This is a genomic window from Rhodococcus sp. APC 3903, assembly GCF_030407755.1.
In the GTDB taxonomy this organism is placed as follows: domain Bacteria; phylum Actinomycetota; class Actinomycetes; order Mycobacteriales; family Mycobacteriaceae; genus Rhodococcus_F; species Rhodococcus_F erythropolis.
On sequence record NZ_JASDCV010000008.1, the window covers coordinates 1 to 57,671 of the forward strand.

Genomic DNA, 57,671 nt, shown 5'->3' on the forward strand with positions numbered 1-57,671 from the left:
CAACGACAACTCGTCCACCACCGCCACCCGCACAGCCTCGAGACGAAGAATCTCCACACTCGCCGACACCGCAGCAGCACGCAACTCAGAAGCAGACAACTGCCACAGTCGTCCGCGCAACCCCACTGCAGAACCGGACACCACATCCGACAACAAGACGCTCATTGAATCCCCCGATCCCCTACTCAGGAGAATACTCGAACACCCGTTCGAGTCAAGGGTATTTTTTTCAGACTGGGGAATTGACCCGCGGCAGGGCAGTCGAGGCCAATCCGATGCCGAGCGCAATTGCTGCGATGATCGCGAGCACGCGGCGTTGGGCTTCGAGAAACGCTTCGCCAGCCGCCGCGCGAGTAGATGCGTACGCGGCATCAACTGCCACTTGAACGGATTGGCCCCCGGCGCCGGCAGTTCCTTCGCGGCGACATTCCGGCGCCACCTCCATCGGTGTTCCGGATGCCAATTGACTTGTCGCGCAATCGACAAATGCCTTTTCGGCGATGTCGACCAGGCCGGGATTCACGCCGGCAGCTTCAAGATTCGCAACGTACTCGGGCCGCTCCCCCTGCACTGCTTGCGGAGCTTGCCCCGCGACGAGCGAGAAGAACACCACTCCGATCAAGGCCAGTCCGATCGAGCTGCCAACCTGCTGAACGGTCGGTAGCAGCCCCGACACCGAACCCGCGTGCGCGGGTTCGACCGTCGCGAGGATCGCGGTCTGCAGTGGCGCCACGAACAGTCCGAGCCCTGCGCCCCCGAGGAGGAGAGGACCGGCGAGCGCGAGCCAGCGTGGATCAGTTCCTTCGTGTTCGAGGATGACCGACAACGCGATCAGCGAGCCGGCAAAGACGACCATCCCCAAGATCAGAACGCGGTTTCCAAGCATCCGGTACACCGCGGATGAGAGAACCGCAGCCACGCCCATGCCGACGGCCCACGGGAGCGTCATCACGCCCGCTCGCAATGCGGAGAACCCGAACCCGAACTGAAGCGTGAGACTGATGGTGAAGATCAACGAAGTCAGGGTTCCGAAGAATACGAACGCAAGAACCGCGCCGATCGCGAAGGCTCGGTCGCGGAAAAGCTCCAGACGAAGGACCGGATCGCCGCCTCGTTTCGCCAGACGCGATTCGTAGAGCACAAACGCCAATGCCACCGGCACCGACATCGCGAGCATGACAACAAGACCTGTGGGCCATCCACGCGCCCTTCCCTCGGCCAGGGGAAGGATCAGCAGGAACAGCGCCAGCGATGACAGTGCGGCGCCGATGAGGTCCAGTGAGCGCACATGCTCAGCGCGAGCATCGACGAGATGGAAATACCCGAGAATCAAGGCGGCGATGCCGATCGGAATGTTGACGAAGAAGATCAGGCGCCAGCCCCAGTCGAAGAGATTCCACTCGATCAGCAGCCCGCCGATCAGAGGCCCACTGACCGTTGCGAGCCCGATGGTCGCACCGTAGATCCCGAACACTCGCGGATGCCTGGCCTTCGGAAACAGACCCGAGATGATGGCAAACGTCTGGGCGGACATCGAACCGGCCGCCAACCCTTGCAAACCCCGGAAGACGATCAACATCGTCGCGCTCTGAGCGAGCCCGCACAGCAACGAGGCCGCGACGAATACGAACAGGGCGGTCAGAAAAACAACCCTACGACCGAACAGGTCCCCCAACCTGGCCGCGGTGATCAACGAACACGCAAAAGCCAGGATGTACACGCTGACCATGAGCAACTGCGCCGATACGCCTGCTTGAAGATCGACGGCGATGCTCGGAAGCGCGACGTTGACGATCGTCGCGTCGAGCAACTGCATGAACGCCGCCGCCAGACTCGTCGCCAACCCGAGCCAGGGCGTCAGAGAACCAGCTCGCCGTCCGCCCTTGTGGTCGGCGCCGACAGCGTCACCTAAAGGGTCCGGAAGCACCGAATGATCCTAATCGAACACGACGCTTCTAGAACCTGTTCTTGTTTAGATTGTAGTATTTCGGACAATTCAGTCCCCCAGATGGGATAGTTCGTCGTCTGCCCATTTTCAGAGCAGGCTTCTCGACGACACACGCAGGAGTTCTACTCGATGGATCTGAACTTGATCACCCATTGGCACCCGCTTCCTGGACGGGTAATCGAATGGGGCGTCACGCATGCTTCCGCTCAACGAGCCGCCGAAGCCGAGATCGACCGAGAACTACCCCCGACCACGATGCAGGATCGCCACCTGCGACGCGCCCGCGTCACCGCAGAGAAGGGCGATCCGCAGTCTCCGTGGATCGGTATCGCCTTCGATTTCGCAGGAACACTCGACCGCGACGCCATGACGCGAGCCCTGCAGCGCTACGTCCGTCGCCACGACACGCTCCACAGTTGGTTCTCCTTCGACGAAGCAACCACCGACGCTGCGGACACCGCGTTCGAGGTCCGTCGACACGTGGTGCCGGTCGAGAGCATCGAACTCGAGTACCGCGTCGGCGACGACGTCTCCGAATCCGAGGCGATCCGCGCACTCGTCGCAACCAAGTTCGCAACGGAAACCAGTGCCCTTCAGTGGCCGGCCTTCGTGTTCGGCGCCGTCGAGCACCACCATGCCGACCTCGAAGCCGATCCGAGCTTCACCCTGTTCCACGCAGTCGACCACGCCCATTCGGACATGAACTCGATGGTGCTGATGTACGCGGAATTGCGTCAGCTCTACGCCGCGGAAACGACCGGGTCACATCCCGAACTAGGCCCCGCGGGAAGTTACGCACAGTTCGGTCGCGTCGAACGCGAGCGAACAACCGAACTGACGATGCAGTCCCCCGAAGTGCACCAGTGGCTCGGTTACCTCATGCGCAGCGGCGGCTCGTTCCCCGGATTTCCGCTCCCGCTCGGGGCGGAAGACGCGCCCAAACCGGCTATCGGTTCACGCTTCGACCTGGCCGACGACAATGAGTGCGAAAGGTTCGGTGCGGTCTGTAAAGCCAACGGCGCCAACTTCATCGGTGGAATATTCACCGCCCTCGCGATTGCGGAATTCGAACTGGCCGGACGCGACAAGTACATCGCCCTCTCGCCGGTCAGCACACGAACCGAGGCCGACTCGTTTGCACAGGGCTGGTACATCAACCTGATCCCGGTCGGCATCGACGTCGACGACAAGCGACGCTTCACCGAGTTGGCAAAGCTCGGGCAGCAGGGGTACCACGACGGCAAGGCACTCCTCGATGTCTCTGTGCAGCAAGTCATCGATCTGGTTCTGTCGAGCTTGGCCGAGTCGGATTCCGCACCCGGCGGATTGTCGAAGACGCTCACCCCGCCGCCGATCGTCTCGTACATCGACGGCCGCCGCATGCCGGATCCATACAGTTACGCCGAGACGAAGGCAACGGGAATCGTCGGCGGCAAAGAGACGCAGATCGCGTCGATGTGGATCAACCGGATGCACACCGGCACCTGGATCGCCGTGTCCCACCCTGACACCCCCATTGCCCACGAATCGGCCACCCGCTTCGCCGAGCACGTCTCCAAGATCATCAAAACTGTTGCAGCTCAGGGCGACTACTCGTTCTCGGCACCAGAGGGAGCGTCCTGATGCATGTCACCTCGATCGATCGATACGGACTCGAGCCCGGAATCGTCACCGAATGGTCGCTCCAGCCCGCGGACGGCGCCGTCACCGAGTCGGAAGTACCACCGTCGTACAACCAACATTTCCATCTCGAGACTGCGCGAACACACGGCATGGGCCGGAGTGTGTGGATGGCAGCCGCATTCGACCTTCCCGGAGAACTGAATCGGCCCGCACTCGATCTCGCGCTGCGCCTGTTCATCAGTCGCCATGACACTCTGCACACAGGATTCGAGGTGGGCGAGTTCACCACCACCCGAATGGGACTCGATCCCGACGGCACACACATCGAGACTTCGGAACCTGTGAAGTTCGATTCGACCGAAGACCTCCGAGCGCACCTCAAGAAGCGATTCACGACGGTATGCGATCCACTGACCTTCCCCGCCTACACGTTTGCCACGGTCGAACGCGAAGAGCACTACACGGTCCTGAGCGCCTTCGATCACACCCTCGTCGACGGCTACTCGTTGGTCATCGCTCTCGGGGAACTGCGACAGATCTACGAGGGACTGATCGCCATACCCGAACTGACCGACCACGAGGCCGTCGACGCAGTGATGAGCCGACTGGGTGACCCGGGAAGTTTCGTGCGGTACTGCGAACTGGAGGCCGACGCTCTGCTTCCCGTCGACAACGACCCTCGAATCCGAGAGTGGGCAAGGTTCTACGAGATTTGTGGTGGCACATCGCCGAGTTTCCCCTTGGATCTCGGCGTCGAGGCAGGAAAGCCCGCGCCTCAGGGCGCCGATGTGCGCGTGCTGCTCGACGAGGAACTGACCGCGAAGTTCGACGAGATCTGCCTATCCGCCGGCGGTAGCGTGTTCACCGGAATCCTCACTGCGATGGGACTTTCCGTCCACTCGTTCACCGGACAGGCGACGCTTCCACTGCAATTCCCGCTGCACATCCGCAAAGATCCACGCTGGGCCGACGCCATCGGCTGGCTCACCACGAGCGCGCCGATCACGGTCCAGATCACTCCCGATGCGGATTTCGGTGCATCCCTTGCACATACGCACGCGTCGTTCCGAGTTGCGTTGACGCTCGAGGGCGTCACCATGGCCCAGGTTCGAGATGCTTTGGGCGACAAGATTCGACGCACGCGCACCGACGTCTTCATGGTGTCGTACATCGATTACCGCAAACTACCCGGCACCGACGATCATGATCTCCTCAACGCTCATCACATCAGCAATGTGACGGTCGCCGACGATGCCCAGTTCTGGATTTCGCGAACGAACCGTGGTCTCTCGCTGCGTTCGCGCTTCCCGGACACCGACACGGCAAACGAAACCATGGTGAATTTCCTCACCGATCTCGACCGGATTCTGAGGGAAGTCTGCGCCCGGGGCGTGACGCCGATCGGAAGTGTCACCGAACAATTGAGAGATTCGAGCGTCGGGGCAGGAACACCGAGGATTTAGGGTCGGCAACGGGTACGAGCAGGCAGAACCTGCTTCCGGGCGTCTCCCCTTGCGCGCAGCGCATAGAATCGATCAAGTCCGTGTTCGAACCGAACGATTCGTCTTCAGGAGTACGCCCGTGCCCGTTGCCCCCGATCCCTCAACCGCGTTTGCCGAGTTCGCGCATCCCGACCGGTTGGTCTCGACGGAATGGCTCTCGGCGAATCTCGGTACGCCGGGCCTCAAGGTCGTCGAATCCGATGAAGACGTGTTGTTGTACGACGTCGGCCACATTCCCGGCGCAGTGAAGATCGACTGGCATCTCGACCTCAACGATCCGGTCACCCGCGATTACATCGACGGTGCGAAGTTCGCAGAGTTGATGAACCGCAAGGGCATCAGCCGCGACGACACCGTCGTCATCTACGGCGACAAGAGCAACTGGTGGGCCGCCTACGCACTGTGGGTCTTCACTCTGTTCGGCCACGAGGACGTCCGTCTTCTCGACGGTGGCCGCGATGCGTGGATCGCCGAGAACCGTGACACCGCATTCGACGTTCCCGACATCACGTCAACGGATTACCCGGTCGTCAAGCGCAACGACGCTCCCATCCGCGCATTCAAGGACGACGTACTTGCACACTTGGGCGACGGGCCGCTCATCGACGTGCGATCTCCGCAGGAGTACACCGGCGAGCGCACCCACATGCCCGACTACCCCGAAGAGGGTGCGTTGCGCGGTGGACACATTCCCAGCGCTCTCAGCATCCCGTGGGCGAAGGCGGCGGCACCGGACAGCCGCTTCCGCACCCGCACCGAACTCGGCGAGATCTACGGCGGTCTGTCGGCCGACGACAACATCGTCGCGTACTGCCGCATCGGTGAGCGTTCCAGCCACACCTGGTTCGTGTTGACCCATCTTCTCGGCTACCCGAACGTTCGTAACTACGACGGTTCCTGGACAGAGTGGGGCAATGCAGTGCGCGTCCCGATCGTCCAGGGCGAAGAGCCCGGCGCAGTTCCTTCCTCCGTATCGGCGTCATGAGCACTCTTCCTTCGGCTCTGGCCGAGATCGTCGACGACTTCGCAGCCGTCGGCGCCTCGGACAAGCTCACCCTTCTTCTCGAGTTCAGCCGAGAGCTACCGCCGTTGCCGGCGGAGCTCGAGCAGAGCGCGATGGAGCCGGTCCCCGAATGTCAGTCGCCGCTGTTCCTCTCGGTCGACGATTCGGATCGCGACAACGTCCGTCTGTACTTCAGCGCGCCCCCCGAGGCTCCCACGACGCGTGGTTTCGCATCGATCCTCGCGCAGGGGCTCGACGGTCACAGCGCGGACGAGATCCTCGGTGTACCCGACGACTTCTATTCGGCGCTCGGTCTCGCAGAAGCTGTGAGCCCGCTCCGTCTGCGCGGAATGTCGGCCATGCTCGCGCGCATCAAGCGGCACTTGCGGGGCTGAAAACATGGAGTTCACCGAACTGGCCGACTATGCGATTCCGGCCGGCGCACTCGTCGAATGGTTGCCGTGCGCAACCGGGCCTTGGGTTCCGGATCCGCGGCCCGTCTCCTACATTCACGAGGCACATCTCAACCGTTCCGCTGCAGGCGCGGGCGACAAGTCTTGGCTGGGAACAGCTTTCGAGATTTCCGGCCCGCTCGATGTCGATGCGTTCCGAGTCGCCCTCGGCCGCTGGATCGACCGTCATGAAGTTCTGCGCTCGCATACCGTCCTCGAGCCCTCGAGTGGCGAGATCACCCGGCACACCGTCCCGATCGGCGGAATCGACATCGGGGTCGTCAGCCACGGCTACGACGCGTCCAGCCAGGACAACTTCGACCACCTTCACCGCCTGTTCGACGATTACGCGTCCCCGCACAGTTGGCCGTCGTACGTCTTCGCGACGTTGACGCCCCGCGGTGGCGACGGTCCGTTCACCGTGTTCTTCGCGGCGGACCACTCGATCATCGACGGTTTCTCGATCGTGCTGGTCGCTCACGAGATTGCAGCGCTGTACCGCGAGGCCTCGACCGGCAGCGCTGCAAATCTGTTCCCGGTGGGCAGCTACGTCGATTTCGGTGCCGTCGAACGCGAGCAGATGGCCGACATGGAAGCCGAGAAGGCTGCGGTGGAGATCTGGCGTAAGGCTCTCGGAACGGACGGGTTACCCCAGTTCCCGCTACCGATCGGTGAACGCGGAACCGATTCTCAGAACGGCCTGTCGACCTGGCTACTCGACGCCGAGCAGTCCAAGGCCTTCAGTTCGACGTGTGCAGCCGCCGGCGTGGGTTATTTCGCCGGACTACTCGGCGGACTTGCGGCCGTAGGTCGCGAAGTCGCGGGGTCCGATCAATTCGAGGTCGTGACGCCGGTTCACACCCGCAGCGCTCAGGAGTGGGCGGGTGCGCTCGGCTGGTTCGTCGGACTGTGCCCGGTCGAGTTCGCCGTTGGATCGGACTGTTCGTTCGGCGACCTCGCAACACGCGCCGCCGAATCGATCGCTTCGGTCAAGCCTGCCGCCGCGGTCCCGTTCGATCGGATCGGTGAGCACCTCGAAACCCCGATTCGACCGCGATTCGTGGTGTCCTACATGGACGTTCGCTTTGTACCCGAGGCCGCACAGTGGCCCGAATGGAACGCCAGAGCACTTCGAAGCAAGGCATACACGCACGACGTATACATCTGGATCAACCGCACACCCCAAGGCCTCAATCTCGCAGTCAGGTATCCAGGCAACGAGACGGCGAACGCCGCGGTTCACGCCTACGTGGCCGCACTGCGCCGGACCGTCGAAGAAATCGTCGCCGAACCGGACACCGGCACCTCCGGCAGCTACTCATCGGTAGTTTTCGAAACCGTTTCCTAAGCCGGAGTGGGCTTTAGCGATCCGGTTACAGCCAGCGCCGAAGCGATGCATACACTCCGAAGTGATGCCAATCCCCCGATGGTGAAATCCCAGAGGAATACACCGCGGAGACAGACTATGCGAACCACAGGAGGCTCAGTGCCCAGTCATGCCAGCGCGCACATTACGAAGGTGCTTGTCGCGAACCGCGGTGAAATCGCGGTACGGGTCATCCGGGCGGCCAAGGATGCCGGCTACGGCAGCGTTGCCGTTTACGCCGAGCCCGACGCAGAAGCGCAGTTCGTGAAGCTCGCAGACGAGGCATTTGCCCTCGGCGGACAGACGTCCGCCGAGTCCTACCTCGTGTTCGACAAGATCCTCGATGCCGCCAAGAAGTCCGGCGCCGACGCCATCCACCCCGGCTACGGCTTCCTCTCCGAGAACGCCGACTTCGCCCAGGCCGTCATCGACGCGAACCTCATCTGGATCGGTCCGTCACCGCAGTCCATCCGCGACCTCGGCGACAAGGTCACGGCACGCCACATCGCAGAACGCGCGAAGGCTCCGATGGCTGCCGGCACCAAGGACCCCGTCAAGGGCGCAGACGAGGTCGTCGCATTCGCCAAGGAATACGGCGTACCGGTTGCGATCAAGGCTGCCTTCGGCGGCGGTGGACGCGGCATGAAGGTCGCCCAGACCATCGAGGAAATCCCCGAGCTGTTCGAGTCGGCCACCCGTGAGGCCATCGCAGCCTTCGGTCGCGGCGAGTGCTTCGTCGAGCAGTACCTGGACAAGGCCCGCCACGTCGAGGCTCAGGTCATCGCCGACCAGCACGGCAACGTCGTCGTCGCCGGTACCCGCGACTGCTCACTGCAGCGTCGCTTCCAGAAGCTCGTCGAAGAGGCTCCGGCTCCGTTCCTGACGGACGACCAGCGCGCACGCATCCACGCGTCCGCGAAGGCCATCTGCAAGGAAGCCGGCTACTACGGCGCCGGAACGGTCGAGTACCTGGTTCAGGGCGACACCATCTCCTTCCTCGAGGTCAACACCCGCCTGCAGGTCGAGCACCCCGTCACGGAAGAGACCGCGGGCATCGACCTGGTGCGTCAGCAGTTCCTCATCGCCAACGGCGAAGAACTCTCCATCAAGGAAGATCCCACCCCGCGTGGACACTCCTTCGAGTTCCGCATCAACGGTGAAGACGCCGGCCGCGGCTTCATGCCCGCCCCCGGCCCCGTTTCCGTCTACCGTGAGCCCACAGGCCCCGGCGTCCGCGTCGATTCCGGTGTTGTCGCCGGCGACGTCATCGGCGGACAGTTCGACTCCATGCTCGCCAAGCTCATCGTCACCGGCGCCACCCGCGAAGAAGCCCTCCAGCGGGCATCGCGCGCTCTGGCCGAGTTCGAGATCGACGGCCTCGCGACCGTCCTCCCGTTCCACCGCCACATCGTCGAGAACCCGGCGTTCGTCGGTGACGGCGAGAAGTTCGACATCTACACCAAGTGGATCGAAACCGACTGGGAAAACACCATCGAGCCGTACGCCGGTTCCGGTGCACCGGTCGACGACGAGGACGAGGCTCTGCCGCGTCAGAACGTCGTCGTCGAGGTCGGTGGACGTCGCGTCGAGGTTTCCCTCCCGGGCCAGTTCTCGCTCGGCAACGGCGGCGGCGCAGCATCCGGTGCCATCCGCAAGAAGCCGAAGGCACGCAAGCGCGGCGGCGCCGGCGGCGGCGCAGCATCCGGTGACGCCGTCACCGCTCCGATGCAGGGCACCGTCGTCAAGGTCGCAGTGACCGAAGGCCAGGAAGTCGCAGAAGGTGACCTGATCGCGGTTCTCGAAGCCATGAAGATGGAAAACCCCGTCAACGCGCACAAGGCCGGTGTCGTCACCGGACTGTCCGTCGAGCCGGGTGCAGCAATCACGCAGGGAACGGTTCTCGCAGAACTGAAGTAAGGCCTCCGGCCCCGTGCGCCTTTCCGGTAGTCCCCACTACCGGAAAGGCGCACAGTCGTTTGAGTAGGCTGTAACGATGGCTGACGTCCCCGACATTCGCATCGGCACTGCAGAACGCGAGCAGGCACTCGATCTCCTGAGCGAGCACTTCGCCGCAGGCCGCCTCACCGTCACGGAGTTCGACGAGAGAAGCGGAATCGTCAGTGCCGCAACAACTCGCAGTGAACTCGTTCCGGTGTTCGCCGATCTACCGGGCAACTATCAAGCTCCAGGCACCGCTCCCCTGTCGATGGTGACACCTCCCGCCGCACCGGCGGAGCGACGATTCAACCCCGACTGGTCCGGTCGCGTCATGGCCGTCATCCCGATTCTCGCGGTGATCCTGTTCTTCGTCACCGGTACCTGGTTGTGGTTCCTCGCGATTCCCCTCGCCGGTGCACTGCTGTTCGGTACCGACAGGGAACGCAAAGCCAAGCGTCGCCGCGAGCGGGACTCCGACTGATGGAGCCGATCGAGATCAACGCCGGCGGATGGTATCTGCGAGCACTGCGCGCAGACGAGCGTGTGGACGACCGCCCTGCCCTTGCCGACGGCGGTATCACCGACCCCGATTACGTGAGTCAGCGGAGCGCTCAGTGGCACGAAAACAGCGTCTACTCCTGGGCCGTGTGCCAGCCCAACACCGGTGAGCTTCTCGCCGAGGTCGTTCTGACGCCTCTCGACTCCACCGCCCTGCTGACCGGCTGGGCCCGCGACGGGCACACCGAGGCGCTCACGACAGCCGCCGACGCCGTCACCAGATTCGCCGAAGGTGCACTCGGACTCGTCGTCGTCGAGGGACAGACGAATTGAAGAACAACCGATACTGGCCGCTGGCGATCGCCGTGGTCATTGCGCTGATCATGCTCTTCTCCCCGGGCTCCACCGTCCCGTCGAGCCCGGAGAACACCGACAAGATCACTCACACGTTGATGTTCGCGGTGCTGGCGATCACCTCGTTGCACGCCCGGATCCCGGCGTGGCTCACCGCGGTGTGGCTCGTGATTTTTGCTGCGACGTCCGAGGTTCTTCAAGCAGCGCTGCCCATTTCGCGTTCCGGTTCGATCTGGGACGGCACCGCCGACCTGCTCGGCATCGCCATCGGGATCGGTATCGTCAGCCTCGTGATGCGGCGTCGAACGGCCCGCGACGACGAGCCGAGCAGGTCCTGATCAGCTGAGCAGCTTGCTCCGCAATTGTTCCTGGGTCGACGCGTCGATCTTCAGGCCGTCGGTGAAGTAGGCCTCGATCGATCCGTGGACCTGCGCAAGCTCTGCCATCGACGCCTGCAGGTACTCGCGCCTGACACCGAGGACACCTTCGAGCAGGGTCGGATCGATACCCTTGGCCTCGAATCGCTCGAGGAGCGGCGCGAACATCGGCAACAGAACCTTGTTGGTTTCGAGGTAGTCCGCGAAGACCGCGTCCTCGGAGGCACCCAGGAACAGCAGTAGCGCGGCTGCGGCCCAGCCCGTGCGGTCCTTGCCCGTGGTGCAGTGAATGAGTGCCGGCGAGCTGGGCGGCTGCGCCAAGTCGACGAACAGTTGCCGGTACGACGCGACCGCACTCGGCAAGGTCACGAAATCGCGGTAACTTCCCTGAAAGTACTCGAGCGCCTGGCCGCCGCCCAACGCTTCGGCAGCAAACGCCGGGTCGGCGATCATCTGCTGCATTTGAGCCGGAATGGCGCGATACTGCTTGTCCGCCAATACGTCCAGGCCGAGTTCTCGGATTCCGTCCGGCGTCAGATCCGGCGCCGTCTCGCGTTCGGACTCGGTGCGCAGATCGTAGATCGTGACGATGCCCAGATCGGCGAGGGTCTGTGCGCCCTCCGCACTGAGCGATGCCAGATCGGTGGAACGAAACACACTCCCGGTGCGGACGGTGCCACCGAAGCTCGATTCGGGGCCACCGATGTCTCGGAGGTTCGCCAGGGACGGTACGACGGAAGACAGCTTGGGAGTATCGGTCATACCTAAGAATGTATCTGTCACCGGAAAAGGGCGGCCGGAGAAATAAGATCGAGACACATCATCTCCCGTAATTGCTGCGCTACAGATCCGTAACATGCTCAAGTAATCCTGTGGACATGCCTACAACGAATTCCAGTGGTCTCGGAGCCTTCGATGCGCTCGGTGACCACCAGGCAGTCGCGGCGCTGCTCGAGTGTTGCCATTCCGCCGTGTGGGCACAGGAAATCGCCTCGTCTCGCCCGTTCACCGATCTGGAAGCTCTGTTCGACAAAGCAGATGCGGTGCTGGCCGAGCTTCCCGAGTCCGAGATCGACGACGCTCTGTCCGGCCACCCACGAATCGGTGAGCGAAGCGAAAGCGCGGCCTCGATCCGTGAACAGTCGGGAGTCTCGTCCGCGACAGAAGACGTCCTCGCGGAACTTCGACAGAAGAACGCCGAGTACGAAGAGACATTCGGCCATGTTTACCTGGTCTGCGCGTCGGGGAAATCTGGAACGGAGCTCCTCGACATCCTTCGAGGCCGTCTCCGAAACGACCCGGCGACCGAGCGTTCCGTGCTTCGAACCGAATTGGCCGCCATCAATCGAATCAGGCTTGCCCGTCTGATCGATTCACTTTCCGGAGGCGCAGCATGAGCAAGACCCTGAGCACGCACGTTCTCGACGCGACGACGGGCATTCCCGCTGCGGGGATTCGCGTCGAACTTCGTGATCGAGACGGCGTCACGATCACCAGCGCCGAGACCGACTCCGACGGCCGCATCCCCGAACTTGCTCCTGATGGTCTGGTCACCGGTCACTACACCCTGACTTTCGACACGGGAACGTATTTCGAGACCAACGGACAAGAGAACTTCTACCCGGAAGTGACAGTGACCTTCCGGGTGGACGACACAGCGCGGGGCTACCACGTCCCACTGTTGCTGTCGCCCTTTGCTTATTCCACCTATCGCGGGAGCTGAACACGTGACTACCGAAAACATCACAACCGGCAACATCACGACCGGTGTTACAAGCACCGACCGGTTGAGCGGATCCATCGAACTTACCGGTCACCAGTACGGCAAAGCTGAGAACAGGGTAGTCCGAATCTACCGCGACACTCCTCGTCACGAGATCCACGACATCAACGTCTCCACCTGCCTGCGTGGAGATTTCGCCGACGCGTACCTCACCGGCGATCAGTCGAAGGTTCTGCCGACCGACACGCAGAAACAAACGGCCTATTCCTACGCCAAGGAAAAGGGTCTGATCTCGATCGAGACGTACGGACTCGAACTCGCCCGTCATTTCGTCGACGACATCGAACCGGTCAGTGGCGCGCGGATCGAGATCGAGGAATACGCTTGGGAGCGTGCGATTGTCGACGGCAGCGAGCACGACTACACCTGGATTCGGAAGGGTCAGGAAGTTCGGACGGCGTCGATCACGATCTCCGATACTGGGGCAGCCGATGCCGGGACGTGGGTGATCGGCGGTTTGAAGGACCTGGTGATCCTCAAATCGACCGGAAGTGAGTTCTCGGGTTTCCTCGAAGATCCGTACACGATCCTCGAGCCGACAGACGACCGCGTCATGGCGACGACGTTGGTCGCCCAGTGGCGATTCGTCACCACCGACGTCGACTGGGAATCGGTCTACGTGGGTATCAAGGCACAAATCGTCAAACAGTTCGCGCAGGTGCATTCACTTGCCTTGCAGCAGACGCTCTTCCACATCGGCAAAGCAATTCTCGAAGAGTTTCCGATCATTGCCGAGGTTCGACTGTCGGCACCCAACAAGCATCATTTCGAATATGCACTCGGCCGCTTCGGAGTCGAGAACGACAACGAGGTGTTCCACGCCGCCGATCGTCCGTACGGGCTGATCCAAGCTGCGGTCAGCCGATCCGACGCACCAGACGCGGGGCCGTCGTGGACACCCTATTCAGGTTGGTTGTCGTGACCGACCCGGCCCTCGGGACCACTCTCGTCGTCGCCAATGCCCATGTGGTCACGATGGACAGCGAGCGTTCCGAGTACCCCGACGGCTACGTCGTGATCTCGGGCAACAAGATTGTCGACGTGGGGGCCGGAAAGGCTCCCGTGTACCCCAATGCGCACGTGATCGACGGCAACGGTTGCCTGATCACGCCCGGTCTGGTGAACACACATCATCATCTCTACCAATGGATCACCCGTGGCCTGGCAGCAGACTCGACGCTCTTCGAGTGGCTGACCACGCTGTACCCCGTCTGGGCGGGTATCGACGCCGACGCCGTCCACGTGGCGGCCACCGGCGGACTCACCTGGTTGGCAAAAACCGGATGTACGACCACCACCGACCACCACTACGTCGTTCCCCGCGACGCCGGCGACGTTTTCGAAGCCGAGATCACCGCCGCTGCGCAGGTTGGCCTTCGATTCCACCCGTGTCGTGGGTCGATGGACCTCGGTCAGAGTTCCGGCGGACTGCCACCGGATCACGTCGTGGAAAAACTCGACGACATCCTGACCGGCACGCAGTCGGTGATCGACCGCTGGCACGATCCGAACGCGGGGTCGATGCTGCAGATCGCGGTAGCTCCCTGCTCACCCTTCTCGGTGACGGAGTCACTGCTCCGAGAGTCCGCGACGCTGGCCCGCGAAAACGGCGTGCGAATGCACACGCATCTCGCCGAGACCCTGGACGAGGAGAGCTTCTGCCGAGAGCTTTTCGGTTGCACGCCGGTCGAATACATGGAGCGCGTCGGCTGGGTGGGCCCGGACGTCTGGTACGCCCACGCAGTCCATCTCGACGACGCCGGTATCGAGACGATGGCGCGATCCGGAACTGCGGCGGCGCACTGTCCGACCTCCAATGCGCGCCTGGGGGCCGGTATCGCCCGTGCCGCCGATCTGGTGAAGGGCGGGGTCACCGTGGGGCTCGGTGTGGACGGCGCGGCGAGCAACGAAGCATGCAGTCTGATCGAGGAGTCTCGTCATGCGCTTCTGTTTGCTCGTGCCAAGGGCGGTCCGCAGACGATGACGGTGCGAAAAGCATTGGAATTGGGAACGATCGGCGGCGCACGAGTTCTGGGCCGCGAGGGCGAGATCGGATCGATCGAGGTCGGAAAACTTGCCGACCTGGCGGTGTGGAAACTCGACACCGTCGCGCATGCCGGCATCACCGATCCGGTGGCGGCGCTCGTACTCGGCTCGACGCCCCCGCTGAAGTTACTACTCGTCAACGGGCGAATCGTAGTTGCCGACGGACGAGTCACCACCGTCGACGAGGACGTCGTGGCCTCGGATGTCGCACGCGCACACCGCGACCTACTCGGAAAGGCTTGAGGCAGCGATGGATCTGCACAGCGTCGACGAAGTTCTGGTGCCGCGGACCCGCGCCGAGCTCCCCTGTGCCTCACCCGGTATCGGGTTCATCGGCGGCGGCACCTGGCTGTACTCGGAACCGCAGCCGCACCTGACCACTCTTGTCGATCTTGCGGGCTTCGACTGGAAAGCTGTCGCGGTCGGCGATCTCGGTCTCGAAATCGCGGCCACCTGCACCATCGAGGAACTGTGCCGCGCCGATCTTCCCACCTCATGGTCCGCCGCAGCGCTGTTCCAACACTGCGCCGACGCACTGCTCGCATCGTGGAAGGTGTTGCGATACGCGACCGTCGGCGGCAACATCGCGCTCTCCTTCCCGGCCGGAGCGATGACGACTCTGTGCACCGCTCTCGATGCCGAACTGACGATCTGGCGTCCGGACGGTACCGAATACTCAGTCCCCGTAGTCGATTTCGTCATCGACGATTCTCGCAACGTGCTCGGCCCCGGCGAGATCATCCGCAGTATCCGGATTCCGGTGCATGCACTGACCGCACGTACCGCGATGCGAAAGCTGGCACAGACGTCACTCGGGCGATCGGCCGTAGCCGTTGCCGGGCGCTGCGGTGCCGACGGTTTCACACTGGCGATCACCGCCGCGACCCGCCGTCCGTACGCTCTGAAATTCGACGAACTCCCCGACGCCGCTGCACTTGCGGATGCGTTGCACAGCAGGATTCCGGAAGACGCCTACTTCACCGATGTCCATGGAACTGCGCCGTGGCGGAAGGCGATGACTGACCTTCTCGCCGAAGAAATCCGAGGTGAACTGGAATGAAGTACTCGGTGGACGGAGTTCCCCGTGACGACCAGCCCCGCCCAGGACAGTGCCTGCGAACCTTCCTCCGCGAGCACGGAGCGAACTCCGTCAAGAAGGGGTGCGATGCCGGAGACTGCGGCGCCTGCTCGGTTCTGGTCGACGGACACCCCACCCATTCGTGCATATTTCCCGCCCACCGCCTCGGCGGCCGCGACGTCGTCACCGCCGCCGGCCTCGGAACACCGGAGAAACTTCACCCCATTCAACAGGCATTCGTGGACGCCGGTGGATTCCAATGTGGTTTCTGTACAGCGGGAATGGTAGTCACCGCATCAGCGCTGTCGGTCGAACAAAAATCCGATCTCGCGTGCTCGATGAAAGGTAACCTGTGCCGTTGCACCGGTTATCGGTCCATTCGTGACGCCCTCGCGGGTACATCCAATACCGAGACCGCCAAAATAGGCGGGGCACAAGGGCGTTCCATCGCAGCCCCGGCGTCCGCACGCATCGTCACGGGGACCGAGCAGTACACCATAGACTTCTCCCCGGGTGAGAAGCCGATCGGCCTGCTTCACGTCGCAGTACTCGGCAGTCCGCACGCACACGCACACATAACCCGGATAGACACGGCAGCAGCGGAAGCGGCGCCGGGCGTCGCCGCGGTCCTCACCTTTCAGGACAGTCCGGACGTGCTGTTCTCGACCGCCCGGCACGAGGACCGCAACGACGATCCGGACGATACGCGGGTGTTCGACAGGACCGTCCGTTTCCGCGGCCAGCGCGTCGCCGCGGTCATCGCCGAAACCCCGACGCAGGCGGAACGTGCACTCTCGCTGATCGAAGTCGACTACGAGGTACTCGACGCGGTATTCGAACCAGATCTGGCGCGTTCCCCCGGCGCTCCGCTCCTGCACGGCGACAAAGACGAGAGCTCGCGGATCGCAGAAGTCCCTCGCAACGTGGTTGCCGCGCTTCACGATGGTGTCGGCGATCTGGACCGTGCGCTCGCGGATGCCACCGCAGTCGTCGAAGGTACGTGGAAAACTGCGCGAGTCCAGCACGTGGCCTTGGAAACTCACGGCACAGCGGGGTGGCTCGACGAGGACGGCCGTCTCGTCATCAGAAGCAGCACACAGGTGCCGTTTCTGGTTCGGGACGAATTGGCGCACATCTTCGATCTCGATCGCAGCCGAATCCGGGTGTTCGCCAAGCGGGTAGGTGGAGGCTTCGGCGGGAAGCAGGAACTACTCACCGAAGATCTCGTCGCACTCGCCGTCCTGCGAACGGGTAAGCCCGTTGCTTACGAGTTCAGCCGCAGCGATCAGTTCACCATCGCACCGTCACGGCACCCGATGCGAGTTTCGGTTCGCGCCGGCGCCGATGCCGACGGAACTCTCACTGCACTGGCCATCGACGTCCTTTCCGACGCCGGGGCGTACGGGAACCATTCGATCGGAGTCATGTTCCACGGTTGCGCCGAATCCATGGCGGTCTATCGCGCTGCAACCAAACGCGTCGACGCCGAAGCGGTCTACACGAACAACGTTCCGTCCGGCGCCTTCCGTGGTTACGGGCTCGGCCAGATCATCTTCGCCGTCGAGTCGGCCATGGATCAGCTCGCTGATCGTCTCGGCATGGACCCCTTCGAGTTTCGGCGGCGAAACGTCGTCGTACCCGGAGACGATTTTGTCGACTGGCACGTCGAGGACGGTGATCTCGAATTCGGCAGCTACGGACTGGACCAGTGCATCGACCTCGTCGACAGTGCACTGTCGAGCGGACGCGGCGAGGCTGCACCGGCAGGGTCGCGTTGGCAGATCGGCCGGGGCATGGCAATTGCCATGATCGCGACGATCCCGCCGCGTGGTCACTTCTCCGACACCACCGTCGCACTCGAGGCCGACGGTCGGTACGTCGTGAACATCGGCACCGCTGAGTTCGGCAACGGAACCACCACGATTCACCAACAGATCGCGGCCACCGAATTGCGGACGACAGTCGATCGCATCACGATTGTTCAATCCGACACCGATGCAGGCGGATACGACACCGGAGCATTCGGGTCGACGGGAACGGTGGTCGCCGGCAAGGCGCTCCTGATCGCCTGCGAGCGCCTTCGCGAGCGGATACTGACCCGTGCGGTGCGATTGAGTGGCCGCGGCGCGCAGATCGACGATCTTTCGCCGGACGGGGTCGAAACGTCCCACGGTTGCCTCGATTTCGCGACGTTACTCGAAGGTGGCCCGCTCGCCGCTGACGGTCGCCACGACGGAACACCGCGCTCGGTCTCGTTCAACGTTCACGGTTTTCGCGTTGCCGTCGACACGGATACCGGACGGGTGAAGATCCTGCAGTCGGTTCAGGCCGCCGACGCCGGCACCGTCATGAACCCGGCACAACTGCGAGGGCAGGTGGAAGGCGGTGTCGGACAGGCCCTCGGCGCTGCGCTGTCGGAGGAAATCGTCATCGAAGAAGGCCGAGTGATCAATCCTCAGCTACGCAATTACCACGTTCCACAGATCGGAGATTTGCCGATCACCGAAGTACTGTTTGCCGACACGTACGACAAACTCGGGCCTTTCGGCGCAAAATCTATGAGTGAGGCCCCCTTCAATCCCGTAGCACCGGCGTTGGCAAACGCGATAGCCAACGCGTGTGGAGTGCGTATGTACTCCACACCGATGACCCCGGATCGAGTGTGGAGCGAACTCCAGGCCAGAGCCTAGACTTCGCGTTCGAGTACTCGCTCGACTGCGTCGACCGCGTCGTCCAACTCACCGGTGGTCACCGTCAGCGCGGGACGGAATCTGATTCCTCTCTTCCCGGTTGGCAGTACCATCACATGCTCGTCTTCTCGCAGTCGCTGGACGACGCGATCACGAAGGTCACTGTCCGCCAACGTAATCGCGCACATCAGACCACGACCGCGCGGCTCGGTCGCCGCCGCGTAGCGCCCGCAGACTTCGGTCAACCGGGCAAGGAGATGCGCACCCGTGAATCGCGCGCGGTCGATCAGTCGGTCCTGCTCGATGACTTCGAGTATCCGCCGGGCGCGCACCATGTCGGTGAGGTTGCCACCCCACGTCGAATTGATCCGGGAACTGACGTGAAACACATTGTCGCGCACTTCATCCACTCGACCGCCGGCCATGATGCCGCAGACCTGCGTTTTCTTACCGAAGGCAACCACATCCGGATGCAATCCCAATTGCTGATAGGCCCAAGCGGTTCCGGTGATTCCGCATCCCGTTTGCACCTCGTCGAGAATGAAGAGGGCGTCATTCTCACGACACAGCTCTTGCATCGCCTGCAGGAATTCCGGCCTGAGGTGATGGTCACCGCCTTCGCCTTGGATCGGCTCGGCGATGAAACAAGCTATATCGTCGGGGTTGTCGGAAAACGCTCGGCGCGCTTGCTCGAGAGCTCGCCTCTCCGCAGCTTCGACATCGCGACCGTCTGCGAGATACGGCGAGTCGATCCGGGGCCAGTCGAACTTGGGGAATCTCGCGACCTTGCCCGGTTCGGTATTGGTGAGCGACATCGTGTATCCGCTCCGACCGTGGAAGGCCTCGGTCAAATGCAGGACCTCCGCCCCCAGATCGCTTGACAATCCACGGCTTTCGTTCAACCGACTCTTCCAGTCGAAGGCAACCTTGAGCGCATTTTCCACCGCAAGTGCCCCGCCGTCCACGAAGAACAAGTGTGGGAGCTCCGAATCCCCCAGGACCCGAGCGAAAGCCGCAACGAAGCGCGCCATAGGCTCGGTGTAGATGTCGGAATTACTCGGCTTGTTGGAGGCGACAACGGCCAATTCCTGCTGGAATTCCTCGTCGTCGGCGATCGCCGGGTGATTCATCCCCAGGGCGGAAGAGCCGAAGAAACCGAACATGTCCAGAAACTCGGTGCCGTCTCGCAGGTCGCGGAGATACGAACCTTGCGACCTTTGCACATCGAGAATCAGATCGAATCCGTCGACGAGAATGCTGGCCTTCAGCACGTCGTAGACCGGAAAGAGCGCACTGTCACCGAAGTCTCGCATCGCAGTACTCATACTGCGAAGATTATGTCAATTTTACGAAAGTGTCGATAGGAGGCCGTAAAAGTTACGGAACACCCGTCATTCGTCGTAAAAAGTTTGTAGGATGATGGTGCTTCGCGTGTTGACGTTGGCTGCCGTACGGATCTCCTGCAGCAATCGTTCCAACGCGCGAGGTGACGCCACCCGGACCAGGAGGACGTAGCTTTCGCTCCCGGCCACGGAGTGACACGAGACGACGGCCGGTAGATGACGCAAGCGAGCAGGCGCATCGTCGGGCTGCGAAGGATCGAGAGGAGTGATGGCGACAAATGCGGACAGATTATGACCAAGTGCCTCCGGATCGATCTTCGCCGAGTAGCCACGGATCACCTTGCGAGACTCCAATCGACGCACTCTCGACTGGACTGCAGAGATCGAGAGTCCGGCCTTCTCAGCAAGACTCGCGAGAGTGGCACGGCCGTCCAAGACCAATTCACGCATCAAAAGTCGATCGGTTTCGTCGACCGGAACCCCGGCAGCGTCACTGGTTTCTGTTTCTCGCACCTGCGCAGGCTAACGCAATCGGACATTCGTATGGTTGAAACCTGGGAGCTACGTGCACGGTTCGCAGCGGCCCTCGCCAAGATGTATGGCGACGAGGTCCCCGCTTACAACACCTTGGTAGATGTAACGATGCAGGTGAACCGTGATTTTGCCGCCGAGCATCCGGATTCGGCGGAGCGCCTGGGCAGCCTGGCGAGAGTCAGCGCCGAGCGTCACGGCGCCATCAGACTGGGGACTCTCGACGAACTACGTGACGTAGCCACCGTCTTCGGCGGATTCGGTATGTTTCCGGTCGGCTACTACGACCTCCGGCTCACCGACTCCCCCATTCCCGTTGTCTCGACGGCCTTTCGCCCCACCGACCCTGCCCAACTCGCCCGGAACCCGTTCCGTGTTTTCACTTCGGTACTGACCGGCTCCGATTCCAGGTTCTTCGACACCGACCTCGAGCGTCGGATCACCGGGTTCCTGCGTCGCCGCACCCTGTTCTCTCCAGAACTTCTGCAGTGGGCACGGCAAGCGAACCGCGAGTTCGGCCTACCGGAGCCCGAGGCGACAAAATTCGTCGAAGCGGCGACCTCGGCGTTTCGGCTCGGCACCGATCCCATCGACGCCGGTTGGTATCGCGAACTTGCCGCGATCTCACCTGTCGCCGCAGACATCGCCGGCCAGGGCTCGACACATGTCAACCACCTCACCCCGCGAGTGCTCGACATCGACGAGTTGTACCGCCGAATGACCGAGCGCGGCATCATCATGATCGACCGCATCCAAGGCCCACCGAGATGGAATGGACCGCCACTGCTTCTGCGGCAGACGTCGTTTCGCGCACTGGCCGAAGACAGACGTTTTCGGCGGCCGGACGGATCGGTCACCACAGAACCTGTCCGCGTCAGATTCGGCGAGGTGGAGGCACGCGGAATCGCGTTGACCCCCAGCGGGCGTGCGATCTACGACCGACTGATCGCAAGGCCCGAGAATGCCGAATGGGGCAGCGAATTTCCGCACACCGAGGACGGACTCGACGACGCGGGGTTGGCGTACTTCACGTACCGAAACGAAGGAACTGTTGTCGTCCGCGACCCGATCGTCTATGAGGACTTCCTACCGGCGTCCGCGGCCGGGATCTTCGCGTCCAATCTCGATTCCGTGACCGGATTCGTTTCCGATGCGCCCGGCGCCGAATACGGGCAGGATCGATTGGAGGGCGCCATCGACCGCACCATCGAAGATCCGTTCGAGCTGTACCGCGCACAACAAGAGGCATCACGTGCCCTGCTTTCTCCCGCCAACAACCACTCCCGCCTACAAACACTTCCGCCTTCCAACACAGAGGACTCCCCGTGAACCTGCCTGATCCTTCGAGCCTCGCCGATCGCGCCGAGAGAGCCCTCGCTGCCTGCGGTGTCGAGTGGCCCGCCGGTGATCTGAGCGCGCACACGCCGATCACCGGCACAGAGCTGCGTACGGTCCGGCAGCACTCCGGCCGAGAGGTCGACGACGCCGTCGAGGCGGCTCATCGAGCGTTCCTCACCTGGCGCACCGTCCCCGCTCCGGCGCGCGGCGCGGTGGTGCGGCGGCTGGGCAGCCTACTGACCGAGCACAAGGAGGATCTCGCGGAGATCGTGACGCTGGAGGCAGGCAAGGTCACCTCGGAAGCTCTCGGCGAGGTACAGGAGATGATCGACATCTGTGAGTTCGCGGTCGGTCTCTCCAGGCAGCTCTACGGGCGCACCATGCCGTCCGAACGTCCCGGCCACCGGTTGTCGGAAACGTGGCACCCGCTCGGCGTTGTCGGGGTCATCTCTGCGTTCAACTTTCCGGTAGCGGTGTGGTCGTGGAATACCGCCATTGCTCTGGTCTGCGGCGACTCCGTCGTCTGGAAGCCTTCGGAAACCACTCCGTTGACCGCTCTGGCATGTCATGCGCTCCTGCGGCGTGCGCTCGCGGATTGTGAAGCACCGATCGACGTGCACCAGTTGGTCGTCGGCGGACGTGACGTCGGTGAGGCGCTGGTGGACAACCCACTCGTGGCCTTGGTCAGCGCCACGGGTTCCGTGCGGATGGGCCGCGCCGTGGCTCCGCGGGTCGCCGCGCGCTTCGGACGCAGTCTTCTGGAGTTGGGTGGGAACAACGCCGCGGTCGTCACGCCGTCGGCGGATCTCGAGCTTGCCGTGCGCGGAATTGTCTTCTCCGCCGCGGGAACTGCCGGGCAGCGCTGCACCTCACTGCGCCGACTCATCGTTCACGAGTCGATCGCCGACAAGGTCGTCGACCGCATTGCGTCCGCGTACGCGCAACTCCCGGTCGGTAGTCCCTTCGATTCCGGTGTTCTGGTCGGACCGCTGATCAACGAAGCCGCGTACGAGGCAATGCAGAAGTCCCTCTCGGCCGCGCGCGGCGACGGCGGAACCGTGGTGTGTGGCGGTGATCGCGTCGGCGAATCCGGGTTCTACGTGACACCTGCTCTCGTTCGTATGCCCGCACAGACCGAGGTGGTACGGGCGGAAACATTTGCACCCATCCTCTATGTCTTGACCTACACCGACTTCGACGACGCTATTGCGCTGCACAACGGTGTACCTCAAGGACTTTCATCCTCGATCTTCACACTCGATCAGCGAGAAGCAGAGCGCTTCCTCGCCGCCGACGGCTCCGATTGCGGCATCGCGAACGTGAACATCGGAACGTCCGGTGCGGAGATCGGCGGCGCATTCGGCGGCGAGAAGGAGACGGGCGGCGGACGCGAATCGGGTTCGGATTCATGGAAGGCCTACATGCGCCGAGCCACCAATACCGTCAACTACTCGGACCAGTTGCCGCTGGCTCAAGGCGTCGAGTTCGGCTGAACGCGTTCTGGGCAAAATCGGCGATCGCTTCGATCAACTCCGGGAGCCTCGACAACTGCGGGGCGTGGTCGGTGTCCAGGCTGACCACCTGGGCACCGGGAACAAGTTTCTGCATGGCACGCTGAGCTTCGATCGGCACGGTTCGATCGAGCGTGCATTCGACATACAAACGCGGGACGGTTCCGAATCGTTCTTCCGTCCAGACGGGTGCCATCAGGCGGGCCGACTCCAGTTGTGGAACGAGCATGCGCGCGGCGAAGATCGCATCAGCCACCGGCGCTTCGTGGAAGAACACAGCGGCACCGGCTTCGGGCGGAACCACCGTCGCATTCCCGTCGTCCACGGGGACCAACCAACGTGAGATCCCGACCGGACTTGCCAGACCGACTTCGATGCAGAGCATCCCGAAGTCCATCTGCGATGGAAGCATCATCCCCGCGACGTACACAAGACCCGCTACCCGCGACGGCAGTAACTCAGCCACCTGTGAGGCCACGATGCCTCCGCCGGAGTGACCGACGAGGGTGCACTGCCCGTCCAGGGACTCGACTACTGCCACAACATGTTCGGCAACTGCGTCGAGATCGATCACGTCGTCGGGGTTCCAACTTCCCGAGCCGGGAAGCTCCACCACAACGGGATTGAAGCCGGCCGATTTCAGTGGGCCACACACACGATCCCAGACCCAACCGCCGGCCCACGCTCCGTGGATGAGGACGATGTTCCGTGCACTCACTGCTTGATCTCGAACTCTGCAGCCGAAAGTACCCGAGCCGCCTCACGACCTGCGGCGGCGTTGGACTTTCCCTGCCTCGACCCGGCCAATTTGGCCTTGATGTGATCGCGGACGGTAATGGATTCGTACTCCAAGCCGGAGTCGTCCTGAAAACTCGGCAGAGTCGCAATCACCGCGTCGACGTTTCCGTCGTGGAAGAAGGCCGCCGATCGCCGACGCTTGATGGTGCCGTTCACCACCGGAGGCGCAACTCGGTGCAGCGTGGACATCCACCTGTCGTTGGTCAGTCGCGCGGTGAGATCCCCGAGATTGACCAGTAGCGCGCCGTCGACCGGCCAGACATCGTGCCAGCGTCGGTCGCTCCCGAGTACTTGCAAACCTTCGACCTGATCCGCCCACAGCACGGTGACCAGCCCGAAATCGGTATGTTCGCCCATACCCTTCAACTCACCGTCCAATGTCACCGTCCCTTCGGGTAATGCGTAGTTGTTCATCCGCAGTACGTCGATGGAATGGTCGGTGATCGACTCGAAGAATCCTGGGGTCAGACCGAGCGCATCTTCGAAAATAGTTGTCAGTGTGCGTGCCACCCGCTCGCCATGGGCGTAGTAATTCTCCACTCGTTCCGTGAAACCTGGCACTGCGGGCCACAGATTGATTCCGTAGTCCTCCTCCGACAGTTCGAGTTCGGTGAATGATCTGGCTTCGGTTCCGACGTTGAAGGCCTCGAAGAAGTCATTCATCCGAGTCGCGGATTCGACGCCGAGGCTCAAGCTCAGCGACTCGCTCTTGGGCGGGCTGTATCCACGATTCGCGCCCTCGATTCGGTAGCCCGTTTTCGTCTCCATCGGCAGCCCGAAGAAGTCGTCCATGGCTTCGGCGAGGCCGGAAGAAACATCGGTCGGAACGCCGTGGCCCCGAATCTGGATGAAACCGACAGTCCGACAGGCATGGTCGACTTCGGCGGCTACTCGCGCCTTGTCCTGGTCGGCACCACCGAGTACGTAGGGCGAGATGTCGATGACGGGAACTTCGAAGGGATCAGACTGGGACTGTGACACTGGCGTCTCCTGCAGAGCTGGTAGCGGGTTCAGGAAGGCTCTCTCGCGATCGCCTCGCGAGTTCACCGAGTCGGGTGTGATTGAACAGCAGATTGAGTGAAAAGGCAGAGGCCGCAGCCAAGGTGATGCCGCTACCGAGGAGGATCTGAGCCGAGGAGGGGAATCGCTCGAACATCCCCTCCGCAAATTCCGGCAGAATACCGATTCCGACGGACACAGCAGCGATCGTGGTGTTGATCGGGTCACTGAGATCGACCTTGCGCAGTGTGTTGATTCCGACCACGGCGACAGTGGAGAACAAGATGATTCCGACGCCGCCGACCACCGGATCAGGCAGGGCTGCAACTACTTCACCCATTCGCGGGATGAGGCCGAGGACGATCAGAATGGCACCGCTGGTAGCGGTCACGTACCGGCTGTACACCCGGGTCGTGGCAACGGCGCCGACATTCTGCGAGAAAACGGTGTCGACAAAGGCATTGAAGATTCCGCCCAGAACTCCCGACATGCCGTCGGCCACCAGCCCGCGTGCGAGATCTGCTTTTTTCAAAGGCTTTCCGGTGATCTCGCTGACCGCCAGCATGCTCGCCGTCGATTCTGCGAAGACGACTGCCATGACGATACTCATCGCCACCACGGCGGTGACGGGAAACTCCGGAGCGCCGAAGTGGAACGGCATCGGGAAGCCCACCCAGGCCGAGCCGCCGACGCCACTCAGATCGATCAGACCCATCGGGATGGCGATCACGGTACCGATCACCAGTGCCATCAGTACACCGAGTTGCGTCCACATCCCGCGACCGAGGCAGATGAACGCCACCGCGACCACAACGACTGCGGCAGCCAGCGCCAGATTCTTCGGATCGGCGAACGACGGGGAGGTCGGGTCGTTTCCGACGATCAGTCCTCCCGCGACACCGATCAACGAGATGCCGATGACTGTGAGGACGACGCCGGTGACCAGGGGTGGGAAGTATCGGACGATTTTGGCGAACGGGACGGCCAAGGCTATGCCGACCACGCCACCGACCAGCATGGACCCGTACACGGCCTGCAGGCCGTACTCCTTGGCGATCAGAATCATCGGCGTCAGCCCGGCGAACGTCGCACCGCAGACGATCGGCAGGCGGACACCGGCAACCTTGCCGACGCCCAGGCTCTGAATGATCGTGATGATGCCTGCAACGAGCAAGTCCGCACTGATCAGCATCGCGACCGTGCTGCGGTCCAGCCCGACTGCGGCACCGAAAACCAGCGGAACCGTGATGCAACCGGTGTACATGATGAGGACGTGCTGAAGAGCAAAAGCAGACTGGCGGGCAATGGGGAGCCGCTGGTCGACTGGATGGATGGCCATGCGCCGATCTCCGTCCGAAGCTGGAAGTGTTTCGTGTACGGGACTATTCAGCACGTCGATAATTTCTTACCGTGGTCGAATTTGTTTCGTCTGTGTAATCAAAACTTTCACCAGAGCACTGCTATCTTCGGCACATGGACGACGACCAGAGAGCGATAGCGACCGCAATCGGGGCAGCCGTGCGGACAGCGAGAAAAGAAGCCGGTTTGACGTTGCGTGAGGTTGCCGTGAAGTCAGGGTTGTCGCAGCCATTCCTGAGCCAAACCGAAAACGGGCACGCAGTACCCAGCGTCATGAACCTTCATCGCCTCGCGCAATCGCTCGGCACCACGGCGCACTCACTCTTGGCACAGGGCGAGCGAACTCCGTCCAGCCTCGTCCGCGCCGGCGAGGGGCGAACCTTCGAACTGGCACACGATTCGGTGATCCGATTCTGCTCGACCGGCTCACGGACCATGGAACCCAACGAGATCACGGCAGCACCTCACTCCGAGGCAGGTGAGCACACCGAGCATGCCGGCGAAGAATTCATTCATGTTCTCGAAGGATCTGTCGAGGTCGAGGTCGGGCTGGACGAGCATCACGTTCTTCATGTCGGCGATACCCTCCTCTACACCTCGACCATCCCGCATCGGTGGTTCAATCGCACCGCTGCAGTTGCGAGATTCCTCATCGTGAGTTCACCGCCGTCCTTCTAGATACGCCACCGCTGCAGTTCCACACCACAACCCCGGCTCGCGGCTTACCCTGACAGCGTGACCAAGTGGCCGGAACTTGCGCGTGAGATCGCCGATACCGTTCTGTTTCCCGTCGCCGACAGCGTCGACGCCGACGGAGAAATCCCCAGCAGCCATTTCGACGCGCTCGCCGCCGACGGCTTCTACGGCATCGCCGCCCTCGGTGACGGTGGCCCCAGCAGCGAAGAACTGGTCGAGGTCCTCGAAACCTTGTGCGGCGGTTGCCTCGCGACGACGTTCACCTGGATGCAGCATCACGGCGTCGTCGGGGCCCTGGCAGCGAGTACCAATACGTCTCTGCGCGAACAATACTGGGACGGTCTGGTTTCCGGCACGATTCGCGGTGGGGTTGCCTATGCCGGCGCCATCCCCCGCCCACCGCTCCTGTGGGCCAAGCGGGTGAACGACGGCTACGTCCTCGACGGGATCGCACCCTTCGTCACCGGTTGGGGCATCGTCGATGTTCTCTTGGTGTCGGCGCGCGACGAGTTCGACAATTCCATCGTTCATTCCGTCGTACCGGTGGGCGAGGCCCCGGGTCTGACGATCGAGGAGCTTCCACTGATCGCGGCGCGCGGGAGCAACACCGTCCGAATCGTGTTCGACGCTTTCGAAATTCCCGATACCGACGTCTGTGCTGTCGTCAGCGACGAACAGTTCCAGAGCACCCAACTCCCCGGCTTGTGGCTCAACGGCGCGATGGCCATGGGCATCACCCGCCGCGCCGTGACCGAACTCGCGGATCTGGGAGTCGACGCCGACGCGTTCGAAGAACAAGCCGCCCGGGCGCGCGCCGATCTCGATGCAGCACTGCGCGGCGGCGGCGACATGTCGGCCGCACGCGCCCGCGCATCGGAACTTGCGATACGAGCATCGGCCGCGCTCGTCACCGCGACCGGAAGCCGCGCCCTCGTCGGCAGCAACACCCCCGAGCGGCTCATGCGAGAAGCCACCTTCACTCTTGTCGCGGCTGGTCGACCGGAGATCAAGACAGTTCTCGTGGAACGACTCAGCGGATACTGAGTCTGCACGGTTGCACTCGATTACGCTGGGGCTCATGACCAGTGGAGAACCAGTACTCATCCCGGCCGGAACCGTGTTCACGCCGGAGGACCTGACGTTCTATGCCGATCGCGACTCCCGCAGTCTCGACGACGCCATCGCCGAAGCCGACCTTCTTGTCAGTTGCCCACACTCGGGTTCCGCGATTCCAGCAGAACTCTCACGTTTTCTCGCACCCGAGTTCACACAGCGGCTGCAATTCGACTTCACCGACATGTCCACCAGTCCCATCGTGCGCCGTTGGGCCGAAATAGATTCGCGCATCGTGTACGTGGAGAATCCGCACCCTCGCATGATTCGCGATCCCAACCGTGCGAAGCCCGAAAACCTGGAAGCGTCACTGCGCGAAGCCTTCGCCCGCGTCCACAAGGCCGGTGCAGGCAACAAAGCAGACCTCACCGGCGTCGACGCAGTTCGCCCTGTCACCTTCTCGTTCTACCCCCTGTTGCTCGAGCCGACCGACGACGCGGGCTGGAAGAACCTCGCCGAGACCTTCACCGAGACAGCCGAACACGGTTTGGGTGTCTACGAAAGAACTCGCGACGCACTGATCGAAGCCATGGTGGAGAAGAGCTTCGAACTCGGTCGATCGTTCACGACGTTGTCGTTCCACGACACGATGAACCACACCACCCGGCGGGACGGCGCCGTCAATGTCGAACGGCCGGAAGCAGATCGACTCCCCGACGTCGTCGCACTCTCCAATCGTGGCGACCACCACGGCAATCGACGCGGCGACAATCCCGTGACGATGGATCCGGAGCTCATTCGCACACTTGCGGTCTCACATCGCAAGGGATTTCAGGTCGACGATCCAGATGCCGTCGCTCTCAATCAGCCGTACCTCGGCAGTTTCGAAATCATCCGAGCCGGAGCCAGATTCGCCGAATTGAGCGCCCGCGCCGCCGAAGCCGGGATCACGTTGAGTGCGGTTCAGGCCGAATTCAAACGAGAATTCCTACTGGGAGACGAACTGGCCGCATACATCATGGAACCCGGCCTCGACTGGCCTACACCCGACGCCGAACGGGTGGACCAGCTCGCCCACGCGTGCAAGGCGAGCTGGGACCACTACCGCAACAGCTGACTCAGCGATATCACTCAGGCTGACTCAGCGGTTTCACTCAACCGAGTACCACTCCGAACACCGCGCCGGCCGCAATCGTCGTGACGGCCAAGATGATGGTCGGCAGGAAGAACGAGTGGTCGACGAGCTTGGAGCCGAGCTTCGTGCTGCCCGAGAGGTCGAAGTTCGCAGCTGCGATCTGTGAACCGTTTGTCGGCAACAGATAGACACCGGCAAAGGCTCCGGCCCACATGCCGCTCACCAGGCCGGGTGCAATCCCGGCAGCGAGACCGATCGGCACGATGGTCCTCGTCGCGGTCGACTGGCTGGTCGTCAGGACACAAACCAGGAAGACACCGAGCGCGAAGATCCACGGCGCGGCGTTGACCCAGTCGCCGACGGTGCTCGTGATCAGCTCCGAATGTGCGCTGATGAACGTGTCCGTGAGCCATGCCAGACCGAACAGCGCGATGGCCGAGACCATGCCGGCACGGAACACCGTCGACGAGGGCACGTCGGCAACGTTCGGGCGGCACACCAGCAGGATCAACGTACCCACGACGAACATCAGCATTTCGATGATCGGTGTCATCCCCATCGGGGAACCGTCGGCGGCTTCGGGGCGAATTCCCTTGAACAGGCCGAAGATCACGATGGCCAGAACGCCGGCCAGGAAGATCAGTGCCGCGTTTCGTCCGGTCTTCGTCGAGACGAGTTCGGTCTTGGACGCTGCACCAGGTCCGGCCAATTCGCCCGACTTCATCTTCGCCTGTATGTCCGGGTCGTCGTCGAGATCCTTACCGAGCCTGTTGACCGCGATGGAGGAGAGGACGATGCCGACAACAGCGGCCGGGAAGGTGATCTTGATGATGTCGATGAGTTCGAAATCGTAAGGCGGCACGTCGGTCAGCGTGACCATTGCCGCCATCGCCGCGGACACCGGACTACACGCCAGCGCCACACCGGTCGAGACAACCGACAGCGACAGCGGTCGTGACGGCCGCACACCGTTCTTGTACGAGACGTCGTATATGACGGGGAGCAGCGGGTAGAGGATGTTGGACGTACCGGCACCGACCGAGAACAGGAATGACACCAACGGCGCGATCAGCGTGATCTGTTTCGGGCGAGATTCGATCAACTTGGCTGCGATGGTGACCATCCAGTCGATACCACCGGCCGCCTGCATCATCGACGACGCGAGGACAACGGACAGGACGATGAGGAGAGCGTCGACCGGCGGACTGCCGACGTCCTCTCCGAAGACGAACACGAGGACGGCAACACCTGCGCCGCCCCACAGACCGAGAGCGACACCGCTCGATCTGGTACCCATGACAATCGCCCCGAGCACGACCGCCAGCTCGAGGACAATCTTGACTGCTTCCATCAGGCACTCGCCTTCTCGATAACAAGAGAATCGCTATAACAGGGCAAATAGTATGCTCTGCACTTCGGCTGCGGGCACGAACACGCTGTCGGTGGGAAGGGGCAATATGGTGGTCGTGACCAACGTCCTCGGTAGGTTCTCGCCCGCCACACGCGAGTGGTTCGGCGGCGCTTTCAGCGCTCCGACTGCTGCGCAGCTCGGTGCCTGGGAATCCATCGCGAGTGGCTCTCACACACTTGTCGTCGCACCCACCGGCTCCGGCAAGACATTGTCGGCGTTCCTGTGGGCCCTCGATCAACTCGCCGCGAAGGACGAAGGCGAACGCGCCACCAAAGTCCTCTACATTTCGCCACTCAAAGCGCTGGGCGTGGACGTCGAACGGAACCTTCGCGCGCCGCTGGTCGGCATCACACAGACTGCGAAACGTCTGGGCCTCACCCCGCCCGAGATCACCGTCGGTGTCCGTTCCGGCGATACGTCACAGGCCGATCGGCGCTCGTTGATCAAGCGTCCTCCGGACATCCTGATCACGACGCCGGAGTCGTTGTTCCTCATGCTCACCTCCGCTGCCCGGGAAACACTGGTCGGCGTCGACACCGTGATCGTCGACGAGGTTCACGCGGTGGCGGGTACCAAGCGCGGCTCGCACCTTGCGCTCTCTCTGGAACGTCTGGACGGCTTGCTCGAGCGTCCGGCGCAACGCATCGGATTGTCGGCCACTGTCCGTCCCCACGAGGAGATCGGGCGGTTCCTCGCCGGTTCGGCACCGATCCGAATCGTGGCACCGCCTGCCGCCAAGACCTTCGACCTCACGGTCCGTGTCCCCGTCGAGGACATGACCGAATTGGGTATCGCGACGCCCGCCGACGGTTCCGAATCCCCCACCCCGCAAGCCGGTTCGATCTGGCCCCACGTCGAGGAACAGATTGTCGACCTCGTGCTCGATCACCGATCGTCCATCGTGTTCGCCAACTCTCGTCGCCTCGCCGAACGATTGACAGCCAGGCTCAACGAGATTCATGCAGAACGCATCGGTCTGGCCGTCGAGAAAACACCTCGCCCGCCCGCGCAGATCGGAGCTCCCACCGAGGTCAACTACGGCGCAGAACCCCTCCTTGCTCGCGCCCACCACGGATCGGTCAGCAAAGACCAGCGAGCCCTCATCGAAGACGACCTCAAATCGGGTCGATTGCGATGCGTCGTCGCCACCAGCAGTCTCGAACTCGGAATCGACATGGGCGCCGTCGACTTGGTCATCCAGGTGGAGGCGCCGCCTTCGGTTGCCAGCGGCCTGCAACGTGTCGGTCGCGCCGGCCACCAGGTCGGCGAGATCTCACGAGGCGTCGTCTTCCCCAAACATCGCACCGACCTGATTCACTGCGCGGTGACCGTCGAGCGCATGGTCGAAGGCAAGATCGAGGCGATGGCCGTTCCCGCCAATCCCCTCGACATCCTTGCCCAGCAAACTGTTGCGGCCACCGCTCTGGAACCGATCGACGTCGACGACTGGTTCGAGACGGTGCGCCGAAGCGGTTCCTTTGCAACGCTTCCCCGTTCGGCCTACGAGTCGACTCTGGATCTGCTCGCCGGGCGGTACCCCTCGGACGAGTTCGCCGAATTACGTCCGCGCCTGGTCTGGGATCGCGAGTCCAACACTCTGACGGGCCGCCCGGGTTCGCAGCGCTTGGCAGTCACTTCCGGCGGCGCCATCCCCGACCGCGGCCTCTTCACGGTCTACATGGTCGGTGAGAAAGCATCAAGAGTCGGCGAACTCGACGAAGAAATGGTCTACGAATCCCGGGTAGGCGACGTCTTTGCGCTCGGCGCCACCAGTTGGCGGATCGAGGAGATCACCTTCGATCGGGTTCTGGTCAGCCCCGCCTACGGCATGCCCGGTCGTTTGCCCTTCTGGCATGGCGACGGACTCGGTCGCCCTGCCGAACTCGGACAGGCGTTGGGACAATTCGTTCGAGAGACCGCGCTGGGTAACGAAGCCGACGTCGTCGAGCGTTGTCGCGTGGGCGGGCTCGATCACAACGCCACAACCAATCTGATCCAACTCGTCGGTGAGCAGAAGAATGCCACCGGGCAGGTCCCGTCGGATCGAACGCTGGTTGTCGAGCGCTTCCGCGACGAACTCGGCGATTGGCGTCTGGTGCTGCATTCCCCGTACGGCCAACGGGTTCACGCACCGTGGGCCCTCGCCATCGGGGCCCGCTTGCAGGAACGATACGGCGTCGATTCCAGTCCGACGGCCTCCGACGACGGCATCATCATCCGTCTCCCCGACACCGAGAACGAACCTCCCGGCGCCGAACTGTTCACCTTCGACGTCGAGGACATCGAAGATCTGGTCACCCAGGAGGTGGGTGGCTCGGCATTGTTCGCCTCCCGATTCCGCGAATGTGCCGCCCGCGCACTGCTTCTCCCACGCCGCAATCCCGGCAAGCGTGCCCCACTGTGGCAGCAACGTCAGCGGTCGGCGCAACTGCTGGACGTCGCCCGCAAGTTCCCGACATTCCCGATCCTGCTCGAGACCGTGCGTGAGTGCTTGCAGGACGTCTACGACCTGCCGGCACTGAAGGAATTGTTCGGCAAGATCGAACGGCGCCAGATTCGAATAGTCGAAGTGGAGACGCCCTCGCCTTCACCGTTCGCAAGTGCGCTCCTGTTCAACTACGTGGGCGCGTTCATGTACGAGGGCGACAGCCCCCTGGCCGAGCGACGCGCCGCCGCACTGTCGTTGGACTCCACGCTGTTGGCCGAACTCCTCGGCCGCGTCGAACTGCGCGAACTGCTCGACGCCGGAGTGATCGAGCAGGCAGAACGTGAACTGCAACGGCTCGCTCCGGACCGCAAGGCCAAGGACCTCGAGGGCGTCGCCGACCTCCTCCGCATGCTCGGCCCGCTGACCACCGAAGAAGTCACCGAACGCTGTCTCGAAGATCCGGTCTCGTGGCTCGACAAGTTGGTCGCAGACAAACGTGCCCTCCACGTCTCCTATGCGGGCGAGAGCTGGTGGACCGTCGTCGAAGATGCAGCGCGCCTTCGCGATGGACTCGGCGTTCCCCTACCCATCGGGGTTCCGGCCGCGTTCATCGAGCCGGTCGATCAGCCACTCGACGACCTCCTGAGCCGATACGCACGCACCCACGGACCATTCACTCTCACGGATGCGGCTGCACGCTTCGGTATCGGAGTATCCGTCGCGCGTGACGTTCTCGGTCGGCTCGCGCTCGAAAAGCGTGTTCTCGAAGGAGAATTCCGCCCGTCTGCAACTGGGAGCGAATGGTGCGACGCCGAAGTCCTGCGCCGCTTGCGGCGTCGCTCGCTCGCCGCGGCACGGCAAGAGGTCGAGCCGGTCAGTACCGCAACGCTCGGACGTTTCCTTCCCGGTTGGCAGCATGTGGGCGGCACGCTGCGCGGAATCGACGGTGTTGCAACGGTAGTCGATCAACTTGCCGGCGTTCCGATTCCGGCGTCCGCTCTCGAATCGTTGATCCTGCCGAGCCGAGTCGCCGACTACTCCCCCGCGATGTTGGACGAACTCACCTCGACGGGCGAAGTCCTGTGGTCCGGATCCGGAGCAATCTCCGGCAAAGACGGGTGGGTAGTGCTGCACCCCGCCGACCTGGCACCGATCACGCTCAATTCGCCCGCCGACACCGACGTCTCGGAGTTGCAGAAGCGCATCCTCGACCTGCTGTCCGGCGGCGGTGCCTACTTCTTCCGCCAGTTGGTCGACGCGTTGCAAACTACGGAGTCGGCTGCAGACACGGTCGACAGTGCGGTGACGACGGCACTGTGGGAGTTGGTGTGGCTCGGACACATCGGTAACGACACCGTCGCACCGCTGCGCGCACTTCTCTCGGACACCACCAGAACCACCACAAGTCACCGATCGCCTCGACGTGTTCCTCGTGCCCGTCCGTACCGCGGAATGGCGCGCACTTCAACCCCGGCTCGCACGGGACCGGCAACCGCCTCCGGTCGGTGGTTCCAGCTGCCAGGTATCGAACCTGACCCCACTATCCGGGCGCACGCCACGGCTGATCTGCTGCTCGAACGGTACGGCGTCGTAACCCGCGGTTCTGTGATGAGCGAGAACGTGCCGGGCGGTTTCGCGTTGATCTACAAGGTACTGAGCACGTTCGAGGACAACGGGCGCGCTCGACGCGGATACTTCGTGGACACCCTGGGCGGCGCCCAATTCTCGACGCCTCCCGTGGTCGACCGCTTGCGCACGTTCGGTGATTCCATCGAGGGGCGCCACACCTCCTCGGCTGCAGTCACTCTCGCGGCGTGCGACCCGGCCAATCCATACGGCGCCGCACTGCCGTGGCCGGCGTCGGGGGGCGAAGAGTCACCCGGACACCGACCCGGACGTAAGGCGGGAGCACTGGTCGTTCTGGTGGAGGGCGAGTTGGTTCTGTTCGTCGAGCGCGGCGGTCGCACCATCCTGACATTCACCGACGACGGCGGAACTTTGCGCCTGGCAGCGCTGTCGCTTGCCCAGAAGGTGACTTCTCGCGCTGTCGACAAGTTGGTAGTGGAGAAGGTCGACGGAGAGACCATCCACGGCAACGATTTTGCTCCCGTCCTGGTCGAAGCCGGCTTCGCGGCCACCCCTCGCGGATTTCGGTTGAGGTCATGAGGATTGAGGTCATGATGGTTGCGATCGTGAAGTGCTGGAGCGGCGACCATGCCTGAGGGCGATACCGTGTGGCGGGCCGCCAACGATTTGCGCGCTGCCCTGGCCGAGAAGGTACTCACCACCTGCGATGTCCGCGTTCCTCGCTATGCCACCGTCGATTTATCGGGACATCGTGTGGATTCCGTCGCCAGCCGCGGAAAGCATCTGCTGATCCGCGTGGGCGAAGCGTCAATTCACACGCATCTGAAGATGGAGGGTCAGTGGCAGATTTATCGCCCCGGCGAGCGCTGGCGCAGACCCGCCCATCAAGCGCGCATAATCTTGGCCACCGAAGACTCTGTAGCAGTGGGCTTTTCACTGGGAGTCACCGAGATCCTCGAACTGGGGCAGGAACAGGAGGCCGTCGGGCACCTCGGACCGGACCTGCTCGGGACCGATTGGGACAGTTCCGTGGCCGTCGAGAATCTTCGCGCTGCAGACTCCGTACCGATCGGAATCGCGCTCCTGGATCAGCGCGTGATGGCCGGACTGGGCAACGTGTACCGCAACGAGATCTGCTTCCTACGAGGCATTCACCCGAAGACGCCGACACACCGCGCCGGGAACCTCGACGCGATTGTGGATCTGTCATTCCGCACCATCAACGTCAACAAGTCGCGTCGCATCCGGGTCACCACCGGCGACACCCGCCCAGGTAGGCAAACGTGGGTGTACGGCAGACGCGGAAAACCTTGCCGCCGATGTGGAACCCGCATCAGAGAAGACACCCTCGGACCGGATCAGCTCACCGAGCGAAATATCTTCTTCTGCCCCGCGTGCCAGCCGTTCACGCCTGGTTAGCGTTGATCAGCAGCCGGACGCAATGGCGCACAAATCGCTCGCGCTCGACGACGATCGAGCCGTCCAGATAACCGATGAACAGTGTGAACAACGCCCCGACCAGCCCGACTGCCACCAGCTGCTTGTCCACCGGATCAGCAATCTCGGACAACTGGTCGTACACCAGGTCCACGAACGCCGGCATCGATTCGATACCGCGTCCGCTCAGCACCGGCTCCGAGAGCGGAGCGATCAGAAGCACTCGCCCCATTGCCGGGTCGTCGACCATCAGCTTGACGAAAGCGTCGACCGCAGCGGTGGCGACTGCCTCGGATGTCGTCTCGGACTCCACTGCCGTCGCGAGCGCCGACTGCGCGCGCTCGGCGACAAACGTGTGGACCGCGACAACGTACTGATCGCGATCGGTGAAGCTCTCGTAGAAGTACCGCTCGGTCAGACCAGCGGCCTTGCAGACCGCTCGCACGTTGACGGCCGGACCGTCGACCGCACCGAGCAGTGTCACTCCGACGTCGAACAACGTCGCCTTTCGAGTGGCCCTGCGTTCTTCGATGCTCACAACTTCCCCACTTCGCCGACACTTGTTCTTCAATGCACCCGGTATTCGATCCTTGACTACCGCTGTTGTCGATCCTAATCTGACAACATGCGTAGTCAACTTGGCGACAGCAGCACCCCGGTTCCCCTCGGTCCGGATTCCCTGACCTGGAAGTATTTCGGCGACTGGCGCGGGATGCTCCAAGGTGTCTGGGCAGGTTCGATGCAAAACATGCACCCTGGTCTCGGCGCCGGGGTCGAGGAGCACTCGCAGTTCTTCGACGAGCGCTGGGAACGGCTGTACCGCTCGCTGTATCCCATTGCCGGCGTGGTCTTCGACGGCGATCGCGCGCAGCAGACAGCCGAAGAAGTCCGTGGCTATCACACACGGATCAAGGGCATCGACAAGCTGGGACGCCGGTACCACGCCCTTGATCCCGACACCTTCTACTGGGCGCACGCGACATTCTTCATGGGCACCATCGTCACCGCCGAGAACTTCTCCGGTGGCCTGACCGAGGCCCAGAAACGACAACTCTTCACCGAGCACATTCAGTGGTACCGCCTGTACGGGATGAGCATGCGCCCAGTTCCCGAAACCTGGGAGGCGTTTCAGGAGTATTGGGACCACATGTGCCGCAACGTACTCGAAGACAACAAAGCGACCCGCGACGTCTTGGATTTGTCGGGGCTGGGAAAGCCCCCGTACATGACGTGGCTACCCAATCCGTTGTGGCGGCTCACGCGGATTCCCCTCGCCCGCGGATTCGTGTGGCTGACAGTGGGCATGTACGACCAACCGGTTCGCGACCTTCTCGGCTACTCGTGGACCAGTCGCGATCAGAAAATTCACAACGCTGTCGGCCGCACCGTCAACGCCGTCTTCCGCCTGGTGCCGTGGCGATACCGGTATCAACCGCGCGCTCGCGCGGGATGGGACCGAGCCAGCGGCAGAATTCCCGCCGGGGCACCACTGGTCCACACACCGGCGCGCAATCTACCGCCGCTCGAGCAGCGAGATAATCCGATGCACTACAGCCCGAGGGTCTGATCTGCCATGCTCTGAACATGGAGTGGGACCTGCGAACAATGCTGAACCGGCCGATCACGTCTCACGGTGCGCCGCTGGGACAAGAACGTGTGGCGGCGAGAACCACCGCGTACATCTACGGCAACATTCTTGTCCTCGCCGCACTCGTCCCGGTGACGAAATCTCAGGAATCACTGGGCGCCGCGATTGTGGTCGGCACGGCATTGTCGACGTACATCGCCCACACATTTGCCGAGAGCGTCGGCGAGAGCATTCGCAACGACCGCCGTCTCACCACCGCGGAGAGAATCGACTCGCTGCGCGATTCTGTCCCGATCCTCACCTCTGCGGTTGTTCCTGTCGCCATTCTCGCGACGGCGTGGTTCAACTTCCTGGAACCACGGACGGCGCAGTTGATCGCGGAAATCGTCTTGATCCTGCGCATCGGATCCACCAGTTACGTGATCAGCCGTCTTCACGGCGAGAAAGTCAGCACGAACACACATCTGGCAGCCTTCGGCCTCGCTGCCGTCGCCACCCTCATAGTCGGCTTGAAGATAGTGCTCACTCATTGACGAGCCACAAGTGCAAATTGCCAGGCCTGAAGGGGTACTGCCGTTACCCGGCTGAGCAGTCACTCCCACCGAACCAGTGGCCGCCGCTACCGTGGACGACATGAGCATCCCGAGCCTGAAACTGAACAACGGCGTCGACATCCCCGCGCTGGGCTTCGGCGTCTACCAGACCCCGCCGGACGAAACTCTCGCCGCAGTCGAGTCCGCGCTGTCGGTGGGTTATCGCCATATCGATACGGCCGCGGCCTACGGCAACGAGAAGGGCGTCGGCGAGGCGATCCGGCGATCCGGTCTCGATCGCGGTGAGATCTTCGTCGAAACGAAAGTCTGGATCACCGACTACGGATACGACGAGACCTTGCACGCCTTCGACAAGAGCGCAGGCAAACTCGGAGTCGAGCAACTTGACCTCCTCATCCTTCACCAGGCGTTGCCGAGCGAGTTCGAGCGCACCATCGACGCATACAAGGCGCTGGAAACACTTCTCGCAGACGGCAAGGTTCGTGCCATCGGAGTCAGTAACTTCATGCCGGATCACCTCACCCGACTATTGGACGCAACGTCCGTGGTGCCGGCGGTCAACCAGATCGAGGTCCATCCGTACTTCAGGCAGTCGACCTTGCTCGAGGCCGACGCCGATCACGGCATTCTGTCTCAGGCATGGTCACCGATCGGCGGAATCACGTTCTATCGCGACGGCTCTCACGGCTCAACCCTCGAGGACGCCACCATCGGCGCTATCGCTTCCTCTCACGGCAAGTCTCCCGCACAGGTGATGCTCCGCTGGCACCTCCAGCAGGGCCGCCAGGTGATCCCCAAGTCGGTGACTCCCTCACGCATTGCGGAGAACTTCGACGTGTTCGACTTCGAACTCACCACCGAAGAACTCTCCGCAATCGACGCACTCGACACCGGAGTTCGCGGCGGTCCCGAACCCGAGGTCATCACTCGCGAGAAGTTCGGAATCGAGATCCCCGAAGCGTGAAAGACCCAGCAGCTCGGGTGGTCTAGCTGGCGCTCCACCCTCCGTCGATGGTGTACGACGCCCCCGTCACCATCGACGCCTCGGTCGATGCCAACCAGCCCACCAGCGATGCCACCTCCGCAGGCTCGACCATCCGTTTGATTGCGCTCTCGGTGAGCATCACCTTTTCGACAACCTCGGATTCACTGATTCCGTGAACCTTTGCCTGGTCGGAGATCTGGGATCGCACCAGTGGCGTCAGGACGTAGCCCGGATTGACGCAGTTGCTGGTGACACCGTGTGGGGCGCCTTCGAGCGCAACAACTTTCGACAGTCCTTCGAGTCCGTGCTTAGCCGTGACGTATGCACTCTTGAATGCCGAAGCGCGGAGCCCGTGGACCGAGGAAATGTTCACGATGCGACCGAAACTGTTGCGGTACATGTACGGCAGGGCGGCCCGAGCGAGGAGGAATGGCGCTTCGACCATGAGGCGCTGAATCTTCCGGAAGTCCTCGACGTCGAAATCCTCGATAGGACTGACCCGTTGTATGCCGGCGTTGTTGACGAGTATGTCCGTCTCGAGTGACAGATCCACGAGTTGGTCGGTGTCGAGGAGATCGACGGCCCACGCAGTGCCGTCGATCTCCTCGGCCAGGGACTTCGCGGCGACGTCGTCGAGATCGGCGACGGTCACGTGCGCGCCGCGGGCGGCGAGGAGTCGAGCACACGCCTCGCCGATCCCGCTGGCACCACCGGTGACCAGAGCAGACTTTCCGGTCAGCGTCATACAGACACACCGGCCCGCTCGTCGGCGAGAACACGGGCGTCAGCGGCGTCGACGGACTCGAGCGAGATTCCCTTGGTCTCCCGCGCGAAAATGACTGCAACGATGGTGACCAGGGATGCCAGCAGGAGATAGATCGCGATGGGGACCGAGGAGTCGAACTTGCTCAGCAATCCGGTCGCGATGATCGGAGCCAGTGAACCCGCCACGATGGACGTGACCTGATAACCCAGGGAGACACCGGAGTAGCGCATCCGAGTCGGGAACATCTCGGCCATGATCGCGGGTTGGCCTGCGTACATGAACGCGTGGAACACGAGCCCGATGATGATTGCCGACAAGATGACTGCATTGTGCCCGCTGTTCATCATCGGGAAGGCGAAGAATCCCCACGTTCCGGCGGTGACGGCGCCGATCATGTACACCGGGCGTCGACCGATCGTGTCGGACAGTTTGCCTACCAACGGAATCACTGCGAAGTGCACGGCATGTGCCATCAGCATCCACCAGAGGATGTGCGCCGTGTCCGCATGAACGACGACCTTGAGGTAAGTGATCGAGAAGGTCACCACGAGGTAGTACATGACGTTTTCGGCGAAACGCAGCCCCATCGCGGTCAACACTCCGCGCGGGTAACGCTTGACGACCTCGAAAACGCTGTACGAGGTTGCCTTGACCAGTTCTGCTTCCTTCTGCGCCGCAATGAAAATGGGAGCATCGGTGACCTTGGTCCGAACGTAGTACCCGACCAGAACGATCACCGCGGAGAGCCAGAAGGCAACGCGCCAGCCCCAACTCATGAAGGATTCGTCCGAGAGCGTCGACGTCAGGATCAACAGCACGACCGTCGCCACCAGGTTGCCCATCGGCACGCCGGCCTGAGGCCACGACGACCAGAATCCGCGCGATCGATTCGGGCTGTGCTCGGCGACCAGGAGTACCGCCCCACCCCATTCGCCGCCGACCGCGAATCCTTGGATGAAGCGCAGCGTGACCAGCATTGCCGGCGCCCAGTAGCCGATCTGACCGTAGGTAGGCAGGCAGCCCATCAAGAACGTTGCGGCGCCGACCAACAGCAAACTGAACTGCAGCAACTGCTTTCGGCCGAATTTGTCTCCGAAGTATCCGAAGACGATTCCGCCGAGTGGCCGGGCGGCGAATCCGACGGCGTAGGTGATGAAAGCCGCGATGATCGCATCCAGCTCGTTGCCGCCGCCGGGGAAGAAGACCTTGCTGAAGACCAGCGTGGCCGCCGTGCCGTACAGAAAGAACTCGTACCACTCGACCACGGTGCCCGCCATCGAGGCGCCGACCACCTTCTTCAGCCCCGATGGTGGGGCTTGGCTCTCAGGTTTCGGCATGTTGTCGACGCTCATCGTGGACTCCCTCGTCTTCAGTTCGCGATTCGCCTGCTCTTCACGATCAGGAATGTGACCGCTCGCACATTTTTTGTGACTCGATGAGTATCAGTGCAGATTGATGGCACGACAATGACAAATCTCGCACCATATAGGTGCAAAAATGCAGATATGACTCTCGGACTGAGCCCGGACGACCTACTAGTGCTTCTCGCGGTCGGTCGCACCGGTCGCTTCAACACCGCCGCCGACGACCTCGGCCTCAATCACACCACCATCTCGCGCCGCATTTCCTCGCTCGAGAAGTGTCTCGGCGGCCGTGTCCTGGTTCGCTCGTCCGGCGGCTGGGAGCTGACCGACCTGGGCAGACAAGCCCTCAGCGCGGCCGAGCGCATCGAGGCCGCGGTGAACGAACTGGCGCTCGACTCCACCGGTCAGCAGCAACTCGACGGCGTCGTGCGAGTCTCGGCGACCGACGGATTCAGCGCATACATCGCGGCGCCCGCCGGCGCCGCGGTTCGCAGACGCCATCCCCGCGTCAGCGTCGAGATTGTTGTCGCAACCAGAAAGGCGTCGCAGATACGCTCGGGCCTCGACATCGAGGTTGTGGTCGGCAAGCCTCAGGTTCACCGCGCCGAAGCAGTCCATCTGGCCGACTACGCGCTGGGTTTGTACGCGTCCCGAGACTATCTACGTCAGAATGCTGTTCCCGAGAGTGCCGCAGATCTGGCCGATCACTCGCTCGTGTACTTCATCGACTCGATGCTGCAGGTCGACGAACTCGATCTGGCTCGCAAGCTCACAGTTTCCATGCCCGAGGCCGTCACGTCCACCAACGTGTTCGTCCACATCGAGGCAACGCGCGCGGGTGCCGGCATCGGCCTTCTCCCCTGTTTCATGGCCGAGCAGCACGACGATTTGATTCGCGTTCTACCGGCTCACATCGAGGTGAGACTTTCCTATTGGTTGGTGGCCCGTTCGGAATCCTTGCGACGCCCGGAGGTCGCAGCGGTGGTGACAGCTCTTCGAGAGACGGTGGATCGCAAGCGATCTCAACTCCTCGGTTCTCCCGGGACGAACGAAGCGCTCAGTCCAGAGTCGAACGATGCTGGACGATGACCTTGCGCGCCAATTCGGCGATCTTGACGTTCATGTTTTGTGAGGTTCGCACCAGAATGTCGAAGGCCTCGTCGTCGGACACACGATGCAGTGCCATCAGCAGACCGACGGCCTGACCGATTTCGCGGCTGCTTGCCAGACCACGTCGCAGCGAGTCGGCATCCTCGCCTCGCGTCAGCGCAGTGACGGCCACGGATGCAAATGACGCCAACATGATCGCGTGGTCGGCAACGGTTTCGGTGAAAGCCCCCGGAGTGTCCGAGAAGAGGTTGAGGGCACCGAACTTCTGACGATCGACCATCAGCCGGAACCCCATCGATCCGCGAATGGGTGTCTCTGCCACTACTTTCCGAGCGAACTCGGGCCACTGATTCGGGGTGCGAAGGTCCGACTCGAGTTGCGGCGCCTCCGTATCGAGGGCGTCGATGCACGGCCCCTCACCGGTGGCACGCTCGAGATCGTCTGCATAATCGGCGATCTCGTCGCTCGCCGCTACGGTGACGTTGGTGTTTCCACGTCGCAGCATCAGACTTGCGTGGTCGCAACCGGGAATCAACTCGACAGCCGCCGAACAGATCGCGGAGTACACCTCGGCGCTGTCTGCCGCGGAGTAGAGGATCTCCGCCAACGCCGCGAACACTGCCTTGGGTTCTGTCAGTGCTTGGTCGCGCTCAGCCATCTCCATACACCTCGGGGTCTACCGTTCATCGAATTCTTCATCGAACGGTACAAACCTTACTTACTCGACCTGATGGGGTCGCCGCCGCTCGCCGATTCCCGCCCGTCCGTCCCCTGAAAAGCCTCCGTAGCTGCGCGGTGATGCAGCGCCGTGACCGTGGTGATCTGCTTGGACACCAGGTCGTTGAGTTCGCGGTACTGCTCCTCGGTCTCCCCGGCCGGAATGTCTCGCAGGACCTCCCACATCGCACTCTTGCCGCACAGCGCGGTCCGCATGATCTCGAGCGTTGCCAACTTCACGAGGCGATTACGCCAGATGGCGTCGACATGGACGAGACGTCTGATCCGATTGACCGTCGCGTCGATCTTGGAGTACCGCGGCAGAGATATGCCCTGGGTGTCCTCGATCAGTTGCAGCAGCTGCTCGATCTCGTACTCGAGCTCACCCGGCAACGAATCCAGCTCACCGTCGGCCCAGACGCCGTACGAGTCCGAGAGTGACCGCGAGAGTTGCAGCCCCACCATCGCCCCGCACAGGTGAGTGACCAGATAGCCGGTAGCTATGTGTTCCTCAGCAGATCGCGACCGATTACCGAACATTGAGATCCTCCTGGGCGACGCTCGACCGGTCTGTGCTGACACGGGTGGTGATTCGCCATCCGCCTACCCGCGACAGACCGAGAACAAACGACAGGCGACTCAGACCCGATCCGGCACCACGACGACGGGCTCGAGGATCTCGGCCCGCGACTCCGGCGCTGCGGCGCGCAATGCGTCGGCCGACTCGTCGTCCGGCTGGGTCTGAGACTCGATTTCGGCTTCGACACGCGCTCGGTACGTGTCGACCTCGCGTTCGACGGTGGCGGCATCCCAACCGAGAATCGGGGCAACCAATCCGGCGACCTGCTGTGCGCAGTTGACACCACGATGCGGATATTCGATTGCGATACGCGTACGGCGGGCGAGGATGTCGTCGAGGTGCAGTGCCCCCTCGGCCGCGGCGGCGTACACAGCTTCGACCTGAAGGTAATCGGGCGCGTCCGTGATGGGCTGCAACAACTCCGGTGTCTGCCGGCCGAGTTCGAGGACCTCGGTGATGAGCGAACCGTAGCGGTCGAGCAGGTGCTTGACGCGATACGGATGCAAGCCGTACTGCTCGCCCAGTTGCACGGTCTGGTTGATCAACGCGAAGTATCCGTCGGCGCCGACGAGCGGTACCTTCTCCGTGATCGACGACGCAACCCGCGCCGGAATGTCTTCTGCTGCGACGTCGACGGCGTCTTCCGCCATGACCCGATACGTCGTGTACTTTCCGCCGGCGATGGCGACCAGACCTGGAGCCACACGGGCAACGGCGTGCTCGCGCGAGAGCTTCGACGTCTCGTCGCTTTCACCGGCAAGCAGCGGACGCAGGCCGGCGTACACACCGTCGATGTCGGCGTGCGTCAACGGCGTGACCAGGACGGAGTTCACGTGGCCGAGGATGTAGTCGATATCTGCTTTGGTTGCCGCCGGATGTGCGAGATCCAGGTTCCAGTCGGTATCAGTGGTGCCGATGATCCAGTGACTGCCCCACGGAATGACGAACAGCACCGACTTCTCGGTACGCAGGATGATGGCGGCTTCACTGACGATGCGATCGCGCGGGACGACGATGTGTACGCCCTTCGACGCTCGCACCCGGAACCGTCCGCGCTGACGTGAGAGCGCTTGGATCTCGTCCGTCCAGACACCGGTCGCATTGATGACGACGTGACCCTTGACCTCGGCGGTACGGCCGTCTTCGCAGTCGCGAACACGAACTCCCGAGACCCGATCCGCTTCCCGCAGAAAGCCGACTACCTGCGTCGACGTTCGGACGACCGCGCCGTAGTGTGCAGCGGTCCGTGCGACGGTCATGGTGTGCCGAGCGTCGTCGACGACGGTGTCGTAGTACTGGATGCCACCGGTCAGCGAACTGCGCTTGAGGCTCGGCGACATGCGTAGTGCGCCCGCCCGCGTCAAGTGCTTCTGGGAGGGGACCGACTTTGCGCCGCCCATTCGGTCGTAGAGGAAGATTCCCGCCGCCATGTACGGGCGCTCCCACACTCGGTGAGCCAGAGGGAACAGGAACTTCAGCGGCTTGACCAGGTGCGGAGCGAGCGTGGTCAGCGAGAGTTCGCGCTCACGCAATGCTTCACGAACGAGGCCGAATTCGAGTTGCTCTAGATAGCGGAGACCGCCGTGGAACATCTTCGACGAGCGACTGGACGTGCCGGATGCGTAGTCACGGGCCTCGACCAACGCAACCTTGAGTCCGCGGGTGGCCGCATCGAGCGCAGCCCCGACACCGACAACACCGCCGCCGACAACGACGACGTCGAATTGCTCGGTCTGAAGCTGTTCCCAAGCAGCTTCACGCTGCTGCGGGCCGAGAAACTGCGCACCTTGCTGCTTACTCAACCCGGTCTCCTGTAAGTCGACGACGAATCCGTTTACAGGCTAGTAGCTTGATCCACATACTGCGACAGCGCACGGATAACTGCGAACGCGCCCGAACATAGGAGCACAGTGAATCAATACATCGCCGCCATCGACCAAGGCACGACGTCGAGCCGCTGCATGATCTTCGATCACGACGGCGCCGTGGTGAGCGTTGCGCAGAAAGAACACGAACAGATTTTCCCGCGTGCCGGTTGGGTCGAGCACGACCCGGTTGCGCTGTGGATCAACACCCGGGAGGTGGTGGCCGGTGCTCTCGCGAAGGTCGACCTCACGCGAGCCGACATCGCGGCCGTCGGAATCACGAATCAGCGTGAGACGGCCGTCGTTTGGGAGCGTTCGACGGGCAAGCCGATCTACAACGCGATCGTGTGGCAGGACACGCGCACGGATCAACTGTGTGTCGAACTGGGCGGCGACGAGGGTCCGGACAAGTACCGAGACAAGACCGGACTGCCGCTCTCGACCTACTTCGCCGGGCCGAAGATCCGGTGGATTCTCGACAACGTGGACGGCGCGAGAGCCAAAGCGGAGGCCGGAGAATTGTGCTTCGGCACCGTCGACACGTGGATCGTATGGAACCTGACCGACGGTGTTCACGTGACAGATGTCACCAATGCGTCACGCACGATGCTGATGGATCTCGAGACCCTTCATTGGGACGAATCGATCTGCGCGGACTTCGGAATCCCGATGTCGATGCTCCCGGAAATCCGTAGTTCGTCCGAGGTCTACGGCACCGGCCGTCCTCGCGGCAATCTCGCCGGTGTGCCGGTCGCCGGAATCCTCGGTGACCAGCAGGCAGCCACATTCGGCCAGGCCTGCCTCTCCGAGGGTGAAGCCAAGAACACCTACGGCACCGGCAATTTCATGCTTCTCAACACCGGAACGAAGCCGGTGCACAGCAAGCACGGACTGCTGACGACCGTCTGCTACAAACTCGGCGAAGCCCCTGCCGTCTACGCACTCGAAGGTTCCGTCGCGGTGACCGGCTCCTTGGTCCAGTGGCTTCGGGACAATCTCGGAATCATTCAGAACGCCAAGGACATCGAGCCACTCGCCGCAAGTGTCGACGACAACGGCGGCGCCTACTTCGTACCCGCGTTCTCCGGACTGTTCGCACCCCGGTGGCGACCGGATGCTCGCGGCGTGATCGTCGGCCTGACGCGGTTCGTCAACAAGGGACACCTGGCTCGCGCGGCGCTCGAGGCGACGGCATACCAAACCCGTGAGGTCATCGACGCCATGCGTGCGGATTCGGGAGTCGAACTGTCCGCGCTGAAGGTCGACGGCGGCATGGTGGTCAACGAAACCCTGATGCAGTTCCAGTCGGACATCCTCGGAGTTCCCGTCATCCGTCCGGTGGTCAACGAAACGACAGCACTCGGCGCTGCGTATGCAGCGGGCCTCGCCATCGGTTATTGGGCCGACACCGAAGACATCCGCAACAACTGGGCCGTCGGCCAAACCTGGGAACCGGCGATGGACGAATCCGAAAGGTCACGGCTGTACGCGGAGTGGAACAAGGCCGTCGAGCGGACGTACAACTGGTCCGAGTAATCACCCCGATCCTTCCATACCGGAAGAGCTGATCATGGTCGCCTATTGATACTCCTGAGGTATCAATAGGCGACCAAGTTGGTATTGGACGTGACCTACACCACTCTGCGAATCTCATTCAGGCGCGCCACGTTTCGGCGCCGCGAATGTTGCAGAGAAAGGTCGCCACGCATGAGTTCACCCACTCGCAGTTCCGAGGAGATCAACGCCAAGGCACGAAGAGCCGGTATCGCTTCATTCATCGGAACCACCATCGAGTGGTACGACTTCTATATCTACGGCACCGCTGCTGCCCTGGTATTCGGCGAGATCTTCTTCTCCGACACACTGCCGAACGGAGTCGGCACGCTCCTCGCCTTCATCACCCTGTGGGCAGGCTTCCTCGCCAGGCCGATCGGCGGGATCATCTTCGGTCATCTCGGCGACCGGATCGGGCGCAAGAACACTCTGGTCTTCACCTTGATGATGATGGGCGTCGCCACTGTCGGGATCGGACTCCTCCCCACCTACGCGCAGGTCGGCATGTGGGCCCCGATCGGTCTGGTCACCCTTCGCGTGATCCAAGGAATTGCGGTCGGTGGTGAGTGGGGTGGCGCGGTACTCATCGCCAGCGAGAACGCGCCGAAGGGCAAGAGCATCCTCTACTCCGCGTTCGCTCAGCAGGGCTCCCCCGCGGGAAATCTGTTGGCAACCATCGCATTCTTCCTACTGTCCTCGATGCCGACGCCGTCATTCCTTCTCTACGGCTGGCGAATCCCTTTTCTCGTTTCGGCAGGCCTGGTCATCCTCGGCATGATCATTCGCCTGAAACTCGAAGAGTCCGATGAGATGAAGGCCGTTCTCGCCCGCAAGAAGGTCGTCAAACTTCCGCTCGCCGAAGTATTGCGCAAGCATTGGGTGCTGGTTCTCCTCGGCGCCGGCGCACTCCCCCTCGCCCAGGTCACCTATTTCAAGAACACCTTCGCATTGTCCTGGGCTACAAAAGAACTCGGATACGACCGCGGCACATTCCTCGCCGCTATCGCGATCGCACTTGTCGTGCAGTTCATCGTCCAACCGTTCGGGGCCGTTCTGGTTTCCAAGATAGACATGCGGAAGGCCATGTGCCTGATGGTGATACCGGAGTTCGTTCTCATGCCCGCGATGTTCTTTGCCATCAGAACCGGGAACTTCACCATCGCAGTCGTTGCGATGTGTCTCGCCACGATCCCGCACTCGATGTTCTACGGCGCCATCGCCGGCGTTCTCGCTCGCGCCTTCCCTGCGAACATCCGTTACACGGGTCTGTCGACGGCGTATCAACTGTGTTCCCTTGTCGTCGGCGGCGGAACTCCGGTACTGGCGCAGTGGATGCTCAACACGTCAGGCAACATCGTCGGGGTCGCGATCGTGTCCGGACTGTACGCACTTGTCTCGCTGATCTGCACCCTTCTCCTGCTCCGACGTACCGGCTACAACGCAAGCGAACTCTCGACGGCCGAGCAAGCGGATTACGACGAGCTCGAACTCGAGAACGCTCTTGCCGATACTGCAAACTCGCCGAAGTCCGAAGCGGGTGAAATTCCTACCGGTCGGGCAACCGTCTAAGCCAGGGACGGCAGCGCCTGCTCGGACAATTTCAACACTTCGAGAAGAGCAGGTCTGTCGTCTCCATCTCGCCAGGCGATACGCAGTTGAAGGGGAGGAGGTGGATCCATGACGGGAACAAAGACAACATCAGGGTTCACGATGCTTTGGGCCACCGACGAAATAGTCAACGAGCATCCGATTTCCGCGGACACCAGCGCGATCAACGACATCGAATCCGGTGCCGTCTGCACGATTCGAGCCAGGAACCCTGCGTTCTTCGACGCAGTGAGCAGAGACTCCCGCAGAATCGAACCCGGCTCCGCCGGAAGCGTCACCCAATTCTCGGACTCCAATTCGATCAACCGAACCGATTCCCTCGACGCCATCGGATGGTCTTTCGACATGGCAACCAGAAAGTTCTCCTCGGCGATCAATCTCGACGTGATCCCGAGCGGCGGGACGGTCCACCGGACCATCCCGATGTCGAGGCGTCGATCGAGCAACATCAACAACGCCTCGTTCGCGAAAGCGGAACTGTCGAGCACGAATTCGATACCGGGATTCGTCTTTCTCACCAATTTCGCCCACCGCCCGACGAGTAGGTGCGACGAGGTTCCCGCGAAGCCCAGGCGAACGCGACCTGTCGTTCCCTGGCCTGCCGCGGATACCGCGATCTCGGCCATCCGGCACGCATCCAGAATTTCGCGCGCCGGAAGCAGCAGTGCTTCACCGGCAGCAGTCAACCGCACAGTTCGAGTACTTCGATCGAACAACGGCGAACCGAGCTGTTTCTCGAATTGCCTGATCGTTCGACTCAGCGGCGGTTGCGCAATCCGAAGGCGCTGAGCCGCACGGCCGAAATGTAGCTCCTCAGCCACCGCGAGAAATGCGTTGATCTGATGAATTTCCACCCGACATTGTTGCGCCAGACTGGCCGACGATGTCAAGTTTCCGAAACCGACCAAGTGCGCGAGAACGTAAGAAGAGGTACACACGTGGACAAGACGCTCTCGATGAAAGAGGCCATCGGTCGATACGTCGGCGACGGAATGACTGTTGCGTTGGAGGGCTTTTCGCATCTCATTCCATTTGCCGCGGCACACGAGATCATCCGGCAGGGCAGGAAGGACCTCACGCTGTGCCGGATGACGCCGGACATCGTTTCCGACCAACTCGTCGCCGCCGGCTGCGTCCGAAAGCTGGTCGCTTCGTTCTTCGCCAGCGGCTCCGCAGGTTCTCTGTACGAGTTACGCAGACGCATCGAGAACCAGGACCCGCTCCCCCTCGAAGTCGAGGAATACAGCCATTACGGCATGGTGTGCCGGTATCAGGCGGGAGCCGCCAGGCTTCCCTTCTTCCCGCTACGGTCGTACGCCGGTAGTGATCTACCCGCACTCAACCCACAACTGAGACTCGTCGAGGACCCGTACGGCGGCGGGAGCGTCTACGTTGTGCCGCCATTGAATCCGGATGTCACGATCATCGGCGCACAGCGAGCGGACACGTCCGGGAACGCGCAGATCTGGGGCATCGCCGGGGTGCAGCAAGAGGCCGTGTACGCCGCGAAGAAGGCAATCGTCGTTGTCGAAGAACTGGTCGACGACGAGGTCATCAGGTCAGACCCGAGCCGAACTCTGATTCCCTCGCATGCAGTCGACGCGGTTGTCGTCTGCCCGCGCGGCGCACACCCGTCGTACGCGCAGGGATACTACGACCGCGATTGCGGCTTCTACCGACGCTGGACCGAAATCTCCAAAGACCCTTCACGGCTGAGAAATTGGCTCGACGAATGGGTGTACGCACTCGACAGTCACGGCGAGTATCTCGCCAAACTCGGAGCCGACTACTGGTCGGATCTCGAGGTCGGACCAAAACTCTCCACACCAGTCGACTACGGGAGCAGACTATGACCACCACGATCGACACCGGTAACACCACCTCCACCGAAACGATCGTCGCCGTCGCGGCACGCGAATTGGCGGGTAAGCGCCGGGTCTTCGCCGGAGTTGGGCTACCCACGCTCGCAGTCGATCTCGCGCGGCACACGTCGAATCCGGACGTCGAGCTGATCTACGAATCCGGAGTGTGCGGTGCACATCCGTCGGCAATGGCCGAGGGTATCGCGGACTCCGTGGTTGTCTCCGGTGCCGAATCCGTGCTGAGCATGGCCGCGCTCTTCGGTTACGTCCTGCAAGGTGGCAACGTCGACGTCGGATTTCTCGGGGCCGCTCAAATCGATCGAACGGGCAGTCTGAACACAAGTTTCATCGGTGACTGGAAGAACCCGACGGTCAGACTGCCCGGAGCGGGCGGGGCCGTCGAGATCATCGCGAACGCCGCCGAGATCTTCGTCGTGATGCGTCGCCACGATCTCAGTTCCTTTCCGGCCGAGCTCGACTTCTGCACCTCACCCAGCCCCGCCCGCGCCCACGCCAGCGGTAAGGGCATCATGCCGGCAGGTGCAGGAGTGACCAAGGTATTCACCAACCTCGGCGTCCTGACACACCAGGGCCCCGGCGGCGAATTGGAGTTGACCAGCGTCCACGAGGGAATCTCGGTCGATCAAGTCCGAGAGTCGACGGGATGGGACCTCGCCGTCGCCGAGCACGTCACCATCACCACCCCACCATCGAGCACGGAGATCGATCTGCTCCGCAACACTATCGACAAGGTCAGGCTGTACCTGCGGTAACACTCTTCCGGAGCCTGCCGACGGCATCGACCAGCACGGCTTCGGGATACGTCGCGAAACACAGTCGAGCGCTTCGACCGAGGTCAGCTTCGACCGCGAAGGCCGAACCTGGGACAAATGCCACGCCGTGCTCGAGCGCGGCACCCAGGAGTTCGGTGGTGTCGACGTCGTCGACGAAATCCATCCAACAGAACATCCCGCCGCGGACCTCGGAAAAGCGTGCACGCCCACTCAATTCCGTCTCGGCGGCCGTGACCAACGCCTTCGCTCTGGCGCCGTAACCCTCCCGGAGCTTGTCGAGGTGCGTTTCCAACCATTCGACGTCGGAGAAGAGGTCTGCGGCGATCTGCTGGGTGAGCGAAGACCCGCACAGGTCAGCGCCTTGCTTGATCAGTTCGACCGCCTCGCAGACCTTTCGGTCGCCGTGCAGCCACCCGACGCGCAGCGCCGGTGCCAACACTTTGGAAGCACTGGACAGCCGAATCACCCTGTCCGACAACGCCGCCAGCGGTGCGGGCGGTTTCTCGCCGAAGTACAGTTCGCCGTACGGGTCGTCCTCGAGAACCCAGAACCCGTATCGGTCCGCCAGTGCCGCCAAGTGCGCTCGCCGCTGCGCCGAAAGCACCGCGCCCCGCGGGTTGTGGAAATTGCTCACGGTGTGCACGACTTTGGGCCGAAGACCGGCGGCGAGTTTCGTCTCGAGCGCGTCGGTGTCCATTCCGTCCTCGTCCAACTGGACGGGAACGAGACGAGCCTGCGCCGTCCGAAAGACCTGCAGCGCACCGGTATATGCCGGTTCCTCCACGACCACAACGTCACCGGCGTCGAGGAGGACCTGCGCGAGCAGGCTCAAACCTTGCTGAGAACCGTGTGTGATCACAACTTCGGACACGTCGAGTGCCCGCCCGATCTTGGAGGATTCGCGCTCGGCGATCACCTCACGGAGGCGCCGCAGGCCTGACGTCTCGCCGTATTGAACGGACGAGGGGTCACCGAGTGCGTCGTGGGCTGCCTTCGAGATTCGTTCCCGCGGAATGAAATCAGGATCGGGTAGTCCGCCGGCCAAGCTGATGACGTCGGGTCGGGCAGTCAAGGTGAGCAGATCGCGAATTGCAGAACTACGGAGTCCGTCCATACGAGCGGACAGCGCGGCGTGTGTCATGTGAAGCTCCCAGGCACGCAGAATGAAGGTCAGAGGAAAACACCCTGAGCCGTCCTGGGTCAACGGGGCGGGAGAGCGCCGAGATACCGACCCTTGATTCGGTCGGTATCTCGACTATCTCACCAATACTTCAGTATGTGAAACAGACTTCTCACATTGTAAGAAGACTCTGGTCCGTTCTCAGTCCAGGTCGTCGTGACGCATGAGCTGACGAGCTGCCTCGGTGATCGATCCGGTCAGCGACGGGTACACCGAGAACGTCTGAGCCAGGTCGTTGACCGTCAGGTTGTTCTGCACGGCGATCGCAATCGGCAGGATGAGTTCCGAAGCGGTGGGCGCGACCACAACACCGCCGATGACCACGCCGGTAGCCGGGCGGCAGAAGATTTTCACGAAGCCGCGGCGCAAACCGGACATCTTGGCGCGCGGGTTGGTGTTGAGCGGCAACATGACGGTGCGAGCAGGCACCTCTCCGTTGTCGATCGCGGCCTGCGAAACACCCACCGTTGCAATTTCGGGGCGCGTGAAGACGGCCGATGCGACGGTCTTCAACTTGATCGGGCTGACGCCTTCACCGAGTGCGTGGTACATCGCGATACGTCCCTGCATCGCAGCCACCGACGCGAGCGGGAGCAGTCCGGTGCAGTCACCGGCGGCGTAGATACCGGAAACCGTGGTGCGCGAGACCCGGTCGACACGCAGGTATCCACCCTTGTCCAACTCGATGCCGACGCGCTCCAGGCCGAGACCGTTGGTGTTGGGGACGGAACCGACGGTCATCAGAGCGTGGCTTCCTTCGACCGTGCGGCCGTCGGAGAGCTTGACGATGATGCCCTTCTCGGTGCGCTCGACGGCGTCTGCGCGGGCGTGCTTGACGAGGGTGACACCGCGCTCGGCGAGGGCGTCCTCGAGCACGAGCGCCGCATCGGCATCCTCGCCGGGCAGAACACGGTCACGACTGGACACGAGTGTGACCTTGACGCCCATCTCGGTGTAGGCGGAGACGAACTCGGCACCGGTGACACCGGAACCGACCACGACCAGGTGCTCGGGCAGCTCGTCCAAGTCGTAGAGCTGACGCCACGTCATGATTCGCTCACCGTCGGGCTCGGCTCCCGGGATGATGCGGGGGCTGGCGCCGGTGGCGATCAACACGACGTCTGCGTCGATGGTCTTCTGCTCGCCGCTTCCGAGCGTCGCGCGAACCTGGTGTGCTGCCATACCGAGGAGCGGATCGGTCAGTTCGGCGGTGCCGGAGAGAACCTCGACGCCGACCGTCTGCAACCGTGCGCGAATGTCCGAGGACTGGGACAACGCGAGACTCTTGACTCGGGAGTGGATCTTCGGCAGTGACACCGAAGCCTGCTCCGGATCCAGAGTGATGCCGAGGTCGGATGCACGACGCATGTCGGTGCGGATTCCGGTGGACGCGATGAACGTCTTCGACGGGACACAGTCGAACAGCACACACGCGCCGCCGACGCCGTCCGAATCGACCAGGGTGACCGTGGCCCCGTGCTGCGCGGCTACCAGTGCCGCCTCGTAGCCGGCGGGTCCGCCACCGATGATCACGATCCGGGTCATGTGTCCTCCAAGTCCTCGCGTGGCCGGCAGGGGTCTCCCGTCGACCAGTGTCACGCTATTCGAGCACCACGTGTCGCGCAGTGCTTGTACCAGATTACTTGCGTCCGGTGGTCCGCTTCGCCACACCCTCGGACCACGGTTTAGGCTTGCGCCCGTGTCGATTTATGCCGCCTACGGTTCCAACATGCATCCCGAGCAGATGTTGTTGCGCTGCCCACACTCGCCCATGTCCGGGACAGGGTGGCTGCGAGGCTGGCGCCTGACCTTCAGCGGCGAGGACCTCGGCTGGGAGGGGGCTCTCGCCACCGTGGTCGAAGACCCCGATTCCAGTGTTTTCGTGGTCCTCTACGACGTCCCGGAAGAGGACGAAGTGAGTCTGGACCGCTGGGAAGGTGCCGAACTCGGTCTGCACCGCAAGATCCGCGTGCGGGTCGACACCGCAGGCGATGCGGTGCTCGCTTGGCTCTACGTCATGGATGCGTACGAAGGCGGGCTGCCGTCGGCCCGCTACATCGGCGTGATGGCCGACGCCGCCGAGATTGCCGGAGCGCCGGCCGAGTACGTGCGAGAGTTGCGGACGAGAAACAGCCGCAACGTGGGTCCGGGTAACGGTGTTACCGATTAGATAGCTGTCCTGCTCAAAGCAGCAGGAAATACGCGAGCACTGCAAGTGCTGCGAGTACCACCACAATCGTCAGGCCGATGAGCACACGCTTGGAACCGCGTGACTCCGATTCGCCTGCGGCAACTGCAGTTTCCGGCTCGACTGTTGCCACCCCGGTTGCAGTTTCAGCCGCCACCTTCTCACGTCCGAGAGTGTCGAACACCTCCGTCACGTCGTGTGAAGGCGGCAAACCGATCGGAACGATCGTGTGCGACGTCGAGGTGAAACCGGCAGCCAGAATTGCGGCCCCCAGCGCGGCCGACTGCTCCGGTCCGGGCCCGAGTTCACATCTGACACCGAGCTTTTCGGCGATTCCGGCCGCTATGGACATCATGGCTGCTTTGTCTGTCGCCGGTTCTCCGTCACCGGTGACGACTACGGCGTCCAGGTTCTCCGGCATCCAACCGAACGCACCTAGTGCCGTCGCGAGGCGTGAACTCGGTGAACTCCCGTCGCCGGCGAAGCCGAATGCGCGGCCGGCGGCGACGCCCGAACGCACCAGCGTGACCGCTGCCCCGGTGTCGTCGACGTGATAGATGCCGATGAGCGTGCCGGCGAGTGCCGCGATTTCCGACTCGAACCACGCCGAGACCGCCTCGGCGTCCGAGACGAGAGTGACCCGCTCGAGGCCTGCATAGACCAGTGAATCCTGCATGAGGGCCGCTGTGGACGAGTCCCAGCGCGACGGGTAGGTCGCGACGATGTCGGGCGCTCCCCCACTTCGACCACCACGATCGGGCAGCGGCTCGCATTCCTGCAATAGGCAGCGAATCGACGTCGCCACCAAATCCTCGGCGCGGTAACGGGTATCGGCCGTTCCGGAGACGCCACTCGGGTCCCCCACACGGCCGACAAAACCTGACCATGATTCCGAGAATTCACGGCCGGCACCCAATTGCTCGGTACCGCCGAGCACGGTCGTTCCGTCCTTGCGTTGATTGAGAATCGTGTCCCTGACCAACACCACCGGATCGGCCGAACCCGGATCGTTGGACGCAACTACAGCCGTCGACACCAATGTGCCGATTCGCACTCCCACACCTATGGACATGCCCGTACCTTCACTCGAACGACACGAAAAACGGTACCCCCGACGGGAACCGGAACTATCCCAGAACCAGGCTCGTCAGAACCTTCACACCGACGCCGAGTGCACGCTCGTCGAGATCGAAAGTGGGTTGGTGGATGTCGAGCTGATCGCCTTCACCCGACCACACGCCGAGCCGCGCCATGGCACCCGGCACGGTTTCGAGGTACCACGAAAAGTCTTCGCCACCACCGGATTGCGGGGTGTCCGCCAAAGCATCTTGTCCGACGGTCGCGATGGCGTCCTCGAACATCCGAGTGGACACCTCATCGTTGACGACCGGTGGCACTCCACGACGATAGTTGAGTTGGTAGCGAACTCCGGTGGGCGCGAGGAGTCCGTGGACGATTTCTTCCACGAGCGGTTCGAGCAACTCCCACGTGTCGTGATCGCCGGTACGTACCGTGCCCGTCATCATGCCGGTCTGCGGAATCGCGTTGGGCGCCTGACCTGCACTGACCGCACCCCACACCATCACGGTGCCGGTACGCGGATCGATACGACGGCTGAGCATTCCCGGCAGCCCGGTCACGACTGTGCCGAGTGCGTAGATGAGGTCCGTGGTCAGGTGCGGCCTCGACGTGTGCCCACCCGGAGAGTCGAGAACGACCTCGATCGTGTCTGCAGCAGAGGTGATCGCGCCCAGACGCATTCCGACCTGGCCTGCCTCGAGTCGCGGATCGCAGTGCAGAGCAAAGATTCTGGACACGCCGTCGAGCGCGCCGGCAGCGATGACGTCGAGTGCACCACCAGGCATGACTTCCTCGGCGGGCTGGAAGATCAGCCGAACCCCGACGGGAAGTTCGGGCAGCGTGGCCAGAGCCAATCCGGCGCCGAGCAGGATGGTGGTGTGGGCGTCGTGCCCGCATGCATGAGACACACCGGGGACCGTGGACGAGTACGTCGCCCCGGTCGCCTCCTGCATCGGCAAAGCGTCCATGTCGGCGCGAAGTGCGATTCGCGGCCCCTCAGGTCCGATGTCGCACGTGAGCCCGGTGCCACCGGGAAGGATCTTCGGCGACAGCCCAGCGGCGGTGAGGCGGGTCGCGACGAATTCGGTGGTCGCGTATTCGCGGCGAGCCAACTCCGGGTTGGCATGGATGTGTCGACGCCACGCGACGAGGTCGTCGGTGTGCGCGTGAATCCACGTGTCGATTGCCGCGTTCACCGGCGATCTACCCCTTCCAACAGACGGGCGCGTTGTTCTGGATCGGACGCTACCCGGAGAGCAGTGCGGGCCAACGCAATTGCACCGTCGACTACCGCTCGATCTGCGGAGGTGGTGATACACGCGGCCGCGAACTCCGGCTGATGTGTCACTGCCCCCGATGAATCCAAGCCTATGACCGGGTGAATTCCCGGAATCACATTGGTCACATTACCCATATCCGTACTACCCAGTGGACGGGAGCGCTCCCATTCCGCTGCCAGTGGCACCCGCCCGAGGTCGACGATCTGTTCACGGTACGCCGCCGCCAGCCACGGATCGGGGGTCAACTCGGTGTAAGTGGGCGATACCGTGCGGATTTCGTGGGTGCATCCGGTGCCGAGTGCGCCCGAGGCG

51 protein-coding genes and 1 pseudogene (1 of these 52 running past the window's edge) are annotated in these 57,671 nt (G+C 62.6%); 31 read left to right on the forward strand and 21 right to left on the reverse strand.

Features of this window, described 5'->3' with window-relative positions; genetic code table 11:
- Positions 1 to 165 (reverse strand): annotated as a pseudogene (locus QMA15_RS12980) (HNH endonuclease); the annotation flags it as partial.
- A 64-nt stretch (positions 166 to 229) separates the two neighbouring features.
- The gene (locus QMA15_RS12985) at positions 230 to 1,927 is read right to left on the reverse strand and encodes an MFS transporter (protein ID WP_019747749.1); all 1,698 of its coding nucleotides are present in this window, start codon (positions 1,925 to 1,927) and stop codon (positions 230 to 232) included.
- A gap of 150 nt (positions 1,928 to 2,077) precedes the next feature.
- Between QMA15_RS12985 and QMA15_RS12990 the strand changes: the two genes are divergently transcribed.
- The 9 genes from QMA15_RS12990 (at position 2,078) to QMA15_RS13030 (ending at position 11,022) form a co-directional block, all read left to right on the forward strand.
- A complete protein-coding gene (locus tag QMA15_RS12990; RefSeq protein WP_020907077.1) occupies positions 2,078 to 3,571 on the forward strand; it encodes a condensation domain-containing protein in 1,494 nt (497 codons plus the stop codon).
- Positions 3,571 to 5,034 carry a condensation domain-containing protein gene (locus QMA15_RS12995; protein WP_020969198.1) on the forward strand — a complete coding sequence of 488 codons (1,464 nt, stop codon included), beginning with the start codon at positions 3,571 to 3,573 and terminating at the stop codon, positions 5,032 to 5,034. Before QMA15_RS12990 ends, QMA15_RS12995 begins: the two co-directional genes overlap by 1 nt.
- A gap of 118 nt (positions 5,035 to 5,152) precedes the next feature.
- On the forward strand, positions 5,153 to 6,058 hold the full coding sequence (locus QMA15_RS13000; RefSeq protein WP_019747746.1) for a sulfurtransferase: 906 nt from the start codon (positions 5,153 to 5,155) through the stop codon (positions 6,056 to 6,058).
- The gene (locus tag QMA15_RS13005) at positions 6,055 to 6,471 is read left to right on the forward strand and encodes a SufE family protein (RefSeq protein WP_019747745.1); all 417 of its coding nucleotides are present in this window, start codon (positions 6,055 to 6,057) and stop codon (positions 6,469 to 6,471) included. Before QMA15_RS13000 ends, QMA15_RS13005 begins: the two co-directional genes overlap by 4 nt.
- Positions 6,472 to 6,475: 4 nt before the next feature.
- Entirely contained in the window at positions 6,476 to 7,876 is a 1,401-nt protein-coding gene (locus tag QMA15_RS13010) for a condensation domain-containing protein (RefSeq protein WP_020969197.1), read from the forward strand.
- A 138-nt stretch (positions 7,877 to 8,014) separates the two neighbouring features.
- On the forward strand, positions 8,015 to 9,811 hold the full coding sequence (locus QMA15_RS13015; RefSeq protein WP_019747743.1) for an acetyl/propionyl/methylcrotonyl-CoA carboxylase subunit alpha: 1,797 nt from the start codon (positions 8,015 to 8,017) through the stop codon (positions 9,809 to 9,811).
- A 76-nt stretch (positions 9,812 to 9,887) separates the two neighbouring features.
- On the forward strand, positions 9,888 to 10,313 hold the full coding sequence (locus tag QMA15_RS13020) for a DUF1707 domain-containing protein (RefSeq protein ID WP_020907074.1): 426 nt from the start codon (positions 9,888 to 9,890) through the stop codon (positions 10,311 to 10,313).
- Positions 10,313 to 10,663 (forward strand): hypothetical protein, encoded by a 351-nt coding sequence (locus QMA15_RS13025; protein ID WP_003940792.1) that lies wholly within the window; start codon positions 10,313 to 10,315, stop codon positions 10,661 to 10,663. The genes QMA15_RS13020 and QMA15_RS13025 overlap by 1 nt, the downstream gene beginning before the upstream one ends.
- Complete coding sequence (locus QMA15_RS13030; protein WP_020969195.1) at positions 10,660 to 11,022, forward strand: VanZ family protein; 363 nt, start codon at positions 10,660 to 10,662, stop codon at positions 11,020 to 11,022. The genes QMA15_RS13025 and QMA15_RS13030 overlap by 4 nt, the downstream gene beginning before the upstream one ends.
- Here the strand turns inward: QMA15_RS13030 and QMA15_RS13035 are convergent, their stop codons facing one another.
- A complete protein-coding gene (locus QMA15_RS13035; RefSeq protein WP_069145882.1) occupies positions 11,023 to 11,823 on the reverse strand; it encodes a tyrosine-protein phosphatase in 801 nt (266 codons plus the stop codon).
- Positions 11,824 to 11,939: 116 nt separating this feature from the next.
- Here QMA15_RS13035 and uraD point away from each other — a divergent pair, with 116 nt between their 5' ends.
- From uraD to QMA15_RS13065, 6 genes are all read left to right on the forward strand, one after another.
- A complete protein-coding gene (uraD, locus tag QMA15_RS13040) occupies positions 11,940 to 12,458 on the forward strand; it encodes a 2-oxo-4-hydroxy-4-carboxy-5-ureidoimidazoline decarboxylase (protein WP_070386987.1) in 519 nt (172 codons plus the stop codon).
- The gene (uraH, locus tag QMA15_RS13045) at positions 12,455 to 12,784 is read left to right on the forward strand and encodes a hydroxyisourate hydrolase (RefSeq protein WP_070386878.1); all 330 of its coding nucleotides are present in this window, start codon (positions 12,455 to 12,457) and stop codon (positions 12,782 to 12,784) included. Before uraD ends, uraH begins: the two co-directional genes overlap by 4 nt.
- Before the next feature lie 64 nt (positions 12,785 to 12,848).
- Positions 12,849 to 13,766, forward strand: a complete 918-nt coding sequence (pucL, locus tag QMA15_RS13050) for a factor-independent urate hydroxylase (protein WP_176749014.1) — start codon at positions 12,849 to 12,851, stop codon at positions 13,764 to 13,766.
- Between the two features lie 53 nt (positions 13,767 to 13,819).
- Positions 13,820 to 15,133, forward strand: a complete 1,314-nt coding sequence (locus QMA15_RS13055; RefSeq protein ID WP_259349287.1) for an 8-oxoguanine deaminase — start codon at positions 13,820 to 13,822, stop codon at positions 15,131 to 15,133.
- 7 nt (positions 15,134 to 15,140) lie between these two features.
- Complete coding sequence (locus tag QMA15_RS13060) at positions 15,141 to 15,950, forward strand: FAD binding domain-containing protein (protein WP_029537912.1); 810 nt, start codon at positions 15,141 to 15,143, stop codon at positions 15,948 to 15,950.
- Entirely contained in the window at positions 15,947 to 18,658 is a 2,712-nt protein-coding gene (locus QMA15_RS13065; protein ID WP_279163750.1) for a molybdopterin cofactor-binding domain-containing protein, read from the forward strand. The genes QMA15_RS13060 and QMA15_RS13065 overlap by 4 nt, the downstream gene beginning before the upstream one ends.
- Here the strand turns inward: QMA15_RS13065 and lat are convergent.
- Positions 18,655 to 19,983, reverse strand: a complete 1,329-nt coding sequence (lat, locus tag QMA15_RS13070) for an L-lysine 6-transaminase (RefSeq protein ID WP_290284823.1) — start codon at positions 19,981 to 19,983, stop codon at positions 18,655 to 18,657. The genes QMA15_RS13065 and lat overlap by 4 nt on opposite strands.
- 66 nt (positions 19,984 to 20,049) lie before the next feature.
- On the reverse strand, positions 20,050 to 20,514 hold the full coding sequence (locus QMA15_RS13075) for an Lrp/AsnC family transcriptional regulator (protein WP_019747732.1): 465 nt from the start codon (positions 20,512 to 20,514) through the stop codon (positions 20,050 to 20,052).
- A gap of 30 nt (positions 20,515 to 20,544) precedes the next feature.
- On the opposite strand from QMA15_RS13075, the gene QMA15_RS13080 reads away from it, so the two are divergent.
- Together QMA15_RS13080 and QMA15_RS13085 are read left to right on the forward strand one after the other, a co-directional pair.
- Complete coding sequence (locus QMA15_RS13080) at positions 20,545 to 21,861, forward strand: VOC family protein (protein WP_279163748.1); 1,317 nt, start codon at positions 20,545 to 20,547, stop codon at positions 21,859 to 21,861.
- Positions 21,858 to 23,363 (forward strand): aldehyde dehydrogenase family protein, encoded by a 1,506-nt coding sequence (locus tag QMA15_RS13085; RefSeq protein WP_279163747.1) that lies wholly within the window; start codon positions 21,858 to 21,860, stop codon positions 23,361 to 23,363. The genes QMA15_RS13080 and QMA15_RS13085 overlap by 4 nt, the downstream gene beginning before the upstream one ends.
- On the opposite strand, the gene QMA15_RS13090 is transcribed toward QMA15_RS13085, so the two are convergent.
- The 3 genes from QMA15_RS13090 to QMA15_RS13100 are packed head-to-tail and all read right to left on the reverse strand — an operon-like array spanning position 23,314 to position 26,517.
- The gene (locus QMA15_RS13090) at positions 23,314 to 24,099 is read right to left on the reverse strand and encodes an alpha/beta fold hydrolase (RefSeq protein WP_019747729.1); all 786 of its coding nucleotides are present in this window, start codon (positions 24,097 to 24,099) and stop codon (positions 23,314 to 23,316) included. The two genes, QMA15_RS13085 and QMA15_RS13090, sit on opposite strands and share 50 nt — an antisense overlap.
- Complete coding sequence (locus tag QMA15_RS13095) at positions 24,096 to 25,160, reverse strand: 2-oxoglutarate and iron-dependent oxygenase domain-containing protein (protein ID WP_279163746.1); 1,065 nt, start codon at positions 25,158 to 25,160, stop codon at positions 24,096 to 24,098. Before QMA15_RS13095 ends, QMA15_RS13090 begins: the two co-directional genes overlap by 4 nt.
- Entirely contained in the window at positions 25,141 to 26,517 is a 1,377-nt protein-coding gene (locus QMA15_RS13100) for a nucleobase:cation symporter-2 family protein (RefSeq protein ID WP_084325059.1), read from the reverse strand. Before QMA15_RS13100 ends, QMA15_RS13095 begins: the two co-directional genes overlap by 20 nt.
- A gap of 134 nt (positions 26,518 to 26,651) precedes the next feature.
- Between QMA15_RS13100 and QMA15_RS13105 the strand changes: the two genes are divergently transcribed.
- Genes QMA15_RS13105 through QMA15_RS13115 form a run of 3 tightly spaced genes read left to right on the forward strand, consistent with a single transcriptional unit; the run spans position 26,652 to position 29,403 of the window.
- Positions 26,652 to 27,215 carry a cupin domain-containing protein gene (locus QMA15_RS13105; RefSeq protein ID WP_003940980.1) on the forward strand — a complete coding sequence of 188 codons (564 nt, stop codon included), beginning with the start codon at positions 26,652 to 26,654 and terminating at the stop codon, positions 27,213 to 27,215.
- Between the two features lie 57 nt (positions 27,216 to 27,272).
- A complete protein-coding gene (locus QMA15_RS13110; protein ID WP_279163744.1) occupies positions 27,273 to 28,277 on the forward strand; it encodes an acyl-CoA dehydrogenase family protein in 1,005 nt (334 codons plus the stop codon).
- A gap of 34 nt (positions 28,278 to 28,311) precedes the next feature.
- Complete coding sequence (locus QMA15_RS13115; protein WP_020969180.1) at positions 28,312 to 29,403, forward strand: N-formylglutamate amidohydrolase; 1,092 nt, start codon at positions 28,312 to 28,314, stop codon at positions 29,401 to 29,403.
- Between the two features lie 37 nt (positions 29,404 to 29,440).
- Here the strand turns inward: QMA15_RS13115 and QMA15_RS13120 are convergent, their stop codons facing one another.
- Positions 29,441 to 30,772, reverse strand: a complete 1,332-nt coding sequence (locus tag QMA15_RS13120) for an anaerobic C4-dicarboxylate transporter family protein (RefSeq protein WP_020907057.1) — start codon at positions 30,770 to 30,772, stop codon at positions 29,441 to 29,443.
- 106 nt (positions 30,773 to 30,878) lie between these two features.
- On the opposite strand from QMA15_RS13120, the gene QMA15_RS13125 reads away from it, so the two are divergent.
- Together QMA15_RS13125 and QMA15_RS13130 are read left to right on the forward strand one after the other, a co-directional pair.
- Positions 30,879 to 35,426, forward strand: a complete 4,548-nt coding sequence (locus tag QMA15_RS13125; RefSeq protein WP_243617105.1) for an ATP-dependent helicase — start codon at positions 30,879 to 30,881, stop codon at positions 35,424 to 35,426.
- 48 nt (positions 35,427 to 35,474) lie between these two features.
- A complete protein-coding gene (locus QMA15_RS13130; RefSeq protein ID WP_141487473.1) occupies positions 35,475 to 36,266 on the forward strand; it encodes a DNA-formamidopyrimidine glycosylase family protein in 792 nt (263 codons plus the stop codon).
- Here the strand turns inward: QMA15_RS13130 and QMA15_RS13135 are convergent.
- A complete protein-coding gene (locus tag QMA15_RS13135) occupies positions 36,253 to 36,822 on the reverse strand; it encodes a TetR/AcrR family transcriptional regulator (RefSeq protein WP_019747721.1) in 570 nt (189 codons plus the stop codon). The genes QMA15_RS13130 and QMA15_RS13135 overlap by 14 nt on opposite strands.
- An 87-nt stretch (positions 36,823 to 36,909) precedes the next feature.
- Here QMA15_RS13135 and QMA15_RS13140 point away from each other — a divergent pair, with 87 nt between their 5' ends.
- The 3 genes from QMA15_RS13140 to QMA15_RS13150 all read left to right on the forward strand — a co-directional run bounded on the left by QMA15_RS13140 (position 36,910) and on the right by QMA15_RS13150 (position 39,390).
- Entirely contained in the window at positions 36,910 to 37,851 is a 942-nt protein-coding gene (locus tag QMA15_RS13140; protein ID WP_046378317.1) for an oxygenase MpaB family protein, read from the forward strand.
- A 17-nt stretch (positions 37,852 to 37,868) separates the two neighbouring features.
- Positions 37,869 to 38,405: a hypothetical protein gene (locus tag QMA15_RS13145; RefSeq protein ID WP_133728426.1), complete on the forward strand. Its 537-nt coding sequence runs from the start codon at positions 37,869 to 37,871 to the stop codon at positions 38,403 to 38,405.
- A 100-nt stretch (positions 38,406 to 38,505) separates the two neighbouring features.
- The gene (locus QMA15_RS13150) at positions 38,506 to 39,390 is read left to right on the forward strand and encodes an aldo/keto reductase (RefSeq protein WP_172933443.1); all 885 of its coding nucleotides are present in this window, start codon (positions 38,506 to 38,508) and stop codon (positions 39,388 to 39,390) included.
- 22 nt (positions 39,391 to 39,412) lie between these two features.
- Here the strand turns inward: QMA15_RS13150 and QMA15_RS13155 are convergent, their stop codons facing one another.
- The gene (locus tag QMA15_RS13155; RefSeq protein WP_020907052.1) at positions 39,413 to 40,156 is read right to left on the reverse strand and encodes a 3-hydroxybutyrate dehydrogenase; all 744 of its coding nucleotides are present in this window, start codon (positions 40,154 to 40,156) and stop codon (positions 39,413 to 39,415) included.
- Positions 40,153 to 41,529 carry an MFS transporter gene (locus tag QMA15_RS13160; RefSeq protein ID WP_020969173.1) on the reverse strand — a complete coding sequence of 459 codons (1,377 nt, stop codon included), beginning with the start codon at positions 41,527 to 41,529 and terminating at the stop codon, positions 40,153 to 40,155. The genes QMA15_RS13155 and QMA15_RS13160 overlap by 4 nt, the downstream gene beginning before the upstream one ends.
- Positions 41,530 to 41,682: 153 nt before the next feature.
- Between QMA15_RS13160 and QMA15_RS13165 the strand changes: the two genes are divergently transcribed.
- A complete protein-coding gene (locus QMA15_RS13165) occupies positions 41,683 to 42,630 on the forward strand; it encodes a LysR family transcriptional regulator (RefSeq protein WP_172933442.1) in 948 nt (315 codons plus the stop codon).
- Here QMA15_RS13165 and QMA15_RS13170 read toward each other — a convergent pair.
- The 3 genes from QMA15_RS13170 to QMA15_RS13180 form a co-directional block, all read right to left on the reverse strand.
- Entirely contained in the window at positions 42,599 to 43,315 is a 717-nt protein-coding gene (locus QMA15_RS13170) for a GAF and ANTAR domain-containing protein (RefSeq protein ID WP_019747714.1), read from the reverse strand. The genes QMA15_RS13165 and QMA15_RS13170 overlap by 32 nt on opposite strands.
- A 50-nt stretch (positions 43,316 to 43,365) precedes the next feature.
- Positions 43,366 to 43,908 carry a hypothetical protein gene (locus QMA15_RS13175; protein WP_019747713.1) on the reverse strand — a complete coding sequence of 181 codons (543 nt, stop codon included), beginning with the start codon at positions 43,906 to 43,908 and terminating at the stop codon, positions 43,366 to 43,368.
- A gap of 99 nt (positions 43,909 to 44,007) precedes the next feature.
- On the reverse strand, positions 44,008 to 45,750 hold the full coding sequence (locus QMA15_RS13180) for a glycerol-3-phosphate dehydrogenase/oxidase (RefSeq protein WP_047890264.1): 1,743 nt from the start codon (positions 45,748 to 45,750) through the stop codon (positions 44,008 to 44,010).
- 108 nt (positions 45,751 to 45,858) lie between these two features.
- On the opposite strand from QMA15_RS13180, the gene glpK reads away from it, so the two are divergent.
- Positions 45,859 to 47,349, forward strand: a complete 1,491-nt coding sequence (glpK, locus tag QMA15_RS13185) for a glycerol kinase GlpK (RefSeq protein ID WP_172933440.1) — start codon at positions 45,859 to 45,861, stop codon at positions 47,347 to 47,349.
- A 171-nt stretch (positions 47,350 to 47,520) separates the two neighbouring features.
- Complete coding sequence (locus QMA15_RS13190) at positions 47,521 to 48,936, forward strand: MFS transporter (RefSeq protein WP_279163741.1); 1,416 nt, start codon at positions 47,521 to 47,523, stop codon at positions 48,934 to 48,936.
- Here QMA15_RS13190 and QMA15_RS13195 read toward each other — a convergent pair.
- Positions 48,933 to 49,829, reverse strand: coding sequence for a LysR substrate-binding domain-containing protein (locus QMA15_RS13195; RefSeq protein ID WP_029537902.1), 897 nt, complete (start codon positions 49,827 to 49,829; stop codon positions 48,933 to 48,935). The two genes, QMA15_RS13190 and QMA15_RS13195, sit on opposite strands and share 4 nt — an antisense overlap.
- Positions 49,830 to 49,913: 84 nt before the next feature.
- On the opposite strand from QMA15_RS13195, the gene QMA15_RS13200 reads away from it, so the two are divergent.
- Together QMA15_RS13200 and QMA15_RS13205 are read left to right on the forward strand one after the other, a co-directional pair.
- A complete protein-coding gene (locus QMA15_RS13200) occupies positions 49,914 to 50,828 on the forward strand; it encodes a CoA-transferase (RefSeq protein ID WP_020907046.1) in 915 nt (304 codons plus the stop codon).
- The gene (locus QMA15_RS13205; RefSeq protein WP_211917052.1) at positions 50,825 to 51,610 is read left to right on the forward strand and encodes a CoA-transferase; all 786 of its coding nucleotides are present in this window, start codon (positions 50,825 to 50,827) and stop codon (positions 51,608 to 51,610) included. The genes QMA15_RS13200 and QMA15_RS13205 overlap by 4 nt, the downstream gene beginning before the upstream one ends.
- Here QMA15_RS13205 and QMA15_RS13210 read toward each other — a convergent pair.
- Both QMA15_RS13210 and QMA15_RS13215 read right to left on the reverse strand, forming a co-directional pair.
- Positions 51,591 to 52,772, reverse strand: a complete 1,182-nt coding sequence (locus QMA15_RS13210) for a PLP-dependent aminotransferase family protein (protein WP_279163740.1) — start codon at positions 52,770 to 52,772, stop codon at positions 51,591 to 51,593. The genes QMA15_RS13205 and QMA15_RS13210 overlap by 20 nt on opposite strands.
- Before the next feature lie 180 nt (positions 52,773 to 52,952).
- Complete coding sequence (locus tag QMA15_RS13215) at positions 52,953 to 54,356, reverse strand: NAD(P)H-quinone dehydrogenase (RefSeq protein ID WP_020969166.1); 1,404 nt, start codon at positions 54,354 to 54,356, stop codon at positions 52,953 to 52,955.
- A 154-nt stretch (positions 54,357 to 54,510) separates the two neighbouring features.
- Between QMA15_RS13215 and QMA15_RS13220 the strand changes: the two genes are divergently transcribed.
- Positions 54,511 to 54,981 carry a gamma-glutamylcyclotransferase gene (locus QMA15_RS13220; RefSeq protein ID WP_003940753.1) on the forward strand — a complete coding sequence of 157 codons (471 nt, stop codon included), beginning with the start codon at positions 54,511 to 54,513 and terminating at the stop codon, positions 54,979 to 54,981.
- Between the two features lie 13 nt (positions 54,982 to 54,994).
- Here QMA15_RS13220 and QMA15_RS13225 read toward each other — a convergent pair whose 3' ends face one another.
- The 3 genes in view from QMA15_RS13225 to QMA15_RS13235 are tightly spaced (at most 55 nt apart) and all read right to left on the reverse strand, a layout consistent with a single transcriptional unit that may run on beyond the window.
- On the reverse strand, positions 54,995 to 56,071 hold the full coding sequence (locus QMA15_RS13225) for a hypothetical protein (protein WP_020907043.1): 1,077 nt from the start codon (positions 56,069 to 56,071) through the stop codon (positions 54,995 to 54,997).
- Between the two features lie 55 nt (positions 56,072 to 56,126).
- Positions 56,127 to 57,275: a M20 family metallopeptidase gene (locus tag QMA15_RS13230; RefSeq protein WP_003940741.1), complete on the reverse strand. Its 1,149-nt coding sequence runs from the start codon at positions 57,273 to 57,275 to the stop codon at positions 56,127 to 56,129.
- On the reverse strand, positions 57,272 to 57,671 hold the 3' portion of the coding sequence (locus QMA15_RS13235) for a M20 family metallopeptidase (protein ID WP_279163739.1). The gene runs 761 nt beyond the window's last position; the window shows 400 of its 1,161 coding nt (coding positions 762–1,161); its start codon lies beyond the right edge, outside the window — the gene reads right to left on this strand; its stop codon occupies positions 57,272 to 57,274. The genes QMA15_RS13230 and QMA15_RS13235 overlap by 4 nt, the downstream gene beginning before the upstream one ends.

Coding starts and splice junctions, on each gene's coding strand:
- QMA15_RS12990 (WP_020907077.1), top strand. CDS start 2,078: ATGGATCTGAACTTGATCACCCATTGGCACCCGCTTCCTGGACGGGTA.
- QMA15_RS12995 (WP_020969198.1), top strand. CDS start 3,571: ATGCATGTCACCTCGATCGATCGATACGGACTCGAGCCCGGAATCGTC.
- QMA15_RS13005 (WP_019747745.1), top strand. CDS start 6,055: ATGAGCACTCTTCCTTCGGCTCTGGCCGAGATCGTCGACGACTTCGCA.
- QMA15_RS13010 (WP_020969197.1), top strand. CDS start 6,476: ATGGAGTTCACCGAACTGGCCGACTATGCGATTCCGGCCGGCGCACTC.
- QMA15_RS13020 (WP_020907074.1), top strand. CDS start 9,888: ATGGCTGACGTCCCCGACATTCGCATCGGCACTGCAGAACGCGAGCAG.
- QMA15_RS13025 (WP_003940792.1), top strand. CDS start 10,313: ATGGAGCCGATCGAGATCAACGCCGGCGGATGGTATCTGCGAGCACTG.
- QMA15_RS13035 (WP_069145882.1), bottom strand. CDS start 11,823: ATGACCGATACTCCCAAGCTGTCTTCCGTCGTACCGTCCCTGGCGAAC.
- uraD (WP_070386987.1), top strand. CDS start 11,940: ATGCCTACAACGAATTCCAGTGGTCTCGGAGCCTTCGATGCGCTCGGT.
- uraH (WP_070386878.1), top strand. CDS start 12,455: ATGAGCAAGACCCTGAGCACGCACGTTCTCGACGCGACGACGGGCATT.
- QMA15_RS13055 (WP_259349287.1), top strand. CDS start 13,820: ATGGACAGCGAGCGTTCCGAGTACCCCGACGGCTACGTCGTGATCTCG.
- QMA15_RS13060 (WP_029537912.1), top strand. CDS start 15,141: ATGGATCTGCACAGCGTCGACGAAGTTCTGGTGCCGCGGACCCGCGCC.
- QMA15_RS13065 (WP_279163750.1), top strand. CDS start 15,947: ATGAAGTACTCGGTGGACGGAGTTCCCCGTGACGACCAGCCCCGCCCA.
- lat (WP_290284823.1), bottom strand. CDS start 19,983: ATGAGTACTGCGATGCGAGACTTCGGTGACAGTGCGCTCTTTCCGGTC.
- QMA15_RS13080 (WP_279163748.1), top strand. CDS start 20,545: ATGGTTGAAACCTGGGAGCTACGTGCACGGTTCGCAGCGGCCCTCGCC.
- QMA15_RS13100 (WP_084325059.1), bottom strand. CDS start 26,517: ATGGCCATCCATCCAGTCGACCAGCGGCTCCCCATTGCCCGCCAGTCT.
- QMA15_RS13105 (WP_003940980.1), top strand. CDS start 26,652: ATGGACGACGACCAGAGAGCGATAGCGACCGCAATCGGGGCAGCCGTG.
- QMA15_RS13115 (WP_020969180.1), top strand. CDS start 28,312: ATGACCAGTGGAGAACCAGTACTCATCCCGGCCGGAACCGTGTTCACG.
- QMA15_RS13120 (WP_020907057.1), bottom strand. CDS start 30,772: ATGGAAGCAGTCAAGATTGTCCTCGAGCTGGCGGTCGTGCTCGGGGCG.
- QMA15_RS13125 (WP_243617105.1), top strand. CDS start 30,879: ATGGTGGTCGTGACCAACGTCCTCGGTAGGTTCTCGCCCGCCACACGC.
- QMA15_RS13130 (WP_141487473.1), top strand. CDS start 35,475: ATGCCTGAGGGCGATACCGTGTGGCGGGCCGCCAACGATTTGCGCGCT.
- QMA15_RS13140 (WP_046378317.1), top strand. CDS start 36,910: ATGCGTAGTCAACTTGGCGACAGCAGCACCCCGGTTCCCCTCGGTCCG.
- QMA15_RS13145 (WP_133728426.1), top strand. CDS start 37,869: ATGGAGTGGGACCTGCGAACAATGCTGAACCGGCCGATCACGTCTCAC.
- QMA15_RS13150 (WP_172933443.1), top strand. CDS start 38,506: ATGAGCATCCCGAGCCTGAAACTGAACAACGGCGTCGACATCCCCGCG.
- QMA15_RS13155 (WP_020907052.1), bottom strand. CDS start 40,156: ATGACGCTGACCGGAAAGTCTGCTCTGGTCACCGGTGGTGCCAGCGGG.
- QMA15_RS13160 (WP_020969173.1), bottom strand. CDS start 41,529: ATGAGCGTCGACAACATGCCGAAACCTGAGAGCCAAGCCCCACCATCG.
- QMA15_RS13165 (WP_172933442.1), top strand. CDS start 41,683: ATGACTCTCGGACTGAGCCCGGACGACCTACTAGTGCTTCTCGCGGTC.
- QMA15_RS13170 (WP_019747714.1), bottom strand. CDS start 43,315: ATGGAGATGGCTGAGCGCGACCAAGCACTGACAGAACCCAAGGCAGTG.
- QMA15_RS13175 (WP_019747713.1), bottom strand. CDS start 43,908: ATGTTCGGTAATCGGTCGCGATCTGCTGAGGAACACATAGCTACCGGC.
- QMA15_RS13190 (WP_279163741.1), top strand. CDS start 47,521: ATGAGTTCACCCACTCGCAGTTCCGAGGAGATCAACGCCAAGGCACGA.
- QMA15_RS13205 (WP_211917052.1), top strand. CDS start 50,825: ATGACCACCACGATCGACACCGGTAACACCACCTCCACCGAAACGATC.
- QMA15_RS13210 (WP_279163740.1), bottom strand. CDS start 52,772: ATGACACACGCCGCGCTGTCCGCTCGTATGGACGGACTCCGTAGTTCT.
- QMA15_RS13215 (WP_020969166.1), bottom strand. CDS start 54,356: ATGACCCGGATCGTGATCATCGGTGGCGGACCCGCCGGCTACGAGGCG.
- QMA15_RS13225 (WP_020907043.1), bottom strand. CDS start 56,071: ATGTCCATAGGTGTGGGAGTGCGAATCGGCACATTGGTGTCGACGGCT.